The sequence below is a fragment of the Phaeodactylibacter sp. genome, from assembly GCF_040219495.1.
GTDB lineage: Bacteria > Bacteroidota > Bacteroidia > Chitinophagales > Saprospiraceae > Phaeodactylibacter.
On record NZ_JAVJSK010000104.1, the window covers coordinates 1 to 57671 of the forward strand.

The following is a 57671-nucleotide window of genomic DNA, read 5'->3' on the forward strand; positions in this document are numbered from 1 at the left end:
AGTCGAAAACTAACAATTTTTTGGTTAGACGAGGCACGAAAACCGGAGTTTAGCCTTAGCTAAATGAGGATTTTCGGGACGAAGTATAAGCAAAAAAGTGTAGTTTGCAGGCCGATTACTAAAGTCCCAACACGCTCTAAATCCGGAGCAGGCAGACCATTACCTGGTCAACTATCAGTACCGTAAAGGGGGGCGTACTATCCGCGCTGAGCCTTACCCTAAAGAATATCAAAACCTCGTGCAGTTTCCCGCCGGTACCCCCTGCTGGGGGACAACTCCGGAGAAAGCCACGCCCATGGGCTGGATTTTTTCTACCGGGACCGGGTGAGCGATTTCCAGAGTTGGCTGGGTGGTTAGACCGCTGTGTGCTGCCATACGCCTGAAATCAGAATGGGGAAACCAACATACTATCTGGTCCCCCCATTTTCTTTTTATCTTTCCTTCAACACTTCGCGGGAGATGACCAGCTTCTGAATCTCAGAAGTGCCCTCGCCAATGGTACACAGCTTGGCGTCCCGGTAGTATTTCTCTACGGGGAAGTCCTTGATGTACCCATAGCCACCGAAGATTTGGACGGCTTCGTTCGCGATAGCCACGGAGGCCTCGGAAGCGTAATATTTAGCCATTGCGGAGACCTTAGTCACATGCTCACCTTTGTCCTTCATGCGGCCAGCTTTGCGGGTAAGGAGTTCTGCAGCCTGAATTTTGGTCGCCATATCCGCCAGCTTGAAGCCGATGGCCTGAAAGGAAGCAATAGGCTTACCAAACTGCTGCCGCTCTTTGGAGTACTGCACAGAAGCCTCGTAGGCCCCTTTGGCAATGCCAAGTGACAGGGCTGCAATTGAAATCCGACCGCCGTCCAGGATTTTCATAGACTGAATAAAGCCGTCGCCCACCTCGCCGAGAATCTGGCTTTTGTGGACCCGGCAGTCGTTGAAGATGAGCTCTGCCGTTTCACTGGCACGCATGCCCAGCTTGTTTTCTTTCTTGCCCGCTGTGAAGCCGGGCGTATCGCGCTCAATAATGAAAGCCGTCATACCGTGGCTGTCGAGCAACTCGCCGGTACGCGCAATCACAACAGCGACGTGGCCTGATTTACCGTGGGTGATAAAATTCTTGGCCCCATTGAGTACGTAGTAGTCGCCGTCTTCTTCAGCAACCGTCTTCATGCGCCCGGCATCACTGCCGGTGTTGGGTTCGGTAAGGCCCCACGCACCGATGAACTCACCGGTAGCCAGTTTAGGCAGGTATTTGAGCTTCTGCTCTTCATTGCCAAACATGAGAATATGATTGGTACACAGGGAGTTATGGGCAGCGACCGAAAGGCCGATAGAGCCACATACCTTGCCAATCTCCTCAATGACAGTGATGTATTCCTGGTAGCCCAGACCAGAACCATTGTACTTTTCAGGGACCAAAACGCCCAAAAAGCCGTACTGCCCCATCTGCTGGAACATTTCTACCGGGAATTCCTGGGACTCATCCCATTCCATAACGTGAGGACGGATGTAATTTTCAGCAAAGTCGCGCGCACTTTCTTTAATGAGCTGCAGGTTACTGATCGTTTCAACACTCATATAAAATAACGATTTGAGATAATTTGAGAATTGGTTAGGGTAATTGGGCAATATACGGAAAATTAAAGTTTCCTGAAACTGACTCCGAAGTCATGGCGTCATAGCTTAACCCAAAATAATAATGACAAAATACAGATATGGTTCAGGCCTGGCTGTCAGAAAAGGGCAATTTTGAGGGTGGGGGATGAGTTTTTGGGGGTGAGGGATGCGAGCGTTGCTGGTCGGTGTGGCTCCCACCACAATCGGCAACGCTCGCCGTAAAGCCCTAATCCTTCACTTGTTCTGATACCTCTGCCCGGCCTGCCAGGTCCAGCAAAAAGGCATACTCCATAGCGGTTTCCTTGTACCGGCGGTAGCGGCCAGACGCTCCTCCGTGGCCAGCCTCCATATTGGTGTGCAGCAGCAGCGGATTTTGGTCCGTTTTGAGCTCCCTCAGTTTGGCTACCCACTTGGCAGGCTCCCAGTATTGCACCTGAGAGTCGTGTAGGCCAGTTGTGACCATCATTGGCGGATAGGCCTTGGCTTCCAAATTATCGTAAGGAGAATAAGACTTGATGTAATCGTAGTAGGTCTTGTCTTTGGGGTTGCCCCATTCATCGAATTCACCAGTCGTTAGTGGAATGGATTCGTCGAGCATCGTCGTGACGACATCCACAAAAGGCACCGCAGCGATGATGCCCTTCCATAGGTCCGGCCGCATATTTACAATAGCACCCATCAGCAAACCACCGGCACTACCGCCCATAGCGAAGAGTTGTTCCGGGCTGGTATAGTTTTCTGCCACAAGGTGATCGGCCACATCAATAAAGTCGGTAAACGTATTTTTCTTTTTCAACAACTTGCCGTCTTCGTACCAGTGCCGCCCCATTTCTTCACCCCCCCGGATGTGTGCGATCGCGAAAGCAAAACCGCGGTCGAGCAGGCTTAGCCGGACGGAGCTGAAATAGGGCTCCATGCTACTGCCGTAAGAACCGTAACCGTAGAGGAGCAGGGGTTGTGTGCCATCTTTTTGGAATCCTTTGCGGTATACGATGGAGACCGGGACTTCCGCGCCGTCCCTGGCTTTAACCATTAGTCGTTCAGCCTGATATTCCTCTGGGTTGAACCCGCCAACGACCTCCTGCTGCTTGAGCATTTCGAAAGTCTTGCCCATCATGTCATAATCATAGGTCGTATTCGGCGTAGTCAGGGACGTATAGCCAATACGGAGGATTTTAGTATCGAATTCAGGGTTGACCGAAGTGTAAGCCAGGTAGGCTTCCTCCCCGAAATTAATGTAGTGCTCCTCACCAGCCCAGGGGCGTACGCGCAGCTGCGTAATCCCGGCTTTGCGCTCGGAAAGCACCAGGTAGTCCTTGAAGATTTCCATATCTTCCAGGAGTACATCTTTGCGGTGGGGGATAACTTCTTCCCAGTGCGCTTTGGTGGTTTGGTCTTCCGGTGTTTTCATGAGCCGGAAGTTTTGGGCATCCAGGTTGGTACGGATGTAGAAATGGCCGCCGAAGTGGGCAATGCTGTATTCCAGCCCGCGCTCCCGTGGCTGAATGAGTCGGAAGCTGCCTGCTGGATTATCCGCATTGAGTACCCGGTATTCCTGGCTCAGGGTCGAGTAGGAGCCTACTACAACGTACTTGTCTGACTTGGTTTTGTAGGCAAAGGCCAGGAAAGTGGGGTCTTCCTCACTGTAGACTTCCACATCTTCCGCCACGGGCGTTCCCAGGCGGTGGCGCATCACTTTGTAGCTGCGCAGGGTGGTCTCATCCTTGAGGGTATAGAAAACAGTTTGGTGGTCATTGGCCCAGACTGCGCTGCCGGTAGTGCCCGGGATTTGGTCGGGTAGCATTTCTCCGGTTTCCAGATTTTTGAACCGCAGCGTGTAAATCCGGCGGCTCAGGGTGTCTTCACCATAGGCCAGGAGCTGGTTGTCCAGGCTGACTTCCCGCCCTCCTACGTTGTAGTAATCAAAGTCTTTTGCTAATTCATTAGCATCCAGCATGATTTCCTCTTCCGCCTCCAGCGTGCCTTTTTTGCGGCTGTAGATAGGGTACTCCTTGCCCTCTTCATAGCGGGTGATGTAGAAGTAACCATTATCTTTGTAGGGTACAGAAGCATCATCCGGTTTCAATCGGCCAATGATTTCCTGGTAAAGCTTTTCCTGGAATGTGTCGAGGTGGCTCATCATGCTTTTGGTGTAAGCGTTCTCAGCATTCAGGTAGGCGATGACTTCCTCATCTTCCCGCTGATTGAGCCAATAGTAGTCATCTACCCGGGTGTCACCGTGGATGGTAAGGTCTTTAGGTTTCTTGGTCGCCTGAGGTTGTTCAAGCGCTGTCTTTTCATACATTTTACTGGTCGTTTTTGCAGTTTGTCCAGCGGGCTCCTTCCCACAGGACAGGACCGCCGTTGCCAAAATCAGTGTAATCAGGAAAGTAAGTAATTTCATGGATAAAAATTAAGATCGGGTGAAAGTTTAAAGAGGTCAGGATTAAAAAACCTGAAATCAAAGATTGCAGTAATTTTTTGAAAATTGCGGGTAAATTAGTGCTAATAATAGCCCGCCTGCCTACATTTGCCAACCATGCGCCTACGCACGTCATACCGACAGATTCTATCTATTTCTGCTCCTATCATGTTGGGCAGCGCTGCGCAAAACGTTGTGGCGCTCAGCGATAGCGTATTTTTGTATCATTTGAGCGAAGAAGATTTTGCCTCCATTGGTTTTGTCGGGGTGTTTTACCTGGTCATTGCGGCCATTGGCTACGGTTTCTCCCGTGGCGGGCAAATCATGATTGCCCGCAGGGCAGGGGAGGGAGGGCTTTCAGAGGTTGGGCGTACTTTCTACTCCATGGTCTACTTCGAATTTGCACTGGCCATACTGATGTTCCTGCTGATGCAGTACGGCTGCTATTATTTCTTCGGGCTTTTTGTCAATTCAGAAGTCATTTTCACCAAAAGCCTGGAGTATTTGGACACCCGCTCCTGGGGCGTCTTCTTCAGTTATACCGGCGTGGCAGTCATTGCGCTCTACACCGGCGTAGCCCGTACAACTTTTATCATTGTGGATACGGTTATCCTCGGCGTGGTGAATATCGCCCTCAACTACGGGCTGATTTTTGGCCACTGGGGGCTGCCGGCAATGGGGATTGCCGGCGCCGGGCTGGCCAGTACCATTGCGGAGGTCGTAGCTTTTTTGGTTTTTATGGTCTATATCTTTTTCGATAAGGAAGCCGTCCGTTACCGGCTTTTCAAACTGCCCAATATAGACCTGGCGCTCATCAAACAGCAGTACAAACTTGCCCTGCCTATCGTCGCCCAGTCTTTCGTTGGGCTGGGCAGTTGGTTTGTCTTTTTTGGCATCGTGGAAAACCTGGGCGAGCGCGAACTGGCCATCACTAATCTGGTGCGCATGGTTTACCTGATTTTATCGATTCCCACCTGGGGCTTTGCCAGTGGGGTGAATACCCTGGTGAGCAACTTCATCGGGCAGCGCAAGCGGCAGGCTGTACTGCCAATTATCTGGAAGACGGCCAAAGTCTGCTGGCTGACCACTATGGTCATCACGCTGCCAGTAGTACTCTATCCGCATGAGCTCCTCTATCCACTTCTGGGGGGCGGAGATATGTCCCTGATCACAGATGCAAAGCCGGTCTTCTATGTGCTGGTTGGTATTCTTTCTGCCTTTAGCATCGGTAGTGTCTATTTCAACGGTATGGCAGGCACGGGGGCCACCTTCTTCGGATTGGTTATCCAATCGGTTTGCGCAGCCGTCTACCTGATTTACATCTACATCGTCGTCAACCATACCGATCTCGGGCTGCCCTGGGCCTGGGGCTCTGAGATCCTGTACTGGATTGTCATGATGGGCATTATCCTCTGGTATATGCGCTCTCGCCGTTGGCATGGGCTGGAAGTCTAATAGCCAGGCCTTCGGTACCAGTCCACAGAGCAGGTAGTTTTTTATTGCCATAATTCCGCGTATTTTTGCCTCAAATAAAGCAGACCATGAAAATACGCTATTTCACTTCTTTCGCTCTGGCAGTATTGATCCCAATGCTGCTGCAGGGGCAGGAAATCGAAGTGCCGCAAACGAACCACCCATTGATTACCAAGCGCACCGCTACCTGGTGCCCCAATTGCGGGAGCTATGGCTGGACGCTGTTCCGCGACTTACTGGCCGATCAGCAGTCCAACGCCCTGGTGGTTGCGGCCCACTTCGGGAGCAGCGCCCTTGCAAATGAGGTCTCCAATGAACTGACTACTCTTTTGGGCGGCTTTGGCCAACCGGTCTTTTTTCTGAATAAAGACAACCTCGGTGCCAATAGCGGAAATATCGCGACCGTACGCCAGGATGCAGCGGCTGCAGTGGCGGGTATCAATGAAATACCACCGGTAGCTCAGACTGGCCTGTTGGCACAAGTAGCCGGCGATAGCCTGATAGTACAAACCAAAACGCATTTCTTCGGAGACGTAGGAGGAGAGCCGGTCAACCTTTCAGTCTACCTGATTGAGCCCACAGTGATCGCCACGCAGTCCGGTCAGGGCGCTATGGCTGAGCATAAAAATATCCTCCGCCACTCTATGACGGGTACTGCCTTTGGCGAGACGATTGCTGACGGTGGCGCCGCGGCAGGAGCAGAAGTGGAACGCCGGTACAGTATATCGACTGCCGATCTGGAGGCACAGGGTATCGATATTTCCAACCTGGGCAACAGCAGCCTTATTATAGCCGCGGTACTCTGGCAGGGCAACGCAGGAGAAAACTTTGAGGTGCTCAATACCAATCAGGTGCGGGAGTCTATGCTTACTTCGGCTCCTAGCCTTGAGGCTCAGGCTGAGCTACGGGTGTTCCCGATCCCTGCTGCTGCGGAAGTGACCCTGTCCCTTACGTTGGAGGAGGCATTGCCCGCAGCGAGACTAAGCCTGATGCATGCCAACGGGCAACGATTGCAAACCATTCAGCAGGGTACGCTGGGCGCAGGTGAGCATACCTTTGTGCTGAACAAAGGCCAATGGCCGGCCGGCACCTACTGGCTGCAGCTCACCGATGGCAACCGTACCCTGAGCCGTAAGGTTATCTTCCATTAACCTACTTACCATGAGATTAGCAATATTGACCTTTTGGGGAGTATTGGCTTGCACTCTGGCCCTCCGGGCACAGGATACGTTTTCCATCGTAGCCGTAGACCCTGTCACAGGCGAGGTGGGCAGTGCCGGTGCCACTTGTGTGGAAGGGATTGGCGGTTTTGGCGGGGTCATCCTGCTGAGCGGGATCATCCCGGGGCGGGGCGGTGTCAACGCTCAAGCTTACATTTGTATCAACCCCCACATCAACCTGGAAAATGCCATCGCCCGACTGGAAGAAGGCAATACCCCTCAGGGGGTCATCGACTGGTTGGTTGCCAATGATGCCTGTTTTTCTCAGAATTTCGACCCGGACTACCGGCAGTACGGAGTAGCGGTGCTTAATGCTGCCGGCGAACCGGAAACCGCGGCTTTTACCGGGCAGAATGCCGATGATTGGAAAGGGCACTTACTGGGTGAAACGTACGCCATACAGGGCAATATCCTGCTCGGGCCGGAAGTGCTCGATGGAATGGAGGCGGGCTTCAACAATACACAGGGCTCCCTCGCAGACCGCCTGATGGCCGCGATGCAGGGCGCCAAAATTCCCGGAGCTGATGCCCGGTGCCTGGAAGCAGGGACGTCATCAACTTCAGCTTTTCTGCGGGTCTTCAAGCCCGATGATGCGCCCGATGCACCTTATCTGGAGCTCAATGTCGCAGAAGCACCTTCTGGCGTGGAGCCCATTGATTCCTTACAGGCCCTCTTCGATGCGTGGCAACTGACGAATACCCGGGGCGCAGCGTTGGAAGAAGCCGGGCATTTTAGGGTTTTCCCCAATCCGGCGCGAACGGCAGTACAGGTTGTGGTGGCGCAGCAGACGGGCAGCGGGGCTCTAAGCCTGGAATGGTACAATGCCTCCGGCCAAATGGTGGGAAAGCAGGAAGTACGAGGCGGGCGCAATACTGTTTCGCAACCGGAAGGAGCAGGCTTGTACTGGCTCTGCCTGCGCGATACCAACGGGCATATCCTGCAGCAGGAAAAAATAATTGTCCTCAATTAGCACCCTATGCTCATACATCTCGACTTACTCCGTTACAAAGATCAGCTTCGGGTAAGGCGTAAAGACGATAAACGCTATATATTTGACCGGGTCCGCAAAAAGTGGCTGGTTTTACAGCCCGAAGAGCTGGTGCGGCAACTTATGTTGGAGTACTTGCTGCTGGATATGGGGTATAACCCCAATCGTATTGCGATGGAAAAGGGGCTGAAGGTCAATACACTGGACCGGCGCTACGACCTGTTGGTGTATGATAAAGGCGTGGCTCCTTATCTGCTCATTGAGTGCAAAGCCCCGCAGGTGAAAATCACGCAGGCGGTGTTCGAGCAGGTGTCCTGGTACAATTCCAGTCTGCAGGTCCCCTACATGATGGTCACCAACGGTATGGAGACCTACTGCTGCCTGATGGACTATGAAGCAAAAAGTTACCGGTTCCTGGAAGCTGTCCCGGATCCGGCCTGAGATCAAACCGTAGCCGAGTTGCTGCGTTATTAGGCTGAAGGGGGTGACTGATTCAGGGCACCGCCACAGCCTTACATTTTAGCACTGACCAAATTATATGAAAACCGAAACCATCCTTATCACGGGCGCTAATGGCCAGATCGGCACTGTGCTCGGGCAAGCCTTACGTGAGCAATTTGGCACCGCCAATGTCCTGTCTACGGATATCCGGGAGCCGGAAGTTTACGACTACCCCTTTGAAGTCCTGGACGTGCTGGACCGCAATGCCATGTTCGAAGTGGTCAAAAGCCGGGAGGTGACTCAGATCTACCACCTGGCCGCTATCCTTTCTGCCAAAGGGGAACTCAATCCGCAGTGGGCCTGGGAAGTCAACATGTCGGGCCTGTTCAACGTGCTGGAAGCCGCGAAGAAGTACGGCTGTAAAGTCTTCAACCCCAGCTCTATCGCTGTCTACGGAGGGGAAACCCCGAAAGTGGATACGCCACAGCACGCCGTACTGCAACCCCAGACCGTCTATGGCATCAGCAAGGTTGCCGGTGAGCACTGGAGCAACTACTTCTACCGGAAATTTGGCGTAGACGTCCGCTCCGTGCGTTACCCCGGCATCGTTGGCTATCAGTCGATGCCTGGCGGGGGCACTACCGATTATGCGGTGGATATTTTCCACCATGCGGTGCGCGGAGAACCGTACACCTGCTTCCTGGCCGACCACGCCCGCCTGCCCATGATGTACATGGAGGATGCCGTACGGGCAACCCTCAAAATTATGGACGCCCCGGCAGAACAAATTAAGATCCGGTCGGCTTATAATATTTCCGGGATGAACTTTACGCCGGCAGAGATCGCTTCGGCTATTCAGGCCGAAGTGCCCGGCTTTGAAATCACCTATGAGCCAGACTTCCGGCAACAGATTGCCGAGAGCTGGCCCGAAAATATAGACGATAAAGAGGCCCGGGCCGACTGGGGCTGGCAACCTGTATACGACTTGCAGTCTATGACCAAAGATATGCTGTCCCACTTGCGGGAAATGGCCTCCGCCGCCTTGTGAAAAGGGGCAACGTATTCAACCATTATAGTTTATGAATGTAGGTTTTGTGCAGGTCATGGATTAAGGTTTTTTGTCAGATCAAAACCTACGTTCATAAACTTTATTATTAAAAACTGAACTCAATTCTAACCTATGTATAAAAATGTAGAACCTGCCCTCGAGCAGGAACTCAGCGAAATCAAAGACGCCGGACTGTATAAGGAAGAGCGGGTGATTACCACCCCGCAGTCAGCCGCCATTAAAACGAAAAGCACGGGCGAAGTCCTGAACTTCTGCGCCAACAACTACCTGGGGCTTTCTTCCCACCCTGATATCCTGAAAGCTGCCAAGGACGCAATCGATACGCATGGTTTTGGGATGTCGAGCGTGCGCTTTATTTGCGGTACGCAGGACATCCACAAGGAGCTGGAACGCAAAATCTCCGACTTCCTGGGTATGGAGGACACCATTCTCTATGCTGCAGCTTTTGATGCCAATGGTGGGTTGTTTGAGCCCATTCTGACTGCCGATGATGCCATCATTTCCGATGAGCTCAACCATGCCTCTATCATCGACGGTATTCGTCTTTGCAAGGCCGCCCGTTACCGCTATAAGCACAGCGATATGGCCGACCTGGAGGAAAAACTCAAAGCGGCACAGTCTGCCCGCCGCCGCCTGATCGCCACGGACGGTGTGTTCTCTATGGACGGTGACATCGCCCGGCTTAATGCTATTTGTGACCTGGCCGACAAATACGATGCTATGGTAATGGTCGATGACTGCCACGCCACCGGGTTTATCGGTAAGACGGGCCGGGGTACGCACGAATTCCATGACGTTATGGGACGGGTAGACATCATTACCGGTACACTTGGCAAGGCGCTGGGTGGCGCTTCCGGTGGGTTCACCGCTGCCAAAAAAGAAATTGTGGACATGCTGCGTCAGCGTTCCCGCCCTTATTTGTTCTCCAATACACTGGCCCCGGCTATCGTAGGCGCCTCGATTAAGGTCATTGATATCCTGAGCGCTTCTACCTCCCTGCGGGACAAGCTGGAAGAAAATACAGCTTATTTCCGTAAGGAAATGACTGCGGCAGGCTTCGATATACTGCCCGGTGAAGCACCGATCGTCCCCATTATGCTGTACGATGCCAAGCTGTCACAAACCTTCGCCAACCGGTTGCTGGAAGAAGGCATCTACGTCATCGGGTTCTTTTATCCGGTAGTGCCCAAGGGCAAGGCAAGGATCCGCACACAACTATCTGCTGCCCACGACCGCGGGCACCTCGACAAAGCGATTGCGGCTTTCATAAAGGTCGGCAAGGAGCTGGACGTTATTTAGAGCTTATTGGGGTTTTGCTTTTGGAGCGAACGCAGGTCAAAGGGTGAAATCCCAACAAACGCTTGACCTGCACCCCTGTGAAAGGATCCGGCGAGCCGCTTTTTATGCAGTGGTCCGCCGGTTTGCTTTCTACGAGCTTGTTGGGATTTTGCTTTTGGAACGAACGTAGCCAAATTTTATGCTGATCGAGGCGTGATACATTCAAGAATGGAATTAAAGGGGCCTAATCTTGAATCACATAGCCTTAGCTAAGTGACTGACCTGCCCGTGTCCCGTCGCCTTTGGGCTTAGGTCATTGGCAACAGCCGCCCAAAGGATGAAATCCCAACAAGCTCTAAGTGTGAAATAAACACTATCCTTTTCCGCACCCGAAAATTCCTTTATCTTAGCCAGCAAATACCAATTGATAAGCATGATCAAAGCTTTTATTTTTGATTTGGACGGTGTGATTGTCGATACCGCTAAATACCACTTCATCGCCTGGCGCAGAATGGCTAACGCTGTGGGGTTCGATTTTTCGGAAGCAGAAAATGAGCAGCTCAAGGGCGTAAGCCGGGTTGACTCCCTAAACCTTATTCTGGACTGGGGCGGGGTGGAAAAGACCGAAGCTGAAAAGCAGGCTTTAGCAACCCAGAAAAACGAATGGTACCGCGAATACATCCTCAAAATGGATGCCTCAGAGATTCTGGAGGGGGTGTTGCCTTTTCTGGATGCCGTTGAGCAGCGGGGCTTAAAGCTGGCTGTAGGCTCTAGCAGTAAAAATGCCACCACGATATTAGAGCAGATCGGGTTGAAAGACCGCTTTGAAGTCATCATCGATGGCAATAAACTGACCCGCAGCAAGCCTGACCCGCAGGTTTTCCAACTGGGCGCGGAAGCCATGGGCCTCCAACCAGCGGAATGCGTGGTGTTTGAGGATGCCGAAAAAGGCGTGGATGCCGCACTGGCAGGCGGTTTTTATGCCGTGGGTGTAGGCGGGGATAACCTCAGTCATGCCCACCATGTCGTACCCAATTTTAAGGGGCTGTCCCCGGATACTATACTTCAGGCCTTGCCCGCGCAAGCCATTCAATAAAACGAAAAGCCTAAACCATTATGAAAGAGTATTTGAAGCATGACGAATGGAGCATTATTGAAGAAGGCTTCATTCCGGAATACAACCGCATTTCAGAAAGTATCTTCAGCATCGGCAATGGCCGCTTCGGGCAACGGGCCAACTTCGAAGAGCAATACTCCGGGGAGACGCTGAAAGGCAACTACCTGGCCGGTATTTACTACCCCGACAAAACCAAAGTGGGCTGGTGGAAAATTGGCTACCCCGAATACTTCGCCAAGGTCCTCAACGCCTCCAGCTGGGCGGGTATTAATATTGACTTTGACGGAGAAACCCTGGACCTGGCGCACTGCGAGGTGGAAGACTTCCGGCGGGAACTCAACATGAAAGAGGGGTACCTCCTGCGTACCTTCACCGCCAAAATGAAGAGCGGCCGCCGCGTAAAAGTGGAAGCTAAGCGCTTTTGCAGCATCGTACGGGACGAAATCGCCGCCCTGGAGTACCGCATTACCCCGCTGGACTTCTCCGGCCCGATGAACATCACGCCTTACATAGACTTCGACGTGGTGAATGAAGACTCCAACTACGATGAGAAGTTCTGGGTGGAAGTCGACAAGAAAGTCAAGCGCCGGCAGGGTTTTGTTACGGCAGAAACCAAGAAAACTGCTTTCCAGGCCTGCACGGGCATGAAGTTCAGTATTGAGCAAAAAGGAAAGGAGATCGATTTTGATGCCTACCGCATTGAAAAAGAGAAATATGTAGCTTCCTCTGTCGATTTGGAATGTAAGGAAGGGCAGGAGACCGTCATCTACAAATACGCAGCCAACGTCACTTCCCTGAATTATAAGAAAAAGGAACTCATGGACCGCTGTAAGGAAGCGGTGAAAGAGGCGTTTAAAGAAGGTTTTCAGTCGCTGTTGCGCGAGCAGGCGATCGCCTGGGGCAATAAGTGGGAGGAAGCGGACATCCGCATAGAAGGCGATGTAGCGGCACAGCAGGGCATCCGCTTCAACATCTTCCAATTGTACCAGACTTATACTGGTGAGGACGAGCGCCTGAATATTGGCCCTAAAGGCTTTACTGGTGAAAAATACGGCGGCAGCACCTATTGGGATACGGAAGCGTATTGCTTCCCCTTCTATCTGGCGACTGCCGATCAGTCCGTTGCCCGCAACTTGCTGATTTACCGATACAAGCACCTGCAGAAAGCTATTGAGAATGCAGAAAAGCTCGGCTTCACCGATGGCGCTGCGCTTTACCCTATGGTGACGATGAACGGGGAAGAGTCGCACAACGAGTGGGAGATCACCTTCGAGGAAATTCACCGCAACGGGGCCATTGCCTACGCCATCTACGACTACATCCGTTATACCGGCGAAAAGGAGTACCTGAGCGAGTACGGCCTGGAAGTCCTCATTGCCATAGCACGTTTCTGGGCACAGCGTGTGCACTACTCCGAGCGCAACGGGCAGTACATGATGCACGGCGTTACCGGCCCCAATGAGTACGAAAATAACGTCAACAACAACTGGTACTCCAATTATATTGCCAAGTGGTGCCTGGAATACACCATAGAGGCTATTGAGTACGTGGAAAAGGCGCACCCTGACCGTTACCAGGCTATTGAGGAAAAGATCAAATTCTACCGCCATACCGAGACTAAAAAGTGGCAGGAAATTGCCGGCAGCCTATATCTGCCTAAGGATGACGATCTGGGTATTATTGTGCAACACGATGGCTTCCTGGACAAGGAACTTCTCACCGTTGACGATCTGAAGCCTGAAGACCGGCCGATCAATCAGAACTGGTCCTGGGACCGCATTCTGCGCTCCGTTTTCATCAAGCAGGCCGATGTACTGCAGGGGCTGTATTTCTTTGAAGACCACTTCGATACAGAGACAGTCCGCCGCAATTTTGACTTCTACGAGCCACGGACGGTGCACGAGTCTTCTCTCTCGCCCTGTGTGCACGTCATCCTGGGCGCTCTGCTGGGCCGGGAGGAAAAAGCCTATGAGATGTACCTGCGTACGGCCCGCCTCGACCTCGACGACTACAACAACGACACCGAGGATGGTTGCCACACCACGAGTATGGCTGGTACCTGGATGGCCTTCGTTAAAGGGTTTGGTGGTATGCGGGTCTTCAATGACACGGTACAGTTTAGCCCCTTCATCACCAAAAACTGGAAATCTTACGCCTTCAAGGTGCGTTTCCGGGGCTACTACCTGGAGGTGAAAGTGGCGGACGAGCAGACGCAGATTATCAATCACAGCAGCAAGCCACTGGAGATTATGCTCTACGGTGAGCGCCGCGAATTGCCCGCCAATGGTACGGTAGAAGCAGCTGTGGTTCACCGTAAAGATTAGGACAACAATCCGGAAGCCTCCGCTTTGTAAAATGGGGGCTTCCCTTTATCTTCCCGACCAAATCCAAACTACTAAGGCGATATGAAAAAATTGAGCTGGTCCTTGTTTTTAATCTTTGGCCTTCTGGCCTGTACGGACGATGCCCCCACCGGTTCGTCCAATACGGAGTCGGTTGATACGTCGGCACCGGCGCAATCTGCCGGCACCGATAACATCACAGCTATGAACGGAGCCTTTGAGCCGCCTGTAGCTGCCGAGCCTTCTGCAATGGTCAATACCCTGACCACCAATTTCTGGGTATGGGAATTTTATGTGGTTGATGACAAAGCAACCCGCCTGGCCAACAAAGGGCGCTGGTTCAAGATGTCCGCTGATGGTAGTTACGAGACCGGGCGCTGGCAGGAGAAAACCGGATATGGCTCCTGGCGACTGCTGGAGCAGGACGGGAAAAAAATATTGCAATTTGACAATATCGACGACCGGCAGGACGAGCAATGGGAGATTCAGGGGATCAACCAGGAAAATGATACGATGACCTGGGCGGGCCTCTCTGATACGAAAACAGCGGGCGCTATTCTGAAAGCCATCAGTCTGCTAACCCGCCCGACCCGGCAGCAATTTGGTGTTGCAGAGTAAAAGGGCCTAAAATAAATCCCTATGAGAAGCCTGTTCTACCTCCTGATGGTTATGGCCTTTGCTTCCTGTGGTAGCAGGGATGGCCAAACCGGAGCCGAAAACAAATCCGAGCTTATGGAACCGTCAGACTTGCAGCCTTCTGCAGCTACGCCTGAGTGGGCTGCCCGTGCTAATATTTACGAAGTAAACGTGCGTCAGTACACACCGGCCGGCACGTTGGAGGCATTCGCCAAACACCTGCCCCGCCTGAAGGAAATGGGGGTGGATATCCTGTGGTTCATGCCGGTTTACCCCATCTCGCAGGCGAGGCGCAAAGGGAGTCTCGGCAGCTATTACGCAGTATCAGACTACACTGCCGTTAATCCGGCCTTCGGGACGATGCAGGAGTTCAAGGCACTCGTTGAGCAAATTCAGGGTATGGGGATGCGGGTTATCCTGGACTGGGTGCCCAATCACACCGGGTGGGACCATGCGTGGATCACCGAGCACCCGGAGTATTATACACAAGATAGCCTGGGCAACGTCATTGACCCTATCGACCCCAAAACAGGAGAGCCCTGGGGCTGGACGGATGTGGCTGACCTGAACTACGGCAACCCCGAGCTTCGGGAAGCTATGATTCAGGAAATGTTGTTTTGGCTGGAAGAAGTTGGGGTAGATGGGTTCCGCTGCGACGTAGCCGGGGAGGTGCCCGATGATTTTTGGGCACAGGCTGTACCCCGCCTCCGGGAAGCCAATCCCGAAATCTTCATGCTGGCAGAGTCTGATCATCCGCCCCACCGCAATCAGGAATGGTTTGCAATGAACTACGGCTGGGAGCTCCACCACCTGATGAACGCTATCGCTCAGGGAGAACGTTCTCCAAAAGCGATTGACACCGTTTTGGCTAAAAAAGCAGCCGCTTACCAACGGGGTTACTTTATGCAATTCCTTACCAATCACGACGAAAATTCCTGGCAGGGCACCATTGAAGAACGGATGGGGGAAGCAGCGGACGCCATGGCAGTACTGGCCTTTACTATCAACGGCATGCCGCTGATGTACAGCGGACAGGAAGCAGGACTAAACTACCGGCTCAAGTTCTTTGAGAAAGATACGATCCCCTGGAACGGCTTCAAAAAAACCCGGTTGTACAAGACGCTGCTGGATCTGAAACACAGCAACCCCGCATTAGGCAACGGGCTGGCAGGTGGTGCCCTGCAGCGCATTTATGTTGAGGAAGCTGAGGATCAGATTTATGCCTATCGCCGCAAAAAAGGAGCACGTCAGGTCGTGGTATTCCTAAACCTGAGTGATGAGCCACAGTCATTTACTCTAAGCAATGAGAACCTCGAAGGCGAGTACACCAATGTCTTTGCCAACAGTACTGTAAAGCTCACCAGTGAAATGACCATGAACCTCAATCCCTGGTCTTATCTGTTGTTGGAGCAATAGTCTTTTGTGCGCTAAGTTCTTCCTGGTGTTCAATAAAAAAAGCGCTCAGGCTCTTAGGCGGGCGATTAAGCAGGCGTTGCAACGTGTGCCTGTACTGATCAGCAGGAGGGACACGGTTGAAACGGTAAAGCACCACCTGAATGAACGCAAACATCAGGGAGCGCCCCCGCATCATCTTCCTGAAGATAAACCAGAATGGATTCGGATTGGTGTACCGGATGGGGCGGCCCAGCGCCTCCGAAGCTACCGTAGCCACCCGGTAATAGTCCATGGGCGAAGTACCCGTGAGGGTATATATTTGAGATGCTTCCGGTGCATTGAGCAAAAGGTCCGCTGTTACTTCGGCTAACTCTTCGGCATCAATAAAGGAAAAGCGGTTGCTACCTGCCGGTACGAAGACTTCATCCCGTTTGGTGATATCCTCCCTGATCTCCTGAAGGAAATTTTGCATGAAAAAACCAGACCTCAGGAAGATATAGTTGATGCCACTTTCCTTTAGCGCTTTTTCGATTTTATAATGCGGGGTCCACTTATTTTTATCGGCACTCTGAATAGATAAAAAAACAATCAGCTTAACCTCGGCTTCTTTTGCTGCTTTGAGCAAGGGCAAAATGTAGCCCTTTACATCAGTGAGGTTGGGGGGGCGTAGTAAAAACAACCGGTCGATTTCCTTCAGGGCCGACTTGAAACTGTAAATATCTTCAAAGTCGAATTGCCTGATTTGCCAGGTTTTTGCGTCAATCTTATGCCGGATAATTGCGGGCCGCCTCGCGGTAAAAAAAAAGCGATGCTCTGAGGACGCCCGCTGTAAAAAACGAACGAGCGGTTCTCCCACTGTCCCCGTAGCGCCTGTAACCAGGATGTTCATGTTTTCATTTTGGGTTGTTTGAGAATAGATTGGATAGCTCTCCAAGGCAGGGTTTGCAAATTTTGACTTGGAGAACTATCGCTTCAACTTTTGATTTGTTCAGGGCCCCTCACGGCTACAGCCTTCCGGGGCGCCAAATCTGCTCTAATAGAGTTTATGAATGTAGGTTTTGTAGAGGCCATGAATCAAGGCTTTTTGTCAGATCCAAGAGCGCCCGGAACCTAGTAGCCTGAGCTACTAAGGTGAGGACGTGATGCAGAGCTGGCGGAAAAGATGATTCAGGGGCATACAAAATTTACGTTCATAAACTCTAATAACTCACGAAAGGCATTTGCTGGTTAAACTGATTGTCCTCAACCTGTTTAACCAGGAAATCCGCCAAATCCGCTCTTCCAATGCTTGTACTGGCGTTGACGCCTACCCACCCGACCCGGTAGTTGCCTTTCTCGGGCTCGTCGGTCAGCCGGGGACCGCGCACAATGATCCACTCCTTGTCGCTTTCCTTCAGAATTTCAGCGTGGCGGATGGCATCATTCAGCACTTTGGGCACGGCGACTTTCATGATCAACCGAATCATTTTGTCGGCAAATTTTGGCTGGTCTTTTTCGTAAGGCAAACCGCCTCCCGACAAACTGATGATTTTATCTGCACGGTGTTCTTTCATCGCACTCAAAATATTGAAAGTACCATCGCTTTGCAACCACTTAGGCGAACCTTTTACATGACCAAATAAGCTGACCACAATATCGGTTCCGGCTACCGTTTTTTTGACATCCTCCGGGTTCAGGACATCCCCCTCTACCACTTCGAGCTGAGCAGAAGAGGTGTTGACCTTTGCAGGCGTACGTGCCAGCATTCTGACTTTATGGCCTTTTGCCAAAGCTTTCTTCAAAAACTCCTTTCCGGTTCTTCCGGTTCCTCCAAATAACGCAATACTTTTCATATTCAGTGTTGTTTCCCACAAAAATACTACCTTTACTTACCTTTTGTAAGTTTTGTATCACTAACAAATTTGTAAGCATGGAAGAACGGAAAGTAACCTCCACTAATTATGAGAACGAACAAAAGCTGCTACAATGCCCGGTTACCTACACGTTATCGATGATAGGAGGGCGCTGGAAGGCGGCAATTATCTGGCAGTTATCGGACGGGCCGGTCCGTTTTGGCAACCTGCGCGACCGGGTAGGGAAGGTGTCAGACCGTATGCTCGTCAAGCAGCTCCGGGAGTTGCAGGCTGATGGGCTGGTGCGCCGGGAGTCTTACCCGGAAGTGCCCCCGCGTGTAGAGTATGCCCTTACCGAAAAAGGCAGATCGCTGGAGCCGGTACTTGATGCGATTCTGAATTGGGGACTGACCAATACAGGGGCATAAAAAAAACCGCCTCGAAGGGCGGTTTTAGAGCAGGTTTGTGGGATTATTCTTCACCTTCATTTTTCTTCAGGATATAAGCCGCTTTGAGCACTTCCTTACGGCGTTCTACAGAAGGCTTGGTAAAGTGTTTGCGTTTACGGATTTCCTGAAGCAGGCCTATTTTACGGTGTTTACGCTTGTAGCGTTTTAGTGCGCGGTCAATATTTTCTCCACTCTTTACATCGATAATCAGCATATAAATGGTTTTCTTTAAAAAAAACTGATGGGCGCGTTATTCGAACCCGAACTTCGTTACTAAACAATTCCAGAACCGGGATTTTGAAAATAACAAACTACGTACCACCTGTTGTCTGTTATAATGAACAGAAAATCAATGCGTAAAGTTCCCCACGGCTGCTCAGGTAGTCTTCAACTGCTGGCTTCTGCCCATCAGGTTAGCGAGTTTGTAGAGGATTCGTGCGCCAACATTAGCGTCCCACTCGTGCGGAAACCCTGCGGTTTCGCACAAATCAAAGCCTATGATGGTACGGCCGCTTTCCACGACCTGCCGGAGCAGAAAGATAGCTTCATCAAAAGTGAGCCCGCCCGGCACTGGCGTTCCGGTATTGGGGCACAGCTCGGGCAAAAGCCCATCAATATCAAAACTGATGTAGACGGCCTGAGGCAGGGTGCTGATGATCTTCTGGCAGAGGCGGCCCCAGCTAGTGCCTTCAAAGGCCTGTTGCTGTAGGTCGTGATTAAAAAATACGGTGCAGCGCTTGTCACTTTGCGCCAGCCGGTACTCTGCCTCACAGTAGTCGCGTATGCCCACCTGCGTAAGCTGAGTAACGCCCTCCAACTGCAGGGCATTGTAAAAGATAGACGCATGAGAATAAGTAAAGCCCTCATAAGCCTCCCTCAGGTCCATGTGCGCATCAATCTGCAGTATGCCAAAGCCGGGGTGCCGTTCAGCAAGGGTTTCCAGAAAACCCAGAGGCACGCTGTGCTCTCCGCCTACCAGGCCTACCGCTTTGCCCTGTTCCAGGAGGGCGGTGGTTTCCTTTTTTACCCATGCTTTCAGCTCCGCGCAAGCGCTATTGATTTGCTGCAGGGTGTCTTGATCCACCGGGCGCCCCTCTTCGAGTTGCTCAATGTAGCGGGCGGCCCCGGGGCGCAACTCCTGGGAGCGCCGCAGCCAGGCCTCTTCGGGCGGGCGCATGAAGAGGCCCATTTTCCAGGCGTCCGGCACATCGGGGTCGAAGAGGTCGAGCTGGGGAGAGCCTTCAAGGATATTGGCAGCCCCGGTAGCCGTCCCCGCCCCGTAGGAAACGGTGACATCCCAGGGTACCGGCAGGAGGACGATGCTGGCATCCGCCTCTTCAAAGGGCAAACCGATGAAGTGCCCGTTTTTCAGCCCCACTCCGTTAGGGTCGAAGTTTTTGATTTTTTCCGCTTTAGAGTTGTTATTTACCATTTATCTTTGTTATTAGAACTTGTCTTTAAAACGATTAACGATGCCCAAAATCGTACTTTTGAACCTAATTTTCGCTCCGCCTGCCCGCGTATCGAACACTTCGGCCCCCGGTGGCCAGAGCCCACAGGGCACGAGACACAGGCAGGGGGGATACAAAGCTGGTGAAAAGGCGATTACGGGGCGGATAAAATTTACGTTATTAAGAGCGTGTTCGGCCTTTTGTCTTTTAGTCGAAAACTAACCATTTTTTGATTAGACCAATTACTAAAGGTCCAACACGCTCTAAACGCTATTAAACCAAAAAAAAGAAGATGTCCAAAGTATTGATTATTGGTGCCGGCGGTGTAGGCCGGGTTGTTACCTACAAATGTGCCCAGCATCCGGAAGTGTTTTCCGAAATCATGCTCGCCAGCCGTACCAAGTCCAAATGTGATACCATTGTTGCCGATGCGCAAAGAGCGACCGGTCACACAAAAATGCAAACTGCCCAGGTGGATGCTGACAACGTGCCGGAGCTGGTGGCGCTGATCAAGTTTTTTCAGCCCGACCTTGTGCTGCACGTGGCACTGCCTTACCAAGACCTTACCATAATGGAGGCCTGCCTGGAAACCGGCGTGCACTACCTTGATACGGCTAACTACGAGCCGAAGGATGAAGCCAAGTTTGAATACAGCTGGCAATGGGCTTACCAGGAACGCTTCAAGGAAGCAGGCCTGACAGCGGTGCTCGGCTGTGGCTTCGACCCCGGTGTGACGAGCATCTTCACCGCTCGGGCGGCGAAGCACCACTTCGATGAAATGCACTATCTCGATATTGTGGACTGCAATGCCGGTGACCACGGTAAAGCTTTTGCGACCAACTTCAACCCAGAGATCAACATCCGCGAGGTCACGCAAAAAGGCCGCTACTGGGAGAATGGGCAATGGGTGGAAACCGAGCCCCACGAAATCATGAAGGTGCTCAACTACCCTGATATTGGGCCTAAAGACTCCTACCTGATCTACCACGAAGAGCTGGAATCCCTGGTCAAAAATTTCCCTACCCTCAAGCGTGCCCGCTTTTGGATGACCTTCGGGCAGGAATACCTGACCCACCTGCGCGTGATCCAAAACATCGGTATGGCAGGCATCGAGCCGGTGAAGTACAAAGGCGTGGACGTCATTCCGCTGGAGTTCCTCAAATCGGTACTGCCGGACCCCGGTGGACTGGGCGAGAACTACACCGGCCAAACATCCATCGGTTGCCGCATCAAGGGCATCAAGGATGGCAAAGACAAGACCTACTACATCTGGAACAACTGCAGTCACCAAGCCGCATTTGATGAGACGGGGGCGCAGGGCGTTTCCTACACGACGGGTGTTCCCGCTGCCATCGGTGCCATGATGGTACTGACTGGAAAGTGGAGCGGTGCCGGCGTCTTTAACGTCGAAGAGTTTAATCCGGACCCTTTCCTGGAAAAGTTGGGAGAGATGGGCCTGCCGTGGCAGGAGGAAGTAGGTATAGACTTAGAATTATAAAAGGTATGATAGACTACAGCAAGGCTCCTTCTCCGTCATTTTTACTGGACGAAAGCCGCCTGCGCCGGAATCTGGAGCTCATCAGCAGTGTGCAGGAACGCGCAGGCGTTTCTGTCATTCTGGCCCTCAAGGGCTTCTCCATGTGGCGGGTGTTCCCGCTGGTGAAGCAATACCTGAAAGGTGCCACGGCAAGTTCCCTGCACGAAGCACGGCTGATTTACGAAGAGATGGGTGTGCGGGCACATACCTATTCTCCGGCTTATGTGCCATCGGAATTCGAGGAAATACTAAGCTATAGCAGCCATGTTACCTTTAATTCCCTTAGTGAGTATGAGCGTTTCAAAGACCGTTTGCCAGGCACCGGGCATACGGTCTCCGCCGGTCTTCGGGTCAATCCGGAGTACTCAGAAGTGGAAGTGGACCTGTATAATCCTGCAGCGCCGGGCTCCCGCCTGGGCGTGGCGCCCGATAACCTGGGCGACCGCTTGCCGGAAGGGATTGAAGGGCTGCACTTTCACACCCTCTGCGAGTCTAGTTCTTTTGATTTGGAGAAAGTGCTGGCCGCTTTTGAGCACCACTTTAGCCGCTTTTTCCCACAGTTGAAATGGGTAAACTTTGGCGGGGGGCACCTCATGACCAGAAAGGGCTACGATGTGCCCCACCTCATCAACCTGCTGCAGCGCTTCCGGGAACGTACAGGGCTGGAAGTCATCCTTGAGCCCGGCAGTGCCATTGCCTGGGAAACCGGAGAACTAGTGACCACTGTTTTGGATGTGGTCAACAACCGGGGGGTGCAGACTGCGATTGTCGATGTATCTTTCACAGCTCATATGCCGGATACGTTGGAAATGCCTTACCTGCCGAAAATACTGGGTAGTGTGGAAGGAGGAGCAGACCGGCATACCTATCGGATCGGCGGGGTGAGTTGCCTGGCGGGCGACTATAAGGCGGAGTACCATTTCGAGCGCCCCCTGGAACCCGGTGACCGGCTGATCTTCTGGGATATGATCCATTACACCATGGTCAAGACCTCTACTTTCAATGGTGTGAAACACCCTGATATTTGCATGTGGACGGTAGACAATCAGCTGGAAGTGGTTAGGCAGTTTGGGTACAAAGACTTTAAAGGGCGCTTATCCTGATTGAGGGGATTGATCAAACGGTAGCCCCCTTTGGGACTCATTGGGAATGAGCACTTTTACTTTTTCCGGCAGAATCCGCACCACTACAGACTGAACATCTCCAACGAGCTCACCATCAACCTGTAGTGGTAGCGGCCGGTCGGCATCAACCCTGACCTGGTCGCCGGATAGGATTTTCACGTATTTGGACTTGTCGACCCGGCCTATGAAAAACAGGATACTCATCCAAAGCAGGTACCACCGGGGCCAAGGCATAAAGATACAGGTCTCGAATTGCCCGTCATCGAGTTGACCAAATGGGTTTACGATAGCCCCGGTGCCGTAGCGGCGGGCATTGGCAAAGGTAGCCATTACGCCCCGGCGAACATACCGGTGCTCTCCCAACTGTATACGGAACCTGGCCAGCGGGCGTTCCCGGGCTACCCGGAAAAAGCTTTTCAGGTAACCCCGCTTCCCCCGCTCCGTATCAGACTCAAACTCCTGAATCAGGCGCGCATTGTAGCCTATATCGGACAGGTGCAGACAGTGGTGGCGTTCGTTGATCAGGAGTACGTCCAGGTTGAGGGTATGCCCTGTGCTTAGAACATCAAGGGCGGCACCTACGTTTTCAGGAATACGGAGGTCTGTTGCCAGCCCATTGGCTGAGCCAAGCGGTAGAATCCCTAAAGTCATGGAAGTACCCAGGAGTTGCCGGGCTACGAGATTAAGGGTGCCGTCTCCGCCACAGGCAACGACTATAGCCGGCTGCGCTTGCTCAATACGTTCTGCAAGGCGTGCTGCATCCTCTTTTCCGGTGGTTTCGAATAGCTGGTATACGACCTCCTGTTGGCTGCACCATTGTTCGATTAGTGTTTTGGGAGCCGCTTTGGCAGTGCCGCCGGAAACCGGATTGACAACGAAAAGTATTCCATTCATAATTATAAAACATTGACGCCGCTGCAGATGTGCGGTGCCCCATGACAGATTTTCTCTTCCGCAAGCTAAGCTTACAAGTCAAAAAGTGGCTGGGCATCAGGACCCCACCGGTGGTACTACCTTACCGGGGCTACGGAACGCCCGACCGGTTTTTTGTAAAGGGGCATGTGCTGGACGACCGCCTGCTTTACAAACCGGAGCCTGGCGACAGCCTCTGGCGCAACCTGCGGGCGATGTTGAGCCGCTATCTGAGTACGTCCATCCCCGGTATACAGGTAGACATTCGCTTTAACGGGCAGGAATATGTAGTACAGACCAATGAGCGCGGGCAGTTTGAGCTGCTGGCAGAAGGGCCGCACGAACTGCAGGAAGGCTGGCATCCGGTACATTTCCGGGTCCGGAACCCACTGGAAGAGGGGCCTGCCTTTCTAGAACAACGTGAAGAGGTGTATATTAGCCACGATACACAAGCGTTTGGCGTCATTTCTGATGTGGACGATACGATTTTGGTGTCGCACGCTACCGAGACCTTCCGTAAATTGCGCCTGATTCTCACCAAGAATGCCACCACCCGGTTGCCTTTTCCCGGAGTGCCGGCTTTTTATCAGGCCTTGCATGCCGGCCGGACAGGAAATTGCCATAACCCGATCTTTTTCATCAGTAGCAGCGAGTGGAATCTATATGATTTCCTGGTAGACTTTTGCCAGGCCAAGGGTATCCCTAAGGGCGTATTCCTTCTGCAGGAATTAAAGTCAGGCCTGAGCGATTTTTTGAAGACCGGGGGCGGCACACATACCCACAAACTGGACAAAGCGCGGCACCTGATGGAAGTGTTTCCTGACCTGAAATTTATTTTGATTGGGGACAGCGGCCAGCACGATGCGCAGCTTTACGCACAGCTATCCGAAGCCTACCCGGACCGTATTCTGGCGGTGTACATCAGGGATGTGACCCGGCGTAAGAACACAGAGACCATTCACGCCCTCTACGCTGATCATCCACATCTAAAGGGTGAAATTTGCTTGTCTGATGATACACAGGCCGTGGCGCAACATGCCTGCGAGCACGGTTGGATTTCAGCGGCCGGGTTGCAATCTGTTGTTGCTCAGGCTACCCATGCTGAATAGACTTGATGCGTTGGACCGGTGCAGTCGGAAAAATGAGCCTTCCTGGACAAAACAATGATTCCCAATAAGCTCTAATAGGCTGAGATTTCGTCAATCTCCAATTCAAAGGCACCGGTTTGCTTATTAGCGATCAGAAAGCCAATTTCACGGATATCATCTGCTGTAATCGGGGGCACGTCATTCAGTAACCGTCCACGGAAAGTAGGCTGGAAGGCACTCCAGGGCAATTCGACGCTTTGCCAGTCGCCCTTTTCGGCTGTAAAGCCAGCCCGGTAAGCCACCCGGTTGTAAGGTCCTTCCACCCGCACCCTGAACTCATAGATTTGCCCATCTCCACGCACCCGTAGCCGGACACCGGTAGTACCTGCGAGGTCGAGTTGCCTGACTACCGCCCGGCAGGAAGCGAAGCCACCGTTATTTTCCAGCGACACCGAACCGCTAAATTGCCCGTACCCGGCATCCTGTACCTGCATCCGGCTGGTGGAAATACCCCCCATCACGCCATCGTTGACAATCTGCCAATTGAGTTGAGCATCAGGCGAAAAGGATTCTATAATCATCTTGTTGGTCATGGGGAAACTTAGTATTAGGAAAAAACAGTAAAACGCCTTCATTACTTTTTTTGGGCTTCAACAGTCTACTGCACCACAAGTTCATGGAATACGGCCGGCACTACACAAACATAGCTGCCCTGCTCCAGTGCTTCCAGTTCTACCGGTGCTCCGTCACAGGTCGCTTTAGCGGACCGCCCCGGGATACCAAAAATTTCGATCCGGTAGGTGGCGTAACCGGGCTCATAGTTGCCCGTTTGCACCTGTTTGAGGTTCAGTTTCGCGTTGGCATGTTGCATGGTGAAGCTGCTCAGGCGGAAGGCTTCATTCTGATAAGCGTATCCATCACCGGCATCCTCATACAACTCACTGTTGCCATTGCCGGCAAAAGCTTTCAGGGTAATCTGATCAAAGTTCTTTTCTCCGGTATACTGCTGCACTGGATAGTGTGGGATGACGGCCCCGGTTTTGACATACAGCGGTATGCGCTCCAGCCCGCAGGCACTACGCACCAGTTGCCGCCCCGGATACCGTACTCCGGTGTAATAGTCGTACCATTCGCCTTCAGGCAGGTAGCCTTCAGCAGTGGTCGCACCGGGCTCCAGTACCGGCACTACAAGCAGGTGTTCCCCAAAGAGGAATTCGGCTTCCCGGTCTTTCACCTTCGGGTTTTTTTGGTCTGCGAAAGCCAGGCTGCGCAGTACCGGCCGGCCATCCTGTGTGTATTGCCGGAAGGCTGTGTACAGGTAGGGGAGTAGTTGGTAGCGCAGTTCAATCGCGGTTTTGGAAATGCTGGTGTAAGGCTCACCGAAAGACCAGGGTTCCTGGTCCATACGGTTGGTGCGCTCGGCTTCGTGTATCGCATCTGCATCCGCTTCGGCTGCGCCGTCTATGTTGTTGCCCATGGAGTGCACCCGGTAAAGCGGGTGGAAAGCGGCTAGTTGCATCCAACGGGCAAACAGTTCCCCATCGGGTTGCTGACTGAAGCCGCCCACGTCTGTCCCTACAAAGGAGAACCCGGAAATGCTGAGCCGCTGGCACTGAATATTGGCCAGGCGAAGGTGTTCCCAGCTGGCGATGTTATCGCCTGTCCACACACTGGCAAAACGCTGTCCGCCGCTGTAGGTAGCCCGGGTCAGGACGAAGGGCCGCTTTTGGGGCTGCAATGCTTTCAGCCCGTCAAAGGTTGCCCGTGACATCTGCTGCCCGTATACATTATGGGCCTTGCGGTGATCAGTAGGGTGCCCGTCGTAGTCGTGGCGCACATTATCCGGGAAGGTGGCAATATTGACCTTGAAAACCGCTGGCTCGTTCATGTCGTTCCAGAACCCGCTAACGCCCTGTTCATTGTAGAGCTCTTCGTAGAGTGGCCCCCACCATTTACGTACTTCGGGTCGGGTAAAGTCCGGGAATACGCAGTCCTGCGGCCAAACGGGGCCACGCATCAGCTCGCCGCTGGTGCGGTAGCAGAATACGTCCTGCTCCATACCATCCGTGTAGACGGGGTACTCCGGGTCGACCCGGATGCCCGGATCAATCATCACAATGGTCTGAAAGCCCTGTTTACGTAAATCTTTAATCAGTTGGGCGGGTTTGGGAAAGTGAGCTTCATCCCAGGTAAAGCAACGGTACCCATCCATATAATCGATATCCAGATAGATGGCATCACAGGGGATTTGCTGGTCGCGGAATTCCTTTGCTACTTCGTAAACCCGCTCTTCGGGGTAGTAGCTCCAGCGGCATTGGTGGAAGCCCAGGGCCCACATGGGGGGCATTTCCGGGCGGCCCGTCAGCCAGGCGTAGCGCTGAGCCACCTGTGTGAGGTCGGGCCCGGCGATGAAGAAGTAGTCCATTTCTCCTCCGTCTGCCCAAAAAGCCAGCTGGTCTTCCTGAGTTTTTGCAAAGTCGAAGTGGGTCCGGTAAGAATTGTGCAGGAAAATGCCATAGCCTTTGCCTTCGCACAACCCTAAGAAAAAGGGGATCGCCCGGTAGAGCGGGTCGGTATCTTTGCTGTACCCAAAAGAGTCGGTATTCCAGTGTTGCAATTGCTGTCCGCGCAGGTTAAGGGCGCCGCTTTTGTCCCCGAGGCCATAGTAGGCCGCTTCGGTTGGGGCCTGTTGGGTGATTTTGACTTGTTCTATCCCATTCAGGATGCTTCTTCGGCAGGTGTAAGGCGCTGCGTCTTCGCAAAGCAGGGTGTTGCCCGGGTTGTCATACATCGCAACCTTCAGGCCTTCTTTAGCCACCTGGCAGATGAGGGCGGTGGTGCGCAGCGTCAGGTAGGCCTCGTCTTCGGCAACCGTCAGTTCCGGCGTTTCGTAGGCGGCATTAGGGTCAAGGGCGTAAGAAAAGTCGGACTCAAACCGCCCCTCCGGTGCATAGCGGAACCGCAGTATGACATCTGAAATTACCTGTATGCGGAGTGCTACACCATTTTGTGCCGTTATGGTAATGGTGTTGCCTTCCTGGCCTGCGTGTTTGAAGACATCAGGGGCGAATGTTTCATATACGTCCGGGTATCGGTTGCCGGTTGTAGTTTCAGAAACAGGTACAGGCTGTTCCGCTTTTGATGGTTGCTGGTTTGCCATTTGAGTTTTGTTACCGGTTCAATAAGAACAGGCCTGAAAACCGACCTGCTTTGACCGGCAAATATAGGATATGTTTGGCGTTTGTATATTAGACTTGATGCGTCGGGGATCATTACAAGGCTAAAAGGGCTCTTTTCCCACTACACTGGCCCAACGCATCAAGTCTGTTTCAACCAGGCCTATTGCACCATCAGCTTTCTGGAAAAGAACCCACGGCTGTTCCCGCCCTGCACCTGATAAATACCAGCCGGGAGATTTTCTAAAGGGATGGCTCTGGGGCCGGAAGACTTTACGAGCAGATCAGGAGGTGCCTGCCACAGGGTATGGCCATAGGTATCCACGAGTTTTAGAAAATCGAGTTCCTGTGGGGTGTCCAGGTAGCAATGCTGTCTTGCCGGATTGGGGAACAGGCGAGCGGGGAGTTGGGACACCTGCCGGGTGCTGCTGAGCTTGGTGGTGTCATCCGCAATGATGATAGTGGCTGTGTCCGGTACAGCCGGGATGCGCTTGAAGTTATTATCGATCAGCAGTACACTGTCCACGCGCAGGCGGAAGGTATCCACGGTCAGGCCCACAATGATATCTTCGATGATGATGCTGAATTCTGCAACCTGTCCGCCCCCTGAGATGGTCGTCTGATTGATCCGCGTCAGGGCAATTTGCGCCTGCCCGGTGAGTTGGTCGTTTACGAAAACTTCCTCTATTTCTGCTTCATCGGCATTGATCCAGGAGTTGTCCAGGTCATCAAATTCGAAGCCCGTGGTCGGCTCGATCAATTCTGTATCATAGCTAAGTGCGAGGGCGATGCCATAGAAATTCTCCAGTGGCTGGTCGAGGTTGCCCAGGCTAAGCCCAATATTAATACTGGCACCGGCTTCCACCAGCGTAGCACTGGGCGACAAAGTAACCTGAGGCGCACCAACGCCGGGCGCTGCATTCGCGTATCCGTCTGGGGAGAGGGGGCCATGCGTCAGCCCGAAATTAGGTAGAATAGCCGAGGAGATATCGTCATCTTCAATTCCCCCATTCCCGTCGGCATCGGCATACCCGTAATCGGTGCCATCCGGAAAGTTCTGGCCCCAGAGTTCGAAGGGCTGGGCTTCCCAGTTGATGGTGGCATCATCCCGCTCGGGGCCTGCGGCACCGTACGCGAGCCCAACGTAGAGCACATCCACGGCATTGACCACACCGTTGTTGTTCGCATCGCCCGGCCACATTTCCTGAGCGTGCATAGGGGAAATCAAGACTGTAAATAATAGCGCGATAAGACTAATTGGATACTTCATAAACCTGTTCATTCGTATTTATGGTACAAACATAGGGGCAATCCGGGGGTGTTCCAACTACAAAAATAAGAATTTGTCAGTTTAGGTTTGGTGCGTTTGTCTATAGCATCGGGTTGAATATGCTTTGATAACCGGTTAAATTGATAGAAATAGTCACTTGTTTTTGTATTTTGTCAATTCAAAAGAAAGACAGCATGCAAAAAAATAAAGTTATCGTGGCACTTGGCAAGCTTTCGGCAGAAGAAACAGCCCGGTTCCGGGACTTCGTTGCCTCTCCTTTTTACAATAAACGAGCGGAACTCCTGGAGCTACTAGATTACCTGATGTCTTTCGCTCCTGATTTTTCGTATGCTGAATTAAAAAAGAGCGACGTCTTCCAGGCTATTTTTCCAGAAGAACCCTATGATGATAAACAACTGCGTTACCACCTAAGTTGGCTGAATAAGCTTCTGGAGCAATTCTGGCTGGTCCGGCGTCAGGAGCAGGAGGAGGCGCACAACCTCAGCCTGCTCATGGAGGTGCTCTCGGAGCAAGGGCTTGAAAAGCACTACCGGCAGCAGGACCGCAAGCTGCAGCAGCTACTGGAGGAGGTGGAAGCTCCGGATGCGTCTTACTTCAAGTACAAGCAAGAATGGGCGGATACCAAAGAACGGCACTTTCAGCGGCAGCGCCTGCGCCGTTTTAACGAGGATTTGCAGGTGGCTGCCGATGCACTCGACCGGTATTACTTTCTGGAAAAGATGAAGTACGCCTGTGCTATGCTAGACCGTCAGGCGATTTTGCAGGGGGAATATAAGGTCAATATTACCCCGCAGTGGCTGCACTACGTGGAAGCGCAGGATTACTTCGGACTACCCTTGCTCAAACTTTACGTCAATATCTTCAAGGCGCTTTCCGATGAAGAGCAGGAATACCACTTTGACGGACTGCTGTCTGAACTTGATGCGATCTCGAAATCAGTGCCGGTAGACCGTCTGCGGGAGATTTACTTCATGGCCATCAACTACTGTGCCCGGAAGATCAGGCAGGGGCAGGGTCGCTATGTGGAGCAGGCCCTCAATTTGTACACTAAGGGCATTGAGCGTCAGGTACTGATGGAGAAGGGGAAACTTTCTCCCTGGACTTTCACTAATGTGGTGAAGCTGGCCCTGCGCCTGAAGCGCTACGATTGGATTGGGCAGTTCATCAGGCAGAAGGGGGGGCTGCTGCCGGAGGCTTTTCGGGAAAATGCCCTGCACTACAACTACGCCGAATTGTACTACTACACCCAAGCCTACGACAAGGCGCAGGAGCACCTCATGCAGGTGGCTTATTCCGACCTCAACTATTACCTTGGTGCCCGGACGATGCTGGCTAAAATCTACTACGAACAAAACGAGGAGGAAGCGCTGCTTTCACTAATCGCGGCTTTTACCATTTTCCTTAAGCGGAACAAGCAGGTGTCAGGTGCAATCAAGGATACTTTTCTCAACTTTTGCGACCTGCTCTATCAGCTCGTACGCCGGGAGGGCCAAAAGCTGGAGGGGCTGGAAGCGCGTATTGCCAAGACAGAGCTGCTCACCGACCGGGCCTGGCTACTTGAGGCCTGGCGCACTAAAACGGGAAAAGCCCCGGGCCCATCCTGACCCGAGGCTTTTCTTTTGCCTCAAACTTACTCTTCGGTTAGCATTACTGAACGGCCTGTGCAGCGTTGATCGTCCCCCATCCAAAGCTGCCGTTGCGGGCAGGATAGTTGGAAGATGCATTCTTCAGCCGCTGCAGCACCTGACTGCGGCTTTGGTTCGGGTTGGTTGCCCAAACGAGGGCTGCGATGCCCGCGGTCGTAGCCGTAGCAGCAGAAGAACCGCCCACATAAGCCGGCTGATTGCCGCTCATCGCCAGGGTGAGGGACGTACGGCTGGTATTAGATGCCCGCTGCATGACCGCCACAAAGTCTACTTCGGGACCTTCATGGCAGGTATGGCAGCGCTGGTTCATATTATCACGGATGCCCGTAACGGCTACTGTCTGCGACATATTCGCCGGGAAGATGACGCCCCACCAGCTGGTCCAGCTCAGGGAGGTGCCCGCGGCTGCAAATATCAATTTGCCTCTGTTGTGAGCATAGAAAATACCGTCTGCCACTGTGCTGCTGTAGAACACATCCCCAATGGACATGCTGATGATTTTTACCCCACCGTCGTTGCCGGAAATAACAAGGGCATCCCGTACGCCATCCTTTTCGCTGCCGCCGTTGATGATGACATCGGTGGTGGCGCGGAAGGCTTTTAGGTTACAGTTGTAGGCTGCGCCCAGAGAGGTGCCGGTGGTGCTGCGGGGCGCTGCAATCAGGCCCGCCATCTGAGTACCATGCCCGCAGGCATCGTCTGGCCCGTCATTGGAAGCCCACCACCACCAGCCACTGACATGGGTGCCTAGGCGCTCGAGGTTGCGGCCGGCAGAGTAGCCGGAGTTAAACTCGCTGCCCAGCTTACTTTGGCTCGGGGAGGTGCCCGTGTCAATGAGCGCTACTTTGATACCGGACCCGGTGCTGGTGGACCATGCACCCGGTACATTCATGCTGGGGTGGCTGAAATTCCAAGGCACCTTCGCATTAGGTACTACGGTGGTGAAGTCGGAGCTTGGAATGCTGCTGGCCGGGCTGTATCCGCAACCGCTGCCGCTGCGCCGTTCGATACCGCCCATCGCATAGCTCATCGGCTCTATGTAGCGGACCTCCGGCATTTCACGGAGCTGCTCAATGATTTCCTGGTTGAAGATACGCACATCAAGCGTAGGCAGGTATTCCTCATCGAGATTAAGGAACAGGTCTTCAGCGGATGCATTCAGGCCCGGGTAAGCGGTATTCGTGGTATTCACCACAAAGTCCACCAGGCGGTTCCGGGCGGCAGCCCATTCTTCGGAGTTAAGGTCAATCTCGTGAATGCGCTCCTCGATATTTTCAAAGCCCGCAGGCTGATAACCGAGGGACATCACCGAGTCTGAGCTCACCGAAGCGCTCCAGAGCATGCGGTTGGAGGCATCTCTCCAGTAGTAAACGGTATTCTTGGACAAGAGGGCCTCTTCAATGATCTGGTCCATTTCGGCTTTGGTCATAGGGTCTTGCTGATGAGCCGTCTCCGGGGTGCCCAGTTCCGTTTTGGAGCAGGTCATGAGTGCGGTGGCGACGAGCGCCAGTAGTAATAGGTTTTTAAATTTCATAAGGATCGTAGATAGTTTGGTTATTAATGGATGTTCGTTGCTAAGAAAAAAAGGAGCAGCACCGGTAAGCAGGGCTAAGCGACGTGCGTTTGTTCCGTAAGTGGTTAATGAGTACTATCCGAAGTGCCGGGCGGCTTTTTGAAATAAAAGTGATGTCAGCTCGGGTAAACTAAACTTTCATTTCATTCGGGAGGTAAAATAAGGATAAAAATTTGCTGACCAAAAGAAAAGAAATAAATCTTTGATCTCGTTCCATCAGGATATTCGCCCTGTCACTTATTTTGAGTAAAATTGCAACACTTGGTAAAAAGCCTGCGTAAACACCAAGTGATAAATAAGGAAGCACAAGCATGTGACTTCAATAACCCAAAACAGTCTCAGAGTTTGCTGAGTCTTTTATGATTGAGCGAAAGCGGGCACATTTGATAAAATTTGCCACTTGCTGCTACATGATGGAAGCTCAGGCACACTCTTAATTCCAATTCCAAACACCATTTAAGTATGAGAAAATTATTGTTCTGCCTGTCCCTGTTTATTCTGGCTGCTCTGAACCTGCACGCACAGACTAACCCAAACAAAAACGCCTTTTCGGCAAAAGTGCTCTTCATTGACTATGGCACGCCCAATGATATTGAAGATCAAAACATCACCAACGGGCTTGAGCTGAGCTACATCCGGGAGTTGTTGCCCTGGCTGAACTTTGCAGTACCGCTAAAAGTAGGGGTCATTGATGTCGACAACGATATCAATAACCGCACCTTTTTCAGCATCGACGGGGTGTTGCAGCTGCAGTACAAAAAGTCAGATACGGCTTTTATTACGCCTTATCTGATGGGGGGCGGTGGCATTACCCTGGAAGAAGAACTGGGCAGTAACGTGCAAATTCCGGTAGGTGCGGGATTTAACTTCAAGGTTGGCACGCGTTCCTACATTAACCTGCAGGGGGAATACCGCATCTCGCAGGAAGAGAACCGCAATAACCTCCAACTCGGTGTAGGCTATTTGCACAAACTGGGCCGTATGGACGCCGACGGGGATGGTATTGCAGACAATCTGGATAAGTGCCCGCAGGATGCCGGTGGCCCCGAAACGGACGGCTGCCCGGATACCGATCTGGACGGCGTGGCGGATATCGATGATGCCTGCCCTGCCCGCCCCGGCAAAAAGCGCTTCAAGGGCTGCCCGGATACCGATGATGATGGTATCATGGATGCAGACGATAAGTGCCCGGAAGTCGCCGGGCTGGAAAGCCTGATGGGCTGCCCGGATGCCGATATGGATGGGATTACAGATGCAGACGATGATTGCCCTCAGGTCAAAGGCACTGTTTCTGCCAACGGCTGCCCGGACCGCGATGGGGACGGCGTGGCGGATGCCAAAGACCAATGCCCGGACCAAGCAGGCACCCCGGCTAATAATGGATGCCCGTTTAGTGACCGCGACAACGACGGTGTGGCAGACAGCGAAGATGAATGCCCTGATCAGGCCGGTACTAAGAATGCCAATGGCTGCCCGGACCGCGACGGTGATGGGGTAGGGGATGCGAAAGACCGCTGCCCGGACGCTGCCGGCACGATGGACGGCTGCCCGGATACCGATGGAGACGGTGTACATGACGGGAAAGATGCCTGCGTGAATCAGGCTGGCCCTGCTGAAAACAAAGGCTGCCCTGAGTTGAAACAGGAAGAGCAGGAAATACTCAGCTTCGCCATGCGCGCCGTACAGTTCGAAACCGGCAAAGCCCGCCTGAAGGAGGAATCTAAGGAAGTCCTGGATCAAATCGTCAAGATTATGCAGCGCTACCCGGGCTATGCGCTCTCCATCAACGGGCATACCGATAACGTTGGGGATGCGGAGAATAACAAAATCCTGTCCGAAGACCGGGCCCGGTCATGCTATGCTTACCTGGTCAGCGAGGGGATTTCGCCCAAGCGTATTTCCTTCGAGGGCTTTGGCGAAGAGCAACCCATTGCCACTAACGACACCCGCTCTGGCCGACGGCTGAACCGCCGGGTGGAGTTCAACTTGTACATCAAGTAAGGGCAGTGGCTGCGGTAATAAAAAAGCGGGCTGCTACCTATACAACTGGTAGCAGCCCGCTTTTTTTATAGCCCTTTAAATCAGCTTACTGCTTAATAAACCGTACGGTCTTCTGGGCGCCATCTGCATGCAGGCGCAGGAAGTAAATACCAGGCTGAAGTGCTTCGGTTGGTACATCCAGGGTGTGGTCGCCGGAAGGTATTTGGCCGAAGTTCAGTCGTTGCACTGTTTGCCCAAGCGAATTGGTGATCTCCGCCTGAAGACTCATCGCCTCTTGGGCTTTGAAGCTCATGGTCGCTGAATTTCGGACCGGATTAGGGAATAAGCGGAAAGCGCCCAGTTGCAACTCCTCCACACTCGAGAATGGTGTGCCTACGAGCTGAAACCAGAAGTCGCCCGGCAAATCACCACCTGTTACCCGGGTAGAAACCCGGATCAGGTACTCTGTAGGCTCGCCCGGGAAGTTCTCCAGGGGCACCTCAATAAAGGTATTGCTGAAGTCTTCGGTCTCAATGCAGAAGTAAGGGCCCTCTGCCGGGTCGGCCTGTATGCCGCAAGTCTCAAAGAGGTCAATGATAAACTCCGCATTGGTCGTTGTTTTGTTAAACCGCAGCGACAGTTCTGTATTCTCACCAGCGTTGAAAGTATACCACACATCACGGAAGTCGCCGTCATCGTTACAGATTGGCGTTGCAAACTGTGGCTGCCCGGTGGAGAGCTTATTGGTGCCTTCAAAGATGAAATCGAAGTTGTCTGCTTGTTGCTGGGTCATAACAAAAGCATCGAGGGCATTCGAGCAGTCATCATTAGCAGGTGGTACAACCGGCTCAATCCGCTTGATAAGAACAGAGCCTGCACCCCGGTCACCGGAAGACCACCCACCAAGGCGGAATAAATAGCTTTGCCCCTGCTCAACATTAAACAGCGCACGGGAGGTAAAGCCAGCGCAAGCCACACCATTATCGGCATTCTCATCATCACCGCAGCCTACAAGGCTGCTCGTGTCAGGTGGGCAGGTCGTAGATTGGTAAACAGCAAGGCGGGAATCGAAGGTAGCAGTTCCACAGGTGGAAAACTCCAGACCACCTGTATAGGTTGCTGTCCAGGAGTACCAAAGATCATTGTAGACAAACTCTTCGCCAGGCTCAAAGCAGGATTGTGGCACCTCATGCCGTGGTAGGCCAGTAGTTGCTTCCACTGTATTGAACTGCAGCACGACAGAGTCCTGATCGCCAAGATCAAGTTCCAGTGCATTTTCACAATCATCATTGGGCGGACCTGTTACTGTGGTGGTTTCTTCAATGGTGAAGGTGCCGCTGCCTTCTTCTCCGGGGCTTTCGAATCCAAATCCACCAATCTGGATGATGTAAACGGAGCCTTCTTCGACTTCCCATGTTGCTAACGACCCTAGATCTGAACAGGGGTTTCCATCCGGGTCTACTCCGTCTTCATTACAGGTAATAACGTCATCTGGAGACGGGGGACAGGAAGTGCCTGCATAGATAACCACATTAGCATCGTAATTTGCTGTACCACAGTTATTGAATTCTGCGAGACCGGTAAAGTCAGCAGTATAAATAAACCATACATCGTTGTATAAAGAATCAGAGATGCTTTCTCCATCGGGAGGGCAAGTGGCCGGATAAGCTCCGGAGTCTCCTGTTGTCGCATCAACGGTGGTAAAATCATGGGTGCCACTGCTGATCGGAATGGCATTTTCGCACTCGTCATTTACCGGTTGGGCAAATGCAGGAATGCTGAAGGCCGTAAATGCTAACAGTGTCAGTAGTAAATGTAGACTTTTTTGCATTAGATAGACGATTTGGTGATTGAATGCTAATATTAATTCCCACAAATTAGAAAAAATCAAAAAGAAACCCTCATTTCCTAAAGCCGCAACTTTAATTTATGCTACGGTTTCTAAGAACGGGAATCTATTGCTGAAGCAGCAGCGCGGGGCTTCGACCTGTTTCCAGGATTACGAGGGTGTAACTGCTCCGAAGCCTTGCAGCATAAGCGGTCGGTTCTACCCGTAGTTTCAAACTTTACAATCCACTAACGCTGGGTGACTCATGTCCGGTTTCCATCAGTTTTGAGTTGTCATGCGGGCAAAATATTCATTTTCGTAGCTTTACGCCATGGAAAAATGGCAGCAGTTGTGGAAAGTGCCGGGCTACCGCTGGCCGGCCCTGTTTTTCACGGTCTACCTCGGGCTTGGGCTGGCGCTTTACGGAGGCTATGGTATGTCCTGGGATGAAGCCCTGCAGCGGCAGCACGGTTTCGTATCTGCGGAGTATGTCAATCAGCAGTTTGATCTGACCGATCAGCAGTACGACTGGCGGCAGCTGCACGAGTACATGTACCGCTACCACGGGGTCTGGTTTACCCTGCCCATGGCCTGGCTGGAAGAAGCCTGGGGGCTGAACTCCTTCCGGCAGCAATTCCGGATGCGGCATTTGGCCGTTTTTCTGTTGTACTGGCTGGCGGGTATCGTCTTTTTCCGCCTTCTGCTGCGCCGCTTCGGGCACTGGGGATGGGCACTGCTGGGTGCTACCTTCTGGGTGCTCAGCCCGCGCCTGTTCGCGCATTCCTTTTTCAATCCTAAAGACCTGCCTTTTCTGTCTTTGTTTGTGATCAGCAGCTGGACGCTGTACCGGTTGTGGCTGCGCCCGGGTATTGGCACGGCCCTATTGCACGCTCTGGCTTGTGGTATGCTGATCGGCATGCGTATCATTGGGATGCTCATGCCCGTGATGACGGTTTTTTTGTTCTTAGCGGATATTTTGGTGGGGAAAGCCGGGACACGCCCGCTATGGTGGAAACGGATCATTGGGCTGGGGGTCTATCTCCCGATGGCCTACTGGGCAACGGTGGTGTTTTGGCCCTACCTTTGGCCCGATCCGCAGTTACAGTTTTTTGAAGCCTTTGAGATCATGTCGCAGTACGGCTGGGGCGGGAAAGTGCTCTTCAACGGGCAGTTTTACGCCGGCCCCGACATCCCCTGGCAGTACATCCCGGTTTGGATTGGGATTTCCACCCCACTACTTTACCTGGTATTGGCGCTGACGGGCACTCTGAGTTTACTGCCCCGCGCCTGGTCCAATTTGCGGAAGCGGCCCTCTAGCATCTGGGCGACTCCGGAAGATCGGAAAGACTGGGCGAGCCTGGGGCTTGTGATTGCGCCCATCCTGGCGATCATCGTTTTGGAGTCGGTGGTCTATGATGGCTGGCGGCATCTGTTTTTTGTCTATCCGAGCCTGCTCTACCTCGCCGTACTGGGTACAAAAGCCGTTTGGGAATGGGCGGGCAGCCAAAAGTGGTGGCGCAAGGTGCTGATAGGCGGTCTTGGTTTACAGGGCCTTTACCTGCTGATGTGGATGGTGGTGAACCACCCGCACCAAAACGTTTTCTTCAATGCGCTGATCCGGGGCAATCAACTTGGGCAGTATGACCTCGACTACTGGGGCACGTCTTACAAGCAAGGCTTTGAAGCCCTGGCAGAGCTGGATGCGCGCCCGGTCATTAAGGTGGCGTATCAGTCCTATCCGGCCACGCTCAACTACGAGTACCTGCACCCCGAGCTGCGCGCCCGTTTCGAGCTGACCGAAGACCCTGCCGCTGCGGATTACTTCCTTTCCGACTACCGGGTGTGGCGGTCGGAGCTAGACCAGGCCCTGAACCGGAGCGGGCTTTACAGGGGCGAAGAAGTGCACGCCATCTACGCCGGGCAGACCAAGATTCTGGGTATTTACCGCTTGCGCAAAAACTGACGGTAGAGCCGTTCTACTTTTTTATCCTTCAGCTCGCCCCGGTGCAGGATCAGCCGGTTGCGGAAGCGGAGTGGCTCACGCTCTGATAATTCAATTGCTGTGGCACCCGGGAAAGCCGGATTTTGCATGCTATTCTGCTTACGCAAAATCCATCCCTGAAATTGAGGCAATTGCTGCGGCTCGCACATCATCACTACTGCCGTTTGTTCTGGTAAGCGGGCGTTGAAGCTGCCACTCGCCCGCACCCACCCGCCGGCTTCTACGGCAGTGGCCTTAGGCGTGATTTCCCCACTGGCATTAGAAAAAGTGAGCGGGTTAGTGGTGTTGAGCCGGACCGAAAACCCACTGTAGCCCTTTGCGTCTTCGGATCCTCCAATGCGGATGCCAGGCGCCATTGCAGTAAGCTGTATGTCGAAGTCAAGAATACGGATATCCTTGCCTTTTTGGCGGACGTACAGGCGGACGTCTTCCCGTACAAGGGTATCTGGCACCCCCGGAGGTGCATCCGCTGCAGCCAGCCAATAGACCACCGCCTGCAGGCCGGCCCGTTTTCGCTGCGCCTGCTTGCCCGTCACGGTTACCTCCCAGCGGATGCCCTCGCACAGCCACGGGTCACCTACCCGCACCTTGCCTGCGTAGAGCTGATGCCAGGTCCAGAAAATGCCCCGGTGGTGGCGGTGGTCTTCCGGGAAGTCCTGGGTGAGCAGCGCACCGCTGAGCCCGTAAACGGGGTGGAGGTAATTAGAGCGGGGGTAAGCATCATTGTAAGCCAGGGTGCCGGTCTGATAAGCAAAGCAGGGCTGTTCGCCATAGTAAAGGCTGAGCGCATCGAGCTCCTGCCGGAATTCGAAGGGCTGGGCGGTGGCACCGGATAGTGTGATCAGGCTCAACATGAAAAGGGTGAGTCGCATAGCAGGATTTTGAAGGGAAGATAGTAAAATTTGCAGCTACAGCTGCGGCGGCTTGTTACGGGTTTGTTTGAATCAGGCACTGCAGCCAGCTGGCAGGAGCGGTCGTCTACATCGTTATTGCGCTTAAGCAGAGTGTGGAAGCTGATGGTTTGCCCTCTATTGCCCGCCGAATGACAAAACTTAACTTGCGTAAGAACCCAAAATCCCCTTATCTTTGCAGCATGAAGCAAATGTGGGCCATACCGTTACTACTTCTGGTCCTGTCACAGGTGGCATTTCTGCCAGCCGTGACAGCCTGGTTGTCGTACAATCAAGCCTACATTGCCAGCGAGCTCTGCGAGAATCGCTTTGAGCCCGAGCTCATGTGCAGCGGCCGTTGCTATGTGCAAGAGGTCACAAGCGCGGCATTAGGCCATGAGCAGGATGGTGATCAGGCACCGCTGATTGAAGATCAGCGTACCGGCTTGTCGCCTTTTTTACCGGCTCACTACGTCCTTTCTGTAGAGCGTGATCTCTACGCTTTTACCCCCCTGCCGGCAGCAACCATGCTCCGGCCACAACTGCTCTCCTCCGGGGTTTTCCATCCACCAAGGGGATAAAATTTCCCTTTTTGCTCTTTGAGGCGTTTCTGCCTCCTCATGTACGCTCCCAACGGGTAGGCCGGTCTGTTCGACTGCCTATGGCAATTTGTACAGGCGTGTGCCTCCCGTACAGGCGTATGGTTTAGGTTTATGTAAACACACATTCATGTTATTCCGATCTTTTTGGATTGGGGCGCTGCTTCTGTTGGCTGCGCCTGTATGGGGTTGTGATGCCTGTGGCTGTAGCATGTCCCCGTCCTATGCCGCGCTAATGCCCAGCCTCGGCGGGCACTTCGTAGGCTTCTGGTGGCAGCATCAGCACTACCGGACATTCACAGATCCGGTTTTTGAAAGCGGGCAGTTGCCACAGGACGAGTATTTCAACAGTCTGGAAATTCGCGCCCGCTGGGAAATCCACCCGCGGTTGCAAGCCACTCTTATGTTGCCTTACGCCTACCACCTCCGGCAGGATGCCAATGGGCCCCGCACGGTGCGTGGGCTGGGTGATGTGGCCGGGCTGCTCAGTTATACCCTGTTTGATAACAGTGACAGCCTGCAGCTAAAGGTACGCCACCGTATCGTAGCGGGTGTAGGGGGGAAAGCCCCGACCGGCGCCTTTCAGCAGCCGGCTGCCAATGAGGTGGTCAACCCCAATTTTCAGGTGGGGACTGGCAGTTGGGATGCTTTATTCAACCTCAATTATACCGCACGCAGCGGTCGAACGGGCTTGCTGCTCGATGCCACCTACCGGCTCAATGGCGCGGGTCAGAATGGCTATCAGTTTGGCAACCGCTTTGCTGGTCTGCTGAGCCTCTTCCGGGTGGAGCGAATTGGCGGGGCCAGTGTTATGCCGAACCTGGGGCTCTACTACGAGCAGGCCGAATGGGATATTGAGCAGGGTTACTACCGTACTTATACGGGCGGCAATGCCTGGCTGGCCAATGCCGGTGCAGAGGTCTTCTGGCAGCGCTACAACCTTGGCGTCACTTACAGCCTGCCCCTGCAACAAGATTGGAATACCGGACTGGTGGAAGCCCGCTCGCGCGTGGCCTTTCACCTCAATTACTTTTTTTGACCAATATGCGAAAACTGATCTGGCTTCCTGTATGTATTGCCGTCCTATACGGCTGTCAGAAGGAAGCACTTATTGATACGACAGAGCCGGATATCAACATCCTGGCACCGGCAATGGATACCACCTTGTCGGTTGGGGATATGATGCCCGTGCACGTGGACTTCTCAGAAAACCTCGGGCTGCACACTTACTTTATTTGGCTGGTAGCCGAAGATGGCATGCCCACACTGGTAGACAAGCAGCATTTGCATGCCCTGCGGCATGAGGTGCGGCTGGCGTTTCCACTCACTGGCCTCACGCCTGGTGCTTATGAGCTCCGGGTAGAGGCGGATGATCATGACCAGAACACGACAAATGCCGTTGTTCCGGTTCGCATTCAATGAATTTGAATTAATTTCTCAATAACTTAAATTTAAAAATCGACTAATGACAAAAATTAAATTTTCCACCCTGGCCCTTCTGGCCGCCTTCGCCCTTTCTTTCACCGCTTGCGACAACGAGGACGATACCCCTGCCGTACAGGAGGGTACGGTCAATATGATGTTTGAATACACCATTGACGGGGCTGCTTTTGATACCACACAAGTGTATGATGTCAACGGTACGGCTGTAAAGTTCAGCATTGCCAACTTTTACGTAGGAGGGATTGAGCTGATGCCCGAAGAAGGTGACGCTATCCCTGTAGCGGGCAAGTACCTGCTCGTAACTCCGGAAGCAGGCATGCAGGAGGTCACTACCGTACCGGCCGGTCACTATCACATGGTAAACTTCTTCGTGGGCGTAGACCCAACCAACAATAGCCAATCGGAAGGTGACTTTACGAGCCGCAATGCGGATGACCCGCTGTCGATACAATTCCCGGCTATGCACTGGAACTGGAACTCCGGCTACCGCTTCCTGCGTATTGATGGACAGGTAGACACTGATGGTGATGGTGAGGTAGACGAGTCAATGGCCTTCCACCTGGGCACCGCCAATATGTTGCAAAATGTCTCTGTCACTGCCCACAAGGATGTGGAAGACGGCAGCAATATGCTCCACCTGCAGTTCGATCTGGCGAAGCTCTTTGAGGGCATCGACTTATCTACGGACTATTCCACGCACACCATGAATAATCCGGAACTGGCAGCGGCAGTTCGGGACAACATCGCGGGCGCGTTTAGTATGATGCATTAAAGCTAAAGGGTTGCCTGCTATGGTGGGCAACCCTTTCTTTTCTGAGCCTGGTTAATAATCTTCTGATATGCGGTACTCTCCACTGTTCATGCTATTGTTGCTGGTCTTTCCTTCCTGTGAACAAGAGCCGGCATCTCCGGTAGACCTTACGCCCTATGTGCTGGAATTACCACCGCATTTCCCGTACCCGTCTATTCCCGAAGACAACAAACTGACGGAAGCCCGGGTCGCTTTGGGCAAACAGCTGTTTTACGAGCCTGCTCTGTCTATGGATTCCACCATTTCCTGTGCCTCCTGCCATAAGCAAGCCCTTGCCTTTGCCGATGATTTGCCCATCAGCCCCGGTGTGAAAGGCAGGCTGGGTTTCCGTAATTCACCTACGCTCGCCAATCTTGCGTACCTGAGCGTGGTCAATAAGGACGGAGGCGTACCTAAGCTGGATTTACAGGCATTAGTACCCATAGAGGATCATGCGGAAATGGGGCTATCTGTATTACAGGCAGCAGATCGCCTGAATGAAGATCCTTACTATCGGGATGCGTTTGAGAAAGCCTATGGTGATTTAGCCAACCCTTTTACCATCACCCGGGCTCTGGGTGCCTTTCAGCGCACCCTCATCAGTGCCAATAGTACCTATGATCAGTATCTGATGGGCGAAGTCAGCCTAAGCCCCGCACAGGAGCGCGGCCGTCTGCTCTTTTTCAGCGAGCAGACCGATTGCAGCAGTTGCCACGGCAGCTTTAACTTCACCGAAAACGGCTTCTTCAACAACGGCTTGTACACCACCTACGAGGACTGGGGCCGCCGCCGGGTCACGGGACTGCCCGAAGACGACGGCGTCTTCCGGGTACCTACCCTGCGCAATATTACGATGACAGCCCCTTACATGCACGATGGCAGCCTGCCGGATTTGCAGGCCGTGCTACAGCATTACAACAGCGGTGGCACCGCCCATCCCAATAAGGATGCCCGTATTCGCCCCCTGCAGCTTTCCGAGCAGCAACTGTTAGATTTGGAGGCCTTCCTGCATACCCTTACGGATACTGCTTTTTTGACGGATCCCAGATTTCAGTAGGAGATAAAATCAGGCGGTTGTGGTACACGAGCGGAGCGACTGATGGAATAGACTTGATGCGTCGGGTCAGTGCAGTGGGAAGAGGCAGCGCTATTTTAACCCTGTAATCATCCCCGCGCATCGAGTCTAATAAACACCCGCCTAATGATCCGCACCACCTCCTCCGCGCAGCCCCAGGATACGGTAAACCCCGCCCCACCATGCCCGTAATTATGGACCACAGGCTGATCCGGCTCTCTTTCGCAGCGGATGGACGGGCGCTTGGGGCGCAACCCTGCTGCAGCGGCAATAACTGCCGGCTGGGATAAAGCGGGTTGGAGCTGAGCGCAGCGGTCTAAAATCACCCTCGTGTCTTCCGGAGTGGGAGAAGTGTTGTAATCATGATCGTAGTCGGTGCCGCCCAGAATGATGCTGTCGCTGCGCTCAATAATGTAAGCCAGCTTGCCTTTGTCCATGGAGTCGACCATGGAGCGGGCCCCGGGCTGTTTTTGCACCTTTACCACCTGTCCTCGGATGGGGTAAAGGGTCTCGTCCTGGCAAAGTAAACTGGCACCTAAACCGGCGCAATTGACCACGCCATCCGCTTCCTGAAACAGCTGGCGCAGATCGGTCACTGCCTTTTGCTGAAGGGAGCCCCCGCTTTCGCGGAAGCGCTCTAGTAAATAGGGGAGGTACTGTTGTGTTTCGGCTAAGGGCACCCGGGCCAGGTAGCCCATTTCGTAGCCTGCCGGCAACTCTTCCGGACGGGCCAGGCGAACAGCGCCTTCGGGCAATTCTTCCCGCCAGCTGTTGTCGAGGCCCGGGCGGGTGAGGACCAGGAAGTCGGTCATGCTAACGCCGGTCCCGGGCTGTTGCGAAAGCTGCTCAAAGGCCAGGTACGACTCAGCACTCCAACGATTGGCAGCCTGTACGGGCTTTACCGCATACGGGAACCAGATCGCAGCGGCTACAGCCGAAGTCGTGTCCTGTGGGAGCTCCCGCGCGTAAATGCTAACATCAAAACCGGCTTCTTGCAGCCGGACCGCAGTAGTTAGCCCCGAGATGCCTGCGCCAACGACGATTAACCGAGTCATTTGTCCATAGCTTTGCCCTGGAACCAGTTGATGCCCGGAAAGACCGGGTTGCCAGCCGCGCGCCGGAAGGCCACGACCTGCCCAACGTGCCAGAGTGCATCAGCAATCGGCCCATTGAGCTGATGCCAAAAGGGTACGGTAGACTGAACGCCGTCCCGCTCAAAGATCAGGTCGAACGTTGCCATCTCGTTGGTATTGGCGGCCCGGAACTGATCGCTTGCCGCTTTAAGTTTCAGGAGGGTCGTGCGCCTTAAGGTTTCAAAATCTTCTGGTGCCGGTGTTGCCGGGCGTTTATTGGGTTGCTGGAAGGCACTGTTGTAGACCATGGAGGCTAAGCCATGAATGTGGGTTAGCGTCTCCAGTATCGTACGGCCTTCTTCGCTGGGCTTGTACTTGAGGTCGGCAGGAGTCAGCCCTTCGGTCGCCCAGTAGTAGCGGAAGCCCAGCCCGTCAATCATCCGGGCCACGGTGGCGCTGCTGGTGTAGGTCTCCGGAGCTTCGGGGATTTGTTGGTAGGGTAGCGTGTCTTTGGGCATGATGGTTTGGGTTTGGGCCGTGGTGCTGAGGAACAAGAGCAAAAAGCTCAGTAGATAAAAGGGTTGCATGGAAATATTTTTGGCTGTTTTTGTCTCTATTGTGGCAAATCAAAGGCAGGGTTTTGCTCCAACAGGCTGTAGATAAAGCCGTTGACCACTACGTAGTCGTATTGGCCCGCTTTTTCCAGTAGGAAACTGGGGTTGCCGTATTGGTAAATGGTATTGTTGGGCTGCTTGCCGGGGGCAAGCAAAGCTACCGGCCACTGTGCCGAGACACTGGAGTGGGGGAGGTTGGTGATTTGAAAATCCGTATAGCCTTGCCGGACCAGGCTTTGGAGGTCCGTTTGCCGCAGCGCCGCCACATCGGGTAATGCTTTGGCGTAGACCTTACCGGGAACGATCGTGTAGCCGGCCGCATCAAATTCTTCATACCCATGGTAAGTGGACATGTCGCCGAGGTCGGTCAGGCTACCGCGCAGGTAGTATTTCCGGGCATCTTGATAGTCGATCTCCCGGTGGCGGAAGGCGAGGTCGGTCAGGAAGGACTGGCTTTCGTAGAGGCGGTTGGCATTGCGGATGATGAGGTCATGGAAGTCCCCGCTCTCGTTGTAGGGGATGTCCTCGTAGGCTTCCCGGGGCCAGTTTTCGTAAGTGCCATTGGCCATAGCCTCAAAAGCCGTCAGCAAAATGGTGAAGTGAAGCCGCCGAAGGTACTGTTTTTCCCGGTCGCCCTTCAGGCCACCGCTTTCGATCAGGACGGTGTTGGTGCCCCACTTCTGCATATTATCCCCGAAGGCGCGGGGCTCGAAGGTGTCATCGTAGCGGCCGGTCTTGCCGGGAATGTATTGTTGCAGCACTTCGTCCATCAGTACAATAAGCTGCATGGCATCGGCCCTGCCTTCGTTGATGTCCTTGTCTGTGTTGAACGCCGGGGCCAGGAAGGAAACCGAAGCCGTCTCCGGGCTGTCGCCAGCGGCATAGTAGCGGTTTTTATCGTGCAGGTTGAAGCCCCAGACCGCCTGTGTACGGTCGCGGGCAGCTTTGAGGATCTTCGATTCGGGGCTTTGCAGCCGCAGCGCATCCCGGTTGAGGTCAACATCCAGCACATTGCGGCGCTGATAGCGCTCGGCGCCATCCGGGTTGAGCATAGGGATGAAATGCAGGGTCAATGCTTCTTTGATCTCTGCCCTCAGGCTGTCAAACCCATCGCCACGGGCCTGGAAAAAGTTGAATATATCCATAATAGCCATGGTAGCCGTGGGCTCATCACCGTGCATTTGTGACCATAGGAGTACAGGCGTCGGGCCCTCGCCCAGTTGTACTTCGGAGATGCTTCGCCCTTCCACCGACGCTCCGAGTACGGTGACTTCAAACTCCGGGGGCAGGCTGTCGAGCAAAGCTGTGATATCGGAATGCTTAAAGCGCAGGTTGGTGATAGCGGGCTCCCGGTATTGCTCAAAGGCTTCGTACAGCCGGGCGGCAAGGGGCGGGCTACCGGGCCGGGGGGGGGACTGATTGATGGAATCGACTGCTCCCTGAAGTGGGGCGTCGGTCTCACTCGGAGCGTTTTTGCAGCCTGCAACTGTAAGCAGCGCCAGCATGCAAAAAGGTAAAAAGTATTTCATGGATAATGTTTTACACTTTACGGCAAAATAGGGATTCTTTGTTGATAGTGTGGAAGCTTTGCTGTATCTTGAAAAAGATAGAGTCAAACAACCCGAGATTTTGCTTCGCGTCTACTGCGTGGTGTGAATTCTGGCTTGCTCTTTTTAGCTTCTCTGATCGTCGCTGCGTCAATCCCGGTTAACTGGGACGCCGACTTCACCGTGAGGCCCTATCCCGCGCTTCGTGTAGGCATCGCCTACGTTTTTTGCCTTGCGAGCAAAAAAAACAGCTTCGTCATATTTTTACAAATCTCAAGTTGTCAGACTATACGCCGAAAAAAACATCAAGCTATGAAATCAATTGTACCTGCACTAATCGGGGTATGCCTCAGTTTTTCCCTGTACGCTACCCATTTAATCGGAGGTGAAATCGCCTTTCGGCAAATTGACCCGCTTACGGTAGAAGCCGAAGGGTACTTATATCATTCCAGTGGAGGCCGCGACTCTATAACGCTATGTTGGGGAGATGGAAACTGCGACCGGGTAGTCCGGTCTAACGGTCCGGATATTGATGGCGACGGGATACCTGACGGGGAGCCTGTCCCGGGCACAAGCGCCACATTGAGCATTTATAAGCATACGCATACTTACGAAGCCAAAGGGGCCTACATCTTAAGCATCACGGAGCCTAACCGGAACGGAGGTATCTTGAATTTAAATTTCCCCAACTCCGATCAGGTGCGGTTTCACGTACAATCACTGGTGAATGTCACCAATGATAATACCCCTAATCACAGCCCGGTCAATTATGAACCCATGGCAGTAGACAACGCTATGGAAAGCCGGTTGTTTCAGCACACCCCAAATGCCTTTGACCAGGATGGTGACAGTATTGCCTACCATTTAGTTGCGCCCAATCAGGATATAGACACTGAGTTGCCGAATTACGAAGATCAACTTGCAGCGGTGAGTCTTGATCCAATAACGGGAGTGTTCAACTTCCAAAGTGATCAACCCGGGGAGTATGTTTTTGCTATTCAGGTCCGGACTTACCGAAACGACACCCTTCAGGATGTTGTTGTCCGGGATATGTTGATTTTCTGTAGTCCGGGAGCGTTATTGCCCCCCATTCTAAGCCTGAGCCAGCTTGCTACCGAACGGGAAGTGCTGGTGGGGGATACCGTCATCATTGATGCGGCTGCACTCAGCGAACCTTTTGGCGAGCCCCTGCAACTCACCTGCACTGGCGGCTTATTGGAGTACTTTGGGAACCCGGCTACTTTTGACTCTCTTCCCGCTGCGCCTTTGGCAGAGGCTACTTTCCAGTGGGTTGTGGAACCGGAAGATTTCCGGGATGCCCCCTATCAGATCGTGTTTAAAGCACGGGATGATGGGAATATTTTTGGGCTGTCAACCCTCATTCCTGTCCGTTTCCGGGTAGTGGAAGCACTTACTTCAACGGATGTATTCAATGGAAGAACGGACTGGAAACTTTTCCCCAATCCGGCAACAGGAAGCCTTCAAATCTCCAGGTCTGAGTATTCCGGACCCGTGGGCTACGAAATCCGGGCCGCTTCCGGTCAATTACTACTGTCGGGTAGATTGCAGCAGTCCGGCAATCGGGTTGATATCAGCAGTCTGCCAAAAGGCTGGTACGTACTATCGGTGCTTTTGCCCGATGGGCAGCAACGTCCACTGCCATTCATAAAGCAGTAATTTGTCCGCGAATCTATTTGCCGAAGAGCAATGAATGGGGGCTTTAGATAGCTTAGTCTTTATGAAGCTGCCGCTGGATAAATCCTTTCGGGCAATGCGCACAGCCTGGTGTTTATCAGATCTGGCGATTAGGGGCGCAGGGTCATCGGGTGTGCATAACAAATTGCACCACTTGAATAGCCTGGCAGCATTCGTGGATAAGCTGGAGCAGAGCGGGAAGCTCTACCCCAGCAGCTACCGCGCTTAAATGCAGAGTGTTGCACTTCTGGTATTGATAGCAGGTAGTCACTTTCTGTTTTGTGCAATTTGTTATACACACGTCATCGGGTGCACCGCTTCATTGTCGCCGGAAAGTAGTTATATTGCCCGTTCAAAAACAACATATGGCTTCGGCAATTTCAGAGTTGGCAGACTTCGCCGTACAGACAGACATCACGGTGCAATGGGGGGAGATGGACGCGGCTTATCATGTCAACAACGTGGTCTACCTGCGTTGGTTTGAGCACGCGCGGGTGATTTACCTAGACCGTCTGGAGTACCCGGTCGTACTCGAGCAGGAAGGGCTGCCCGGGGTCATCCTGGGCAAGCAGGACTGCAAGTACCTCTTTCCGGTGCGCTATCCGGATACGATTACGCTGGGGATCAAGGTCACGGAAATGGGCGCGGACCGGTTTGTCATGCATTGCAAAATGTACAGTCAGCAGCATCAACGCCTCGTTGCTATTGCAAACGCGACGATCGTGACCTACGACTATCAAAAACAGTGTAAAGCACCAATACCGGAGATGTTACGGCAAAGGGTGCAGGCTATAGAACAACAAGTATGAAAACGACACCGATTCTCATCGTAGGAGCGGGTCCGGCGGGGTTGGCTATGGCCGGGCGGTTGCGCCACCGGGGGCTCGAATTTGAAATCATTGAGCAGAGTCATGAAGTAGGGCATGCCTGGCACCACCACTACGAGCGGGTGCACCTGCACACGGTTAAGGAGTACTCTCACTTGCCCTACCTGCCTTTCCCTGAAGATTACCCGCAGTACGTATCCCGGCAGCAACTGGTCGATTACCTGGAGGGCTACGCGGAGCATTTCCGTATTCAGCCCCACTTCGGGCACAGCCTGGAGCGCGTTGCCCGGGAAGGCGCAGACTGGGTGGCTACCTGTAGCAACGGGCTGTCATTCAAAGCCCGTCAGGTTATATTCGCAACCGGGGTCAACCGCATTCCCAATATCCCCCTCTTTGCGGATCAGGAAGACTTTTCCGGCACCGTGCTGCATAGCCGGGATTATCGCAACGCAGCACCCTATCAGGGCGAAACGGTGCTGGTGGTCGGCATGGGCAATACGGGTGCAGAGATTGCCCTTGACCTTAGCGAAGCTAGCATTCCTACTTTGCTGTCGGTACGGGGGGCAGTGAATGTTGTGCCCCGTGATTTCCTGGGGCGGGCTACGCAAAAAACGGCTTTTGCGCTGGCCAGGTTGCCCCGTCCTATTGGCGACTGGATCGGTCAACAGGTGCAGGGGTTGGCATTTGGCAATCTGCGCCCTTACGGCCTAAAGCCTTCACCGGTGCCGCCCGCTCGTCAGCTCCGGGAAACCGGCAAAACGCCCGTGATTGATGTAGGGACCGTAGCCGCCATAAAAGCCGGGAAAATCAAGGTGGTGCCGGCGCTGAAAGCCTTTACTCCTGATGGAGCGATCTTTGAGGATGGCAGTGAGCACCACTTTAGCACCGTCATCCTGGCCACGGGTTATTACGCCCGTCTTGAGGCTTTTCTACCGCATAGCGACAAGTTGTTCAATGCAGACCATTTGCCCAAAAGCTGTATTGGGGAAGGGCCGCACGAAGGCTTGTACTTTCTGGGTTTTGACAATTATCAGCCCGGAGGCATACTGGGGGTCGTGTACCGGGATTCGGAACGGATTGCAGAGGCGCTTGCGGATTATTTCGGAAGGGGCTAAATGTAGAAGTTTAGCCTGATAAGGTGCTCACCCTTTGGGTTTTAGCTCCTCGTCCATTCGCCAGTAGTCCATATGGGTTGTGATAGGCGTCGTCTACCTGCCAAAGGAGCGTTCTCCTGACTCTGGATCGCATCAGGGAGAGGTCCACATTCCGCACCTGACGGTGTGGGCAGGGACTTCGGATCTTCGGGTTACCCACCTGTAGCCCTAACGGAGCAGAGGGGACTGTGCTGGTCCTTGCTCAGGCGCTGGGCTGAGCGCTAAAGGGCGTTGAGCCGTACCTTCCGCATCATAAAAGCATAAGGCACCGGTCAAGCCCCTGAAGTCCCGCCATGGACTGTATGTGGGTAATCTTCAATTAGGTCAGGTTTCCCCGCGCCGTAGGTGCGGAATGTGCTTGTTTCTAATGTATTGAGTGTCTTCCCGGCCAACTGTTAGCAGCACAGTTACTGCATTCCGTTGTGTAAGACTTTTAGGGTGAATGGCCCCTCTGTTGACTCCACCCGGAGCAAGTATAAGCCGGAAGGGTGGGCGCTCATGTCAATAGCAACCTGAGAGCCGCGGATGGCCTGTTGATGAACCACCTGCCCGTTGGAATGGAACAGCTGCAATACCGCCTGAGGAGGAAGCCCCTGAAGGTGGAGCGTGTGGTCTACCGGATTGGGGAAAGCCCGGATGTTATTGGCCAGGCCGGCATCCGCTACATCTGAAATCAAGTCCCTGTAGCCCAGGAAAAACAAAGCACCAGCTATCGTAGCAGGTTGCACACAAGCTGTATGGTTGAGCGTAGCCCCGGCGTCAATGGCCATCACATCCGCAGCTCCGTTGGCATTCATGACCGAATCGGCCAGAATACTATTGGTAAAAGCCACCTGATCATCGGCAGTGCAGTAATATAACCGGGTAGGAGACTGCGGTGTCCAGTCGTAGACATCATTATCCGCCAGCGCCTGTATGATTGGGTGATTGGGGTCACCGGATTCCACTGCCGTCAGGAGGCTATCCTGAAGCATGTACCGGGAAATAGGTGCCCCTTCGTTAGCGGTCAGCAGATCGATAAGCGTATTGTTCAATGTTCCCAGCGTAATAGCCCCATCGTAGAACTCCTGAATAGGTGCTGCGTAGGGATTTTTGAAATACGCTTCAACGCTGTCGAAAAGGCCATAAGCTTCGTTGTACGACAAGGCGGTATAAGCGAGGTACCCCTGATAGAAGTAAGGCTCTTCGCTCAGCAAGGCCGCACGCGTAACTCCTGAGATGCTATACGGCCCAGACATAGGGGCAGAAGCAGTCACGGTAAAGTCATCGGCGTAATTAGCTTCCAGCTCCCGGTGTACAGCAGCCGCGCCGTGCCCACCCTGCGAATAGCCTGTAATAAACAGCTGTTCGTTGATGGCCGGCCCTTCTGCTTCGCAGAAAGCTTTGGCTGCGAAGAGCATATCAATGCCCGCTGATGCTTCGGTATCCGCATGGACATAGGGGTGGAAGCCTCTGGATTCGCCCAGCCCCAGGAAGTCCGGCGCAGCGGTGACGAAGCCCAGTCCGCCCCAGACCGCTGCCAGTTCCCAGCCGCCAGATAAATTAGAGGGCACATCCTGCTTGCTGTCTACGGTGCCATGCATGTAGCAAAGCAGCGGGTATTGGAATTCAGCTTCCCGGACCGGCAGTACCAGTAGCCCGGAGGCGGTATCGGGCACCCCGTTGATATCCGGAGTGGTATACCGTATTTTGTAGTACTCGATGCCGTTTTGCATCAGGAATCCGTACTCGGCCTGCATTTGTTCTAGGCTTTGGCTGCCTTTGAATTCATAGTCGACGAGGTCTTGAGCCAACGCGGCCTGACTAATGAGGAGAAGGGCGCTGAAGGAAAGGTATTTCAGGTAGTGGTTGAAGGTGTCCATACAGATTGATTTTTAGGTGATATTTCTGATTGGATCAAAGTACCACTTTTTTGATAATTAGGGCACAGGCCCATGATGAAAGTTTTAAAAATGCATTTTTTGATACAAAAAATATATTTTTGACTTAAAGCAATCTCTGTATGCTTCAACAACCCCAAGTAGATCAACCAGATGACCGGTATTTTCAACAGGTAATGAGCAATCCGGAAGTTGTCAAAGGCTATATCAAGTTTTTTTATCCTGATATAGCTTCGATTACCGATCTGGATACGCTTTATCCTCAAAAAGTTAAATTATTAAGCCCGCATTTAAAGCTTTTTAGTACGGATGTAATCTACCGGTGCAAGCTCTAAGACGGACTATTCAAAAAACAGGGCCTTCAACCGGTGATGGTTGAAGGCCCTGCATTTTTGAGACCATTCAAGGTTTAAGCCGCCAACTGCCGGTCGTAGGCACCAGTGCCCAGCTTATGCAGCATGGTAAAATGGCTGCGCAGGGCTGCAAAAAACGTAGGGTGCTCATAATAAGGCACACCGTATTCCTTTGCAGTAGCCTTCACTATAGGGGCAATATCCGGATAGTGGACATGGCAGATATTCGGGAAAAGGTGATGCTCAACCTGATAGTTGAGGCCACCGATGAACCAGCTGAAGAAGTGCCGCCCTTCTGCGAAATTAGCGGTTGTTTTAAGTTGGTGTACCGCCCAGCTGTTTTGTACGCTACCACTCTCATCGATCTTGAAGAAGTGGGTCTCCTCCAGTACGTGTGCAGACTGGAAGACAAAGGCCAGGAACAGCCCACAAGCGAAGTGCATCATCAGGAAGCACAGTAAGGTTTGCCACCAAACCAGGGGAAGGATCATGATAGGTAACACGAGTGTAATGATCACATAGGCTATTTTGGTAAGTACCACGTAGGTCATTGCCCGGCCAAAGGTCAGTCCCTGTGCCTTGAGCAGCCCCCGTTTGTGGTAGTCGACGGTCTGTATAAAGTCCTTGGCCACCAGCCAGAAGATGGTCATCATGCCGTACAGTAAGGGGGCGTAGAAGATTTGGTAACGGAAGGCCGGCTTGCGTTCCTGATCAGGAGAAAACCGCATGATGCCTTTGTCGATATCTTCGTCATGCTCGTGTACGTTGGTGTAGGAATGGTGCAGGACGTTATGCTGAATACGCCAGTTGATGTGGTAGCCTCCTACGAGATTGATTACACTGCCCAGCGCGTCATTGACACGCGGGTTGGAAGAGTAGGCTCCGTGGTTGGCATCGTGCATAACCGAGAAGCCAATCCCCGACATGCCCAGGGACATGAGCGCCCACATCAGTACGATGGCCCAAGTGGCCTGTACCACGCCCGAAAGCATAAGCATTAAGGGGATGATATACAAGGAAATCATAAATACCGTCTTGAAAACCATTTGGTTATTGGCGTATTTGGTAATGCCCTTGTCTGTAAAATGCTGATTGACGCGCTTGCGCAGTTCCTGAAAAAATTCAGGCTGATCGTCTTTGTTGAAACGAACAGTAGATGAAGTTGCCATGGTTTCGTTATTGTTTGATGATATTTAATCAATGAAGATAGGACAGTTGTCGATAGAATTCGAAAGATTGTCTAAAAATCTTTGTGATAGGGTGGAAGATTGACGAAAATAAGACATGTATGTTTTACGAGATGCTATGCCAGCATCCCAAAACGCTCTTAACGTCAGTTTGTGATGTATTTAAACCCGTAAACTTTGCTACTGTTGGGGCTGATTGGTGAGGTGATTAGTGCTTTGTCAAATATGAAAAGCCGGGGATTTGGAGATGAGCATAAGGAACACCTTCTATCGGTTGGGATGACACGCGACTTCTCCGAAGCCAACTTCCCGTGTTGTTGCCAGGATTATAAATGTGTAACTTCTCCGATGTATCTCAGTATCTCTACAAATCAAACATCCTTAGAACCGTAATGTTCCTGAATTATAAACAAAACAAAAATCATGCGATTACTCCTTTCCCTTCTTATCAACGGATTTTTAGTTTATCTGTGTGCTGAAATCCTGTCCGGCGTTAGTATTGATGGGTACCTGAACGCTGTGCTTGTAGCTTTACTGCTCGGCATGGTCAACTTTTTTGTCAGGCCGGTCCTGACCCTGCTCACCCTGCCCATCACCATTCTCACCCTTGGGCTTTTCCTGCTGGTGATCAATGGCGCTATGGTGCTGCTGGTGGACTGGATGCTGGACGGCTTCTACGTTGACGGCTGGATTTGGGCCATCTTTTTTGCGATCGTGATGGCTATCTTCAACCTGTTTGTAGGGCAGTTTACGGTGCAGGAAAAAGAAAAGTAATTGGTTTTTCACCGGAATCGGGTTAACTTATAGACCATAAAATATCCATTATGAAAGCAAATATCATTTCTCTGGCTTTACTGTTCTGGGCGGGTCTCGGCTGCGCACAGTCCGAGCAATACTGCAATACCGATTTTGGGTTTTGCCTGGAATATCCGGCTCAGTTTTCTATGCTGACGGCAAAGGGGGCTGCCGACGAACCTGCGCTATTTGTTGCCGATCAGGGGCAAACGAAAATCGAGATAGCAGGTTATGCCAATGCGGACAACTGGAGCCTTGAGGATATTTACTACATGAACTTTGAGGACGACCTGCGGCAAAACCCTGATCTGAATATTATCGAAGAAAAATTCGGTGAAGATCAATTTGAGGTTTTGTATGAGGAAAACGATCAGCTTCACTACTTCCGGGTACAACAACGGCCCGGTCAGTACATCAAGCTTTCCGTCAGGTTGCCTGCTTCACGGCGGTCGGAACTGCCTGAACTGAGTGCTCAATTGTCTGTTCAGATTCCCAATCCTTAAGCCATGGAGGACTTGCTCACCGGTTACCTCCTGCCCATCGCGCTAATGCTTGTCATCTGGCTGGTACTCATGAATATGGGCAAACGCAAGCGCCGGGATCAAAGAGACCGGAGGCGTTTTTAAATTAATCACTGCGCCGCCTGCTCCGCTTGGGCTCTTTGATCACATAGCGCACCATGAGGCTGGCGGACACATTGGTGACCGGCAGATCGTACTTTCGGTTGGCTCGCCGCTGCTGTTCCGGGAGCGAGGGGTCCTCGATTTCTATTGTGCCCAAGTCTGCAATCAGAAAGTTAGGGATGACCTTCGCGTCAATCATCAGGCGTTTGGTGGGCTGAAAGGACAAGACAGGAATCAGGCTAAGGTCGATGGTAAACATGTGCCCTCTGGTACTTAAAGGCCCAGGGCCCAGAGATATTGTACGATGGGCGTAGAAAGTCGATTCGAGCCCGGCGGATAGTCCAAACCGGAAATTAGGGTAGTCTCTCCGGCGTTCTCCGAAGTATTTACCTACTTCATATCGGACCCCGACAGCACCGCTGCGCTCTTCAATACCCTGGCTATGGGTAGGGACTTCGTTGCCTTCATCATCAATAACCGATACCAGAAATTGATGAGAGGATTGGGTTAGTGACAGCCTGGTTAGCGAGAAATCTTGAAACAGACCGTTCTCATTCCAAATTTGAAAGCTGGCTCCCAATCCAATCAGGTTGCTTGGTGGGTGGTAGGTACCGTTTTCCACAAACTCATAGGAATTGCCCTCTACAAGGACAAAGGTGCCTGAATTTCTCGTAATGAAATTCAATATCGTATACTCAAACTCCTTTATGTAACTCTTTCGGTAGCTGTAGGGCCTCAAAGGAGGGGTGTAGTTGAAGTTGGTGGATACCGTGAGGGTGTTGCCACCCCGCCGCTGTGCCTGACTATTTAGCGGCATCAGGCAAATGCCCAAAAGTAGAAGTACAGGAATAAGGTGTTTGACAGAGAAAGCACTCGAATAACAGAGGTTCATGATTTTAATGTTCTTGGTTTGCAGAGATATCGACAAAGATAGAATCTTTGGGCCAACCATTTTTCCGAAATCCCGTTTGGTTTTTATCCAGTTGACCTTCAACCGCTTACCTATGAAAATGCCAGCCTTGTTTTCTGCACTCCTGTTGACCGTAAGCCTAATGGCGCAGCGTCCGGTCATTGATGATTTTACCATCAGTGGGGACACTTACCGCACCGACAATGATTGCTTTCGTCTCACCGAGGAGCGCGACTATTCTTCCGGCTCCATTTGGTACCGCCGCCCCATCAGCCTGGACGAGCCTTTTTCCATAGAGCTGAGTGTCTACCTGGGCTGCAAGGATGAATCCGGTGCAGACGGTATGGTCTTCATTTTCGCGCCAAGCGCCAACCTGACGGGCTGGAGAGGGGAGGGGATCGGCTTCGCGGGGCTGCGCCCTTCGATCGGCATTGAAATCGATACCTGGCTAAACGAGCACCTGCTGGACCCGGCTGAAGACCACGTCGCCATAATGGTGAATGGCAGGGTCGGGCATTACAACAACCTGGCGGGCCCAACGCCTATCCTCAATATCGAAGACTGCCAACAGCACAAACTGGCAGTAAGGTGGTCCGCCAAAAAACAACGACTATCGGTGGAGATCGACCGGCGGGAGGTGATTGCTGCGGAAGTGGATTTGAAAAATGCGGTTTTTCTGGGTAATGATATCGTATACTGGGGCGTGAGCGCAGCTACAGGGCGTTATAACAATTACCATGAGGTTTGCTTTGACCGGCTCTCCTGGCTGCCAGTGGAAGAGGCAGGGCCGGTGTACCGGGGGAAGTAGCATGAGCTGGAAAGCCCGCATCATTCGATCGCTAACACTTTGAGTTGATCTATCGCTAATGGCTTTTTACCATTGGATTGCCAGAACTGGATTTCCAACTGATCATAGTCCTTATTCGGTACCGGTACATCAAGATAAAGCGTCTTCGTGCTGTTAGGCGGCAGCAGCCGAAACAGGCGCAGGAAGCGTGTCTGTATTTCTTCTTCGCCCTTTTTGAACTTCACCATCAGCTGTGCCATGAGCCAGTACTCCCATTCTTTTTGCTGGCAGCGGAAGTCTCCTTCCACTCTTATCCAGGGGGTAGTGATTTCACTGGCAGGTATGTGAATGGGAGGCGAAAAAGGGGTGTCCTCCGACAGGCAGAAAGAACGGTCGCCTTCTATTGGGGGGATAGGGCAGTCGTGGGCCAGGGAGTCCGATTCGAAGTCCAGGTAGGCGAGCGATTTGATAATATTGGGCGTTCCGGAATAAAGCTCTTTCGTATCCAGCAGCTTGATGGTTTCCCCGGGTACTTCGCTGCGCAGAAAAATGGCTTTTAAGTAAGGCAAGGTCATTTGTTCCGTCACGAATAATCCCCCTTTGTGGGCCTGATGGGTGAGCCAGACGTTGTAATAAATGCAACTGAGGGCAAAGGCTATTATTCCGATTTTTAATGCGCGTTGCTTCCATGCCGATTCTATCAATGCAGCCATTGGGAAGGCCAAGACGGCGTAGGACTGTACCATCGCCCGTTGCCCTAAGCTGCCTCCGTACCACCAGATATCCCATGCAAAGGTGATATAAATGAAAAGACAAGTGAAGATGGCTATTGCGGGGAAAAGCTGTCGTTGTTTGCGCCACAGCGCTATAAAACCGGCTAGCGAAAGGATCATAGCGGGAGCATAAATCAGCCAGCCTCCCTTACCACTAAAAAAGCCCTGCCAGAGGTGCGGGCGCAGCCAGCTGAACCCCTGATCCTGATAGCTGTAGACGAGCCATTCTCCTGCCACATATTTCCAGTAAATCAGTTGAATGCTGCCAAGGATAGCTACGCCTAATGCGGAAAGTAGAATATATTTTGCCCCCCCCCCCCGGATATTCAGGAAAAATTTAATCCGACCAGGCAATGGTTTCCTGCCTTCCAGCCCCCAGAGCAGTGGAATAAGTACCGCAATGATTTCCGTAGGCCGGGTAAGTGCCATTAGCCCAACGGTTGCACCAATGCACCAGGCACGCCAGGAAGCCGGGCGTTCGTAAAACCGGATAGACTGCCAGATCAGAAGGGCATAAAGGGTAAACAGCCAGTTATGAGTCATGGCGTTATCGATGGCGCTGTAATTCAGGTAGTTGGTTGCTGCCACGATCACCACCAAGGTGAGGGCTGTTGCCGTATCGTCAAAGTAATGCAGCAGGCTTTTTCTTACATAAAACAACCCCAGAAAAGCCATTAGCAGGCTGCCAAAACTGATCGCCATCTGATAGGGGCGGGAGAAGCCATCTGCCGGATACCCGGAAAAAGTGGCGATGCTATGGGCAATAGCAA

General features: G+C 52.8%; 49 protein-coding genes (1 of these 49 running past the window's edge). 29 read left to right on the plus strand and 20 right to left on the minus strand.

Going from position 1 to position 57671, the window contains the following annotated elements; genetic code table 11:
- Positions 1-431: 431 nt before the first annotated feature.
- Both RIC19_RS16430 and RIC19_RS16435 read right to left on the minus strand, forming a co-directional pair.
- Entirely contained in the window at positions 432-1577 is a 1146-nt protein-coding gene (locus RIC19_RS16430) for an acyl-CoA dehydrogenase family protein (protein WP_350179432.1), read from the minus strand.
- A gap of 265 nt (positions 1578-1842) precedes the next feature.
- Positions 1843-4020, minus strand: coding sequence for a S9 family peptidase (locus RIC19_RS16435; protein ID WP_502930845.1), 2178 nt, complete (start codon positions 4018-4020; stop codon positions 1843-1845).
- A 135-nt stretch (positions 4021-4155) separates the two neighbouring features.
- Here RIC19_RS16435 and RIC19_RS16440 point away from each other — a divergent pair, with 135 nt between their 5' ends.
- From RIC19_RS16440 to RIC19_RS16485, 10 genes are all read left to right on the plus strand, one after another.
- On the plus strand, positions 4156-5493 hold the full coding sequence (locus RIC19_RS16440) for an MATE family efflux transporter (RefSeq protein ID WP_350179433.1): 1338 nt from the start codon (positions 4156-4158) through the stop codon (positions 5491-5493).
- A gap of 86 nt (positions 5494-5579) precedes the next feature.
- Positions 5580-6662: a T9SS type A sorting domain-containing protein gene (locus RIC19_RS16445; protein WP_350179434.1), complete on the plus strand. Its 1083-nt coding sequence runs from the start codon at positions 5580-5582 to the stop codon at positions 6660-6662.
- A gap of 10 nt (positions 6663-6672) precedes the next feature.
- Positions 6673-7701: a DUF1028 domain-containing protein gene (locus RIC19_RS16450; RefSeq protein WP_350179435.1), complete on the plus strand. Its 1029-nt coding sequence runs from the start codon at positions 6673-6675 to the stop codon at positions 7699-7701.
- 6 nt (positions 7702-7707) lie between these two features.
- Positions 7708-8160, plus strand: coding sequence for a type I restriction enzyme HsdR N-terminal domain-containing protein (locus RIC19_RS16455; RefSeq protein ID WP_350179436.1), 453 nt, complete (start codon positions 7708-7710; stop codon positions 8158-8160).
- Positions 8161-8257: 97 nt separating this feature from the next.
- The gene (locus RIC19_RS16460; RefSeq protein ID WP_350179437.1) at positions 8258-9208 is read left to right on the plus strand and encodes an NAD-dependent epimerase/dehydratase family protein; all 951 of its coding nucleotides are present in this window, start codon (positions 8258-8260) and stop codon (positions 9206-9208) included.
- A gap of 132 nt (positions 9209-9340) precedes the next feature.
- Positions 9341-10528 carry a glycine C-acetyltransferase gene (gene kbl, locus RIC19_RS16465; protein ID WP_350179438.1) on the plus strand — a complete coding sequence of 396 codons (1188 nt, stop codon included), beginning with the start codon at positions 9341-9343 and terminating at the stop codon, positions 10526-10528.
- Between the two features lie 412 nt (positions 10529-10940).
- Positions 10941-11603 carry a beta-phosphoglucomutase gene (gene pgmB, locus RIC19_RS16470; protein ID WP_350179439.1) on the plus strand — a complete coding sequence of 221 codons (663 nt, stop codon included), beginning with the start codon at positions 10941-10943 and terminating at the stop codon, positions 11601-11603.
- Between the two features lie 20 nt (positions 11604-11623).
- Entirely contained in the window at positions 11624-13948 is a 2325-nt protein-coding gene (locus RIC19_RS16475; RefSeq protein ID WP_350179440.1) for a glycoside hydrolase family 65 protein, read from the plus strand.
- Between the two features lie 81 nt (positions 13949-14029).
- A complete protein-coding gene (locus RIC19_RS16480; RefSeq protein ID WP_350179441.1) occupies positions 14030-14584 on the plus strand; it encodes a hypothetical protein in 555 nt (184 codons plus the stop codon).
- A 21-nt stretch (positions 14585-14605) separates the two neighbouring features.
- Complete coding sequence (locus tag RIC19_RS16485) at positions 14606-16018, plus strand: alpha-amylase family glycosyl hydrolase (protein ID WP_350179442.1); 1413 nt, start codon at positions 14606-14608, stop codon at positions 16016-16018.
- Here RIC19_RS16485 and RIC19_RS16490 read toward each other — a convergent pair.
- Positions 15984-16886, minus strand: a complete 903-nt coding sequence (locus RIC19_RS16490; RefSeq protein ID WP_350179443.1) for an NmrA family NAD(P)-binding protein — start codon at positions 16884-16886, stop codon at positions 15984-15986. The two genes, RIC19_RS16485 and RIC19_RS16490, sit on opposite strands and share 35 nt — an antisense overlap.
- Before the next feature lie 310 nt (positions 16887-17196).
- On the minus strand, positions 17197-17829 hold the full coding sequence (locus RIC19_RS16495; RefSeq protein ID WP_350179444.1) for an NAD(P)-dependent oxidoreductase: 633 nt from the start codon (positions 17827-17829) through the stop codon (positions 17197-17199).
- A gap of 77 nt (positions 17830-17906) precedes the next feature.
- Here RIC19_RS16495 and RIC19_RS16500 point away from each other — a divergent pair, with 77 nt between their 5' ends.
- Positions 17907-18257: a winged helix-turn-helix transcriptional regulator gene (locus RIC19_RS16500; protein ID WP_350179445.1), complete on the plus strand. Its 351-nt coding sequence runs from the start codon at positions 17907-17909 to the stop codon at positions 18255-18257.
- A 43-nt stretch (positions 18258-18300) separates the two neighbouring features.
- Here RIC19_RS16500 and rpsU read toward each other — a convergent pair whose 3' ends face one another.
- Complete coding sequence (rpsU, locus tag RIC19_RS16505; protein WP_350179446.1) at positions 18301-18492, minus strand: 30S ribosomal protein S21; 192 nt, start codon at positions 18490-18492, stop codon at positions 18301-18303.
- Positions 18493-18654: 162 nt separating this feature from the next.
- Complete coding sequence (locus tag RIC19_RS16510; RefSeq protein ID WP_350179447.1) at positions 18655-19710, minus strand: agmatinase family protein; 1056 nt, start codon at positions 19708-19710, stop codon at positions 18655-18657.
- A gap of 311 nt (positions 19711-20021) precedes the next feature.
- Between RIC19_RS16510 and RIC19_RS16515 the strand changes: the two genes are divergently transcribed.
- Together RIC19_RS16515 and nspC are read left to right on the plus strand one after the other, a co-directional pair.
- Complete coding sequence (locus RIC19_RS16515; protein WP_350179448.1) at positions 20022-21227, plus strand: saccharopine dehydrogenase family protein; 1206 nt, start codon at positions 20022-20024, stop codon at positions 21225-21227.
- Between the two features lie 5 nt (positions 21228-21232).
- Positions 21233-22369 carry a carboxynorspermidine decarboxylase gene (gene nspC, locus RIC19_RS16520; RefSeq protein WP_350179449.1) on the plus strand — a complete coding sequence of 379 codons (1137 nt, stop codon included), beginning with the start codon at positions 21233-21235 and terminating at the stop codon, positions 22367-22369.
- Here the strand turns inward: nspC and RIC19_RS16525 are convergent.
- Positions 22361-23284, minus strand: a complete 924-nt coding sequence (locus RIC19_RS16525; protein WP_350179450.1) for a diacylglycerol/lipid kinase family protein — start codon at positions 23282-23284, stop codon at positions 22361-22363. The genes nspC and RIC19_RS16525 overlap by 9 nt on opposite strands.
- A 41-nt stretch (positions 23285-23325) precedes the next feature.
- Here RIC19_RS16525 and RIC19_RS16530 point away from each other — a divergent pair, with 41 nt between their 5' ends.
- Positions 23326-24411, plus strand: coding sequence for an App1 family protein phosphatidate phosphatase (locus tag RIC19_RS16530; RefSeq protein WP_350179451.1), 1086 nt, complete (start codon positions 23326-23328; stop codon positions 24409-24411).
- Between the two features lie 71 nt (positions 24412-24482).
- Here RIC19_RS16530 and RIC19_RS16535 read toward each other — a convergent pair whose 3' ends face one another.
- From RIC19_RS16535 to RIC19_RS16545, 3 genes are all read right to left on the minus strand, one after another.
- Positions 24483-24983, minus strand: coding sequence for a CIA30 family protein (locus RIC19_RS16535; protein WP_350179452.1), 501 nt, complete (start codon positions 24981-24983; stop codon positions 24483-24485).
- Between the two features lie 65 nt (positions 24984-25048).
- A complete protein-coding gene (locus RIC19_RS16540) occupies positions 25049-27550 on the minus strand; it encodes a glycoside hydrolase family 31 protein (RefSeq protein ID WP_350179453.1) in 2502 nt (833 codons plus the stop codon).
- A 179-nt stretch (positions 27551-27729) separates the two neighbouring features.
- Positions 27730-28836, minus strand: coding sequence for a T9SS type A sorting domain-containing protein (locus tag RIC19_RS16545; RefSeq protein WP_350179454.1), 1107 nt, complete (start codon positions 28834-28836; stop codon positions 27730-27732).
- A 194-nt stretch (positions 28837-29030) separates the two neighbouring features.
- On the opposite strand from RIC19_RS16545, the gene RIC19_RS16550 reads away from it, so the two are divergent.
- The gene (locus RIC19_RS16550; RefSeq protein ID WP_350179455.1) at positions 29031-30461 is read left to right on the plus strand and encodes a hypothetical protein; all 1431 of its coding nucleotides are present in this window, start codon (positions 29031-29033) and stop codon (positions 30459-30461) included.
- A gap of 43 nt (positions 30462-30504) precedes the next feature.
- Here the strand turns inward: RIC19_RS16550 and RIC19_RS16555 are convergent, their stop codons facing one another.
- Entirely contained in the window at positions 30505-32037 is a 1533-nt protein-coding gene (locus tag RIC19_RS16555; protein ID WP_350179456.1) for a S8 family peptidase, read from the minus strand.
- 501 nt (positions 32038-32538) lie between these two features.
- On the opposite strand from RIC19_RS16555, the gene RIC19_RS16560 reads away from it, so the two are divergent.
- Complete coding sequence (locus tag RIC19_RS16560; RefSeq protein WP_350179457.1) at positions 32539-34077, plus strand: OmpA family protein; 1539 nt, start codon at positions 32539-32541, stop codon at positions 34075-34077.
- Between the two features lie 85 nt (positions 34078-34162).
- Here the strand turns inward: RIC19_RS16560 and RIC19_RS16565 are convergent, their stop codons facing one another.
- Positions 34163-35887: a T9SS type A sorting domain-containing protein gene (locus RIC19_RS16565; RefSeq protein WP_350179458.1), complete on the minus strand. Its 1725-nt coding sequence runs from the start codon at positions 35885-35887 to the stop codon at positions 34163-34165.
- Positions 35888-36215: 328 nt separating this feature from the next.
- On the opposite strand from RIC19_RS16565, the gene RIC19_RS16570 reads away from it, so the two are divergent.
- Positions 36216-37847 (plus strand): glycosyltransferase family protein, encoded by a 1632-nt coding sequence (locus tag RIC19_RS16570; protein ID WP_350179459.1) that lies wholly within the window; start codon positions 36216-36218, stop codon positions 37845-37847.
- Here RIC19_RS16570 and RIC19_RS16575 read toward each other — a convergent pair.
- A complete protein-coding gene (locus tag RIC19_RS16575; RefSeq protein ID WP_350179460.1) occupies positions 37826-38758 on the minus strand; it encodes a DUF6807 family protein in 933 nt (310 codons plus the stop codon). The two genes, RIC19_RS16570 and RIC19_RS16575, sit on opposite strands and share 22 nt — an antisense overlap.
- 221 nt (positions 38759-38979) lie before the next feature.
- Between RIC19_RS16575 and RIC19_RS16580 the strand changes: the two genes are divergently transcribed.
- The 5 genes from RIC19_RS16580 (at position 38980) to RIC19_RS16600 (ending at position 42665) form a co-directional block, all read left to right on the plus strand.
- Complete coding sequence (locus RIC19_RS16580) at positions 38980-39357, plus strand: hypothetical protein (RefSeq protein ID WP_350179461.1); 378 nt, start codon at positions 38980-38982, stop codon at positions 39355-39357.
- A gap of 148 nt (positions 39358-39505) precedes the next feature.
- The gene (locus RIC19_RS16585) at positions 39506-40414 is read left to right on the plus strand and encodes a hypothetical protein (RefSeq protein WP_350179462.1); all 909 of its coding nucleotides are present in this window, start codon (positions 39506-39508) and stop codon (positions 40412-40414) included.
- Positions 40415-40419: 5 nt separating this feature from the next.
- On the plus strand, positions 40420-40797 hold the full coding sequence (locus RIC19_RS16590; RefSeq protein ID WP_350179463.1) for a hypothetical protein: 378 nt from the start codon (positions 40420-40422) through the stop codon (positions 40795-40797).
- Between the two features lie 43 nt (positions 40798-40840).
- Positions 40841-41590, plus strand: a complete 750-nt coding sequence (locus tag RIC19_RS16595) for an MbnP family protein (protein ID WP_350179464.1) — start codon at positions 40841-40843, stop codon at positions 41588-41590.
- 67 nt (positions 41591-41657) lie between these two features.
- The gene (locus tag RIC19_RS16600; RefSeq protein ID WP_350179465.1) at positions 41658-42665 is read left to right on the plus strand and encodes a cytochrome-c peroxidase; all 1008 of its coding nucleotides are present in this window, start codon (positions 41658-41660) and stop codon (positions 42663-42665) included.
- A gap of 107 nt (positions 42666-42772) precedes the next feature.
- On the opposite strand, the gene RIC19_RS16605 is transcribed toward RIC19_RS16600, so the two are convergent.
- Genes RIC19_RS16605 through RIC19_RS16615 form a run of 3 tightly spaced genes read right to left on the minus strand, consistent with a single transcriptional unit; the run spans position 42773 to position 45899 of the window.
- Positions 42773-43738 (minus strand): FAD-dependent oxidoreductase, encoded by a 966-nt coding sequence (locus RIC19_RS16605; RefSeq protein WP_350179466.1) that lies wholly within the window; start codon positions 43736-43738, stop codon positions 42773-42775.
- Complete coding sequence (locus RIC19_RS16610) at positions 43735-44343, minus strand: DinB family protein (RefSeq protein ID WP_350179467.1); 609 nt, start codon at positions 44341-44343, stop codon at positions 43735-43737. Before RIC19_RS16610 ends, RIC19_RS16605 begins: the two co-directional genes overlap by 4 nt.
- A 26-nt stretch (positions 44344-44369) precedes the next feature.
- Positions 44370-45899 carry a M14 family zinc carboxypeptidase gene (locus tag RIC19_RS16615; RefSeq protein WP_350179468.1) on the minus strand — a complete coding sequence of 510 codons (1530 nt, stop codon included), beginning with the start codon at positions 45897-45899 and terminating at the stop codon, positions 44370-44372.
- 330 nt (positions 45900-46229) lie between these two features.
- Here RIC19_RS16615 and RIC19_RS16620 point away from each other — a divergent pair, with 330 nt between their 5' ends.
- The 3 genes from RIC19_RS16620 (at position 46230) to RIC19_RS16630 (ending at position 49554) form a co-directional block, all read left to right on the plus strand.
- Positions 46230-47594 (plus strand): T9SS type A sorting domain-containing protein, encoded by a 1365-nt coding sequence (locus RIC19_RS16620; protein WP_350179469.1) that lies wholly within the window; start codon positions 46230-46232, stop codon positions 47592-47594.
- Positions 47595-47977: 383 nt separating this feature from the next.
- Complete coding sequence (locus tag RIC19_RS16625; protein WP_350179470.1) at positions 47978-48421, plus strand: acyl-CoA thioesterase; 444 nt, start codon at positions 47978-47980, stop codon at positions 48419-48421.
- Positions 48418-49554 carry a flavin-containing monooxygenase gene (locus tag RIC19_RS16630; RefSeq protein ID WP_350179471.1) on the plus strand — a complete coding sequence of 379 codons (1137 nt, stop codon included), beginning with the start codon at positions 48418-48420 and terminating at the stop codon, positions 49552-49554. Before RIC19_RS16625 ends, RIC19_RS16630 begins: the two co-directional genes overlap by 4 nt.
- 446 nt (positions 49555-50000) lie before the next feature.
- On the opposite strand, the gene RIC19_RS16635 is transcribed toward RIC19_RS16630, so the two are convergent.
- Entirely contained in the window at positions 50001-51455 is a 1455-nt protein-coding gene (locus RIC19_RS16635) for a T9SS type A sorting domain-containing protein (RefSeq protein ID WP_350179472.1), read from the minus strand.
- Positions 51456-51595: 140 nt separating this feature from the next.
- Here RIC19_RS16635 and RIC19_RS16640 point away from each other — a divergent pair, with 140 nt between their 5' ends.
- Entirely contained in the window at positions 51596-51808 is a 213-nt protein-coding gene (locus tag RIC19_RS16640) for an Rpn family recombination-promoting nuclease/putative transposase (RefSeq protein ID WP_350179473.1), read from the plus strand.
- Between the two features lie 74 nt (positions 51809-51882).
- Here RIC19_RS16640 and RIC19_RS16645 read toward each other — a convergent pair whose 3' ends face one another.
- A complete protein-coding gene (locus tag RIC19_RS16645) occupies positions 51883-52995 on the minus strand; it encodes a fatty acid desaturase family protein (protein WP_350179474.1) in 1113 nt (370 codons plus the stop codon).
- Between the two features lie 441 nt (positions 52996-53436).
- Between RIC19_RS16645 and RIC19_RS16650 the strand changes: the two genes are divergently transcribed.
- Complete coding sequence (locus RIC19_RS16650) at positions 53437-53787, plus strand: phage holin family protein (protein ID WP_350179475.1); 351 nt, start codon at positions 53437-53439, stop codon at positions 53785-53787.
- A 50-nt stretch (positions 53788-53837) separates the two neighbouring features.
- On the plus strand, positions 53838-54311 hold the full coding sequence (locus RIC19_RS16655; protein ID WP_350179476.1) for a hypothetical protein: 474 nt from the start codon (positions 53838-53840) through the stop codon (positions 54309-54311).
- Positions 54312-54435: 124 nt separating this feature from the next.
- On the opposite strand, the gene RIC19_RS16660 is transcribed toward RIC19_RS16655, so the two are convergent.
- Positions 54436-55323, minus strand: a complete 888-nt coding sequence (locus RIC19_RS16660) for a hypothetical protein (RefSeq protein WP_350179477.1) — start codon at positions 55321-55323, stop codon at positions 54436-54438.
- 112 nt (positions 55324-55435) lie between these two features.
- Between RIC19_RS16660 and RIC19_RS16665 the strand changes: the two genes are divergently transcribed.
- A complete protein-coding gene (locus RIC19_RS16665) occupies positions 55436-56149 on the plus strand; it encodes an L-type lectin-domain containing protein (RefSeq protein ID WP_350179478.1) in 714 nt (237 codons plus the stop codon).
- Between the two features lie 20 nt (positions 56150-56169).
- Here the strand turns inward: RIC19_RS16665 and RIC19_RS16670 are convergent, their stop codons facing one another.
- On the minus strand, positions 56170-57671 hold the 3' portion of the coding sequence (locus tag RIC19_RS16670) for a glycosyltransferase family 39 protein (protein ID WP_350179479.1). It continues 220 nt past the right edge of the window; the window shows 1502 of its 1722 coding nt (coding positions 221-1722); the start codon falls outside the window, past its right edge; it ends in the stop codon at positions 56170-56172.

What these genes read in the sequence shown, in the direction of transcription:
- RIC19_RS16615 (WP_350179468.1), bottom strand. Translation starts at nt 45,899, where the DNA reads ATGAAATACTTTTTACCTTTTTGCATGCTGGCGCTGCTTACAGTTGCA.
- RIC19_RS16460 (WP_350179437.1), top strand. Translation starts at nt 8,258, where the DNA reads ATGAAAACCGAAACCATCCTTATCACGGGCGCTAATGGCCAGATCGGC.
- RIC19_RS16500 (WP_350179445.1), top strand. Translation starts at nt 17,907, where the DNA reads ATGGAAGAACGGAAAGTAACCTCCACTAATTATGAGAACGAACAAAAG.
- kbl (WP_350179438.1), top strand. Translation starts at nt 9,341, where the DNA reads ATGTATAAAAATGTAGAACCTGCCCTCGAGCAGGAACTCAGCGAAATC.
- RIC19_RS16560 (WP_350179457.1), top strand. Translation starts at nt 32,539, where the DNA reads ATGAGAAAATTATTGTTCTGCCTGTCCCTGTTTATTCTGGCTGCTCTG.
- RIC19_RS16490 (WP_350179443.1), bottom strand. Translation starts at nt 16,886, where the DNA reads ATGAACATCCTGGTTACAGGCGCTACGGGGACAGTGGGAGAACCGCTC.
- RIC19_RS16450 (WP_350179435.1), top strand. Translation starts at nt 6,673, where the DNA reads ATGAGATTAGCAATATTGACCTTTTGGGGAGTATTGGCTTGCACTCTG.
- RIC19_RS16635 (WP_350179472.1), bottom strand. Translation starts at nt 51,455, where the DNA reads ATGGACACCTTCAACCACTACCTGAAATACCTTTCCTTCAGCGCCCTT.
- RIC19_RS16515 (WP_350179448.1), top strand. Translation starts at nt 20,022, where the DNA reads ATGTCCAAAGTATTGATTATTGGTGCCGGCGGTGTAGGCCGGGTTGTT.
- RIC19_RS16510 (WP_350179447.1), bottom strand. Translation starts at nt 19,710, where the DNA reads ATGGTAAATAACAACTCTAAAGCGGAAAAAATCAAAAACTTCGACCCT.
- RIC19_RS16665 (WP_350179478.1), top strand. Translation starts at nt 55,436, where the DNA reads ATGAAAATGCCAGCCTTGTTTTCTGCACTCCTGTTGACCGTAAGCCTA.
- RIC19_RS16650 (WP_350179475.1), top strand. Translation starts at nt 53,437, where the DNA reads ATGCGATTACTCCTTTCCCTTCTTATCAACGGATTTTTAGTTTATCTG.
- RIC19_RS16555 (WP_350179456.1), bottom strand. Translation starts at nt 32,037, where the DNA reads ATGAAATTTAAAAACCTATTACTACTGGCGCTCGTCGCCACCGCACTC.
- RIC19_RS16430 (WP_350179432.1), bottom strand. Translation starts at nt 1,577, where the DNA reads ATGAGTGTTGAAACGATCAGTAACCTGCAGCTCATTAAAGAAAGTGCG.
- RIC19_RS16660 (WP_350179477.1), bottom strand. Translation starts at nt 55,323, where the DNA reads ATGAACCTCTGTTATTCGAGTGCTTTCTCTGTCAAACACCTTATTCCT.
- RIC19_RS16580 (WP_350179461.1), top strand. Translation starts at nt 38,980, where the DNA reads ATGAAGCAAATGTGGGCCATACCGTTACTACTTCTGGTCCTGTCACAG.
- RIC19_RS16540 (WP_350179453.1), bottom strand. Translation starts at nt 27,550, where the DNA reads ATGGCAAACCAGCAACCATCAAAAGCGGAACAGCCTGTACCTGTTTCT.
- RIC19_RS16480 (WP_350179441.1), top strand. Translation starts at nt 14,030, where the DNA reads ATGAAAAAATTGAGCTGGTCCTTGTTTTTAATCTTTGGCCTTCTGGCC.
- RIC19_RS16620 (WP_350179469.1), top strand. Translation starts at nt 46,230, where the DNA reads ATGAAATCAATTGTACCTGCACTAATCGGGGTATGCCTCAGTTTTTCC.
- RIC19_RS16535 (WP_350179452.1), bottom strand. Translation starts at nt 24,983, where the DNA reads ATGACCAACAAGATGATTATAGAATCCTTTTCGCCTGATGCTCAACTC.
- RIC19_RS16530 (WP_350179451.1), top strand. Translation starts at nt 23,326, where the DNA reads ATGACAGATTTTCTCTTCCGCAAGCTAAGCTTACAAGTCAAAAAGTGG.
- RIC19_RS16545 (WP_350179454.1), bottom strand. Translation starts at nt 28,836, where the DNA reads ATGAAGTATCCAATTAGTCTTATCGCGCTATTATTTACAGTCTTGATT.
- nspC (WP_350179449.1), top strand. Translation starts at nt 21,233, where the DNA reads ATGATAGACTACAGCAAGGCTCCTTCTCCGTCATTTTTACTGGACGAA.
- RIC19_RS16655 (WP_350179476.1), top strand. Translation starts at nt 53,838, where the DNA reads ATGAAAGCAAATATCATTTCTCTGGCTTTACTGTTCTGGGCGGGTCTC.
- RIC19_RS16575 (WP_350179460.1), bottom strand. Translation starts at nt 38,758, where the DNA reads ATGCGACTCACCCTTTTCATGTTGAGCCTGATCACACTATCCGGTGCC.
- RIC19_RS16550 (WP_350179455.1), top strand. Translation starts at nt 29,031, where the DNA reads ATGCAAAAAAATAAAGTTATCGTGGCACTTGGCAAGCTTTCGGCAGAA.
- RIC19_RS16455 (WP_350179436.1), top strand. Translation starts at nt 7,708, where the DNA reads ATGCTCATACATCTCGACTTACTCCGTTACAAAGATCAGCTTCGGGTA.
- rpsU (WP_350179446.1), bottom strand. Translation starts at nt 18,492, where the DNA reads ATGCTGATTATCGATGTAAAGAGTGGAGAAAATATTGACCGCGCACTA.
- RIC19_RS16435 (WP_502930845.1), bottom strand. Translation starts at nt 4,020, where the DNA reads ATGAAATTACTTACTTTCCTGATTACACTGATTTTGGCAACGGCGGTC.
- RIC19_RS16600 (WP_350179465.1), top strand. Translation starts at nt 41,658, where the DNA reads ATGCGGTACTCTCCACTGTTCATGCTATTGTTGCTGGTCTTTCCTTCC.
- RIC19_RS16485 (WP_350179442.1), top strand. Translation starts at nt 14,606, where the DNA reads ATGAGAAGCCTGTTCTACCTCCTGATGGTTATGGCCTTTGCTTCCTGT.
- RIC19_RS16585 (WP_350179462.1), top strand. Translation starts at nt 39,506, where the DNA reads ATGTTATTCCGATCTTTTTGGATTGGGGCGCTGCTTCTGTTGGCTGCG.
- RIC19_RS16495 (WP_350179444.1), bottom strand. Translation starts at nt 17,829, where the DNA reads ATGAAAAGTATTGCGTTATTTGGAGGAACCGGAAGAACCGGAAAGGAG.
- RIC19_RS16595 (WP_350179464.1), top strand. Translation starts at nt 40,841, where the DNA reads ATGACAAAAATTAAATTTTCCACCCTGGCCCTTCTGGCCGCCTTCGCC.
- RIC19_RS16590 (WP_350179463.1), top strand. Translation starts at nt 40,420, where the DNA reads ATGCGAAAACTGATCTGGCTTCCTGTATGTATTGCCGTCCTATACGGC.
- RIC19_RS16625 (WP_350179470.1), top strand. Translation starts at nt 47,978, where the DNA reads ATGGCTTCGGCAATTTCAGAGTTGGCAGACTTCGCCGTACAGACAGAC.
- RIC19_RS16630 (WP_350179471.1), top strand. Translation starts at nt 48,418, where the DNA reads ATGAAAACGACACCGATTCTCATCGTAGGAGCGGGTCCGGCGGGGTTG.
- RIC19_RS16525 (WP_350179450.1), bottom strand. Translation starts at nt 23,284, where the DNA reads ATGAATGGAATACTTTTCGTTGTCAATCCGGTTTCCGGCGGCACTGCC.
- RIC19_RS16440 (WP_350179433.1), top strand. Translation starts at nt 4,156, where the DNA reads ATGCGCCTACGCACGTCATACCGACAGATTCTATCTATTTCTGCTCCT.
- RIC19_RS16640 (WP_350179473.1), top strand. Translation starts at nt 51,596, where the DNA reads ATGCTTCAACAACCCCAAGTAGATCAACCAGATGACCGGTATTTTCAA.
- RIC19_RS16645 (WP_350179474.1), bottom strand. Translation starts at nt 52,995, where the DNA reads ATGGCAACTTCATCTACTGTTCGTTTCAACAAAGACGATCAGCCTGAA.
- RIC19_RS16610 (WP_350179467.1), bottom strand. Translation starts at nt 44,343, where the DNA reads ATGCAACCCTTTTATCTACTGAGCTTTTTGCTCTTGTTCCTCAGCACC.
- RIC19_RS16605 (WP_350179466.1), bottom strand. Translation starts at nt 43,738, where the DNA reads ATGACTCGGTTAATCGTCGTTGGCGCAGGCATCTCGGGGCTAACTACT.
- RIC19_RS16565 (WP_350179458.1), bottom strand. Translation starts at nt 35,887, where the DNA reads ATGCAAAAAAGTCTACATTTACTACTGACACTGTTAGCATTTACGGCC.
- pgmB (WP_350179439.1), top strand. Translation starts at nt 10,941, where the DNA reads ATGATCAAAGCTTTTATTTTTGATTTGGACGGTGTGATTGTCGATACC.
- RIC19_RS16475 (WP_350179440.1), top strand. Translation starts at nt 11,624, where the DNA reads ATGAAAGAGTATTTGAAGCATGACGAATGGAGCATTATTGAAGAAGGC.
- RIC19_RS16570 (WP_350179459.1), top strand. Translation starts at nt 36,216, where the DNA reads ATGGAAAAATGGCAGCAGTTGTGGAAAGTGCCGGGCTACCGCTGGCCG.
- RIC19_RS16445 (WP_350179434.1), top strand. Translation starts at nt 5,580, where the DNA reads ATGAAAATACGCTATTTCACTTCTTTCGCTCTGGCAGTATTGATCCCA.